Source organism: Streptomyces sp. NPDC001663 (assembly GCF_042893105.1).
Lineage (GTDB): Bacteria > Actinomycetota > Actinomycetes > Streptomycetales > Streptomycetaceae > Streptomyces.
Genome location: NZ_JBIAUR010000012.1, coordinates 1 through 57134, shown reverse-complemented (window position 1 = coordinate 57134; position 57134 = coordinate 1). Strand labels below are relative to the sequence as shown.

At 71.0% G+C, this 57134-nt stretch carries 48 protein-coding genes and 2 pseudogenes (1 of these 50 running past the window's edge); 29 read left to right on the top strand and 21 right to left on the bottom strand.

The window, feature by feature from the left end:
• Window positions 1–183 carry the 3' portion of a protein kinase gene (locus ACFY1L_RS34305; protein ID WP_388832902.1) on the top strand. Its footprint begins 1383 nt before the window's first position, so 183 of the gene's 1566 nt are visible here — the last part of the coding sequence; its start codon lies off the left edge, out of view; its stop codon occupies window positions 181–183.
• An 82-nt stretch (window positions 184–265) separates the two neighbouring features.
• Here the strand turns inward: ACFY1L_RS34305 and ACFY1L_RS34300 are convergent, their stop codons facing one another.
• Both ACFY1L_RS34300 and ACFY1L_RS34295 read right to left on the bottom strand, forming a co-directional pair.
• Window positions 266–1279, bottom strand: a complete 1014-nt coding sequence (locus ACFY1L_RS34300) for a phosphotransferase (RefSeq protein WP_388833619.1) — start codon at window positions 1277–1279, stop codon at window positions 266–268.
• 520 nt (window positions 1280–1799) lie between these two features.
• Window positions 1800–1985: pseudogene (locus tag ACFY1L_RS34295) on the bottom strand (hypothetical protein); the annotation flags it as partial.
• Between the two features lie 327 nt (window positions 1986–2312).
• Here ACFY1L_RS34295 and pdhA point away from each other — a divergent pair.
• Genes pdhA through ACFY1L_RS34280 form a run of 3 tightly spaced genes read left to right on the top strand, consistent with a single transcriptional unit; the run spans window position 2313 to window position 5890 of the window.
• Entirely contained in the window at window positions 2313–3491 is a 1179-nt protein-coding gene (gene pdhA, locus ACFY1L_RS34290; RefSeq protein ID WP_388832899.1) for a pyruvate dehydrogenase (acetyl-transferring) E1 component subunit alpha, read from the top strand.
• Window position 3492: 1 nt separating this feature from the next.
• The gene (locus ACFY1L_RS34285; protein ID WP_361268175.1) at window positions 3493–4470 is read left to right on the top strand and encodes an alpha-ketoacid dehydrogenase subunit beta; all 978 of its coding nucleotides are present in this window, start codon (window positions 3493–3495) and stop codon (window positions 4468–4470) included.
• Between the two features lie 10 nt (window positions 4471–4480).
• Entirely contained in the window at window positions 4481–5890 is a 1410-nt protein-coding gene (locus ACFY1L_RS34280; RefSeq protein WP_388832895.1) for a dihydrolipoamide acetyltransferase family protein, read from the top strand.
• A 72-nt stretch (window positions 5891–5962) separates the two neighbouring features.
• On the opposite strand, the gene ACFY1L_RS34275 is transcribed toward ACFY1L_RS34280, so the two are convergent.
• The 3 genes from ACFY1L_RS34275 to ACFY1L_RS34265 form a co-directional block, all read right to left on the bottom strand.
• Window positions 5963–6637, bottom strand: coding sequence for a class I SAM-dependent methyltransferase (locus tag ACFY1L_RS34275; RefSeq protein ID WP_351323900.1), 675 nt, complete (start codon window positions 6635–6637; stop codon window positions 5963–5965).
• A gap of 10 nt (window positions 6638–6647) precedes the next feature.
• Window positions 6648–7094: a hypothetical protein gene (locus ACFY1L_RS34270; RefSeq protein WP_388832891.1), complete on the bottom strand. Its 447-nt coding sequence runs from the start codon at window positions 7092–7094 to the stop codon at window positions 6648–6650.
• Between the two features lie 88 nt (window positions 7095–7182).
• Window positions 7183–8094 carry a D-alanyl-D-alanine carboxypeptidase family protein gene (locus tag ACFY1L_RS34265; RefSeq protein WP_388832888.1) on the bottom strand — a complete coding sequence of 304 codons (912 nt, stop codon included), beginning with the start codon at window positions 8092–8094 and terminating at the stop codon, window positions 7183–7185.
• A gap of 216 nt (window positions 8095–8310) precedes the next feature.
• Here ACFY1L_RS34265 and ACFY1L_RS34260 point away from each other — a divergent pair, with 216 nt between their 5' ends.
• From ACFY1L_RS34260 to ACFY1L_RS34250, 3 genes are all read left to right on the top strand, one after another.
• Entirely contained in the window at window positions 8311–8973 is a 663-nt protein-coding gene (locus ACFY1L_RS34260) for a GntR family transcriptional regulator (RefSeq protein WP_388832885.1), read from the top strand.
• On the top strand, window positions 8970–10265 hold the full coding sequence (locus ACFY1L_RS34255) for a nitrate/nitrite transporter (RefSeq protein WP_388832882.1): 1296 nt from the start codon (window positions 8970–8972) through the stop codon (window positions 10263–10265). The genes ACFY1L_RS34260 and ACFY1L_RS34255 overlap by 4 nt, the downstream gene beginning before the upstream one ends.
• A gap of 157 nt (window positions 10266–10422) precedes the next feature.
• A complete protein-coding gene (locus ACFY1L_RS34250; RefSeq protein WP_388832879.1) occupies window positions 10423–11205 on the top strand; it encodes a hypothetical protein in 783 nt (260 codons plus the stop codon).
• Between the two features lie 13 nt (window positions 11206–11218).
• Here the strand turns inward: ACFY1L_RS34250 and ACFY1L_RS34245 are convergent, their stop codons facing one another.
• Complete coding sequence (locus ACFY1L_RS34245; RefSeq protein WP_388832877.1) at window positions 11219–12043, bottom strand: maleylpyruvate isomerase family mycothiol-dependent enzyme; 825 nt, start codon at window positions 12041–12043, stop codon at window positions 11219–11221.
• Between the two features lie 181 nt (window positions 12044–12224).
• On the opposite strand from ACFY1L_RS34245, the gene ACFY1L_RS34240 reads away from it, so the two are divergent.
• Complete coding sequence (locus tag ACFY1L_RS34240) at window positions 12225–13019, top strand: carbon-nitrogen family hydrolase (protein WP_388832874.1); 795 nt, start codon at window positions 12225–12227, stop codon at window positions 13017–13019.
• Between the two features lie 24 nt (window positions 13020–13043).
• On the opposite strand, the gene ACFY1L_RS34235 is transcribed toward ACFY1L_RS34240, so the two are convergent.
• Together ACFY1L_RS34235 and ACFY1L_RS34230 are read right to left on the bottom strand one after the other, a co-directional pair.
• Window positions 13044–13538 carry an LURP-one-related/scramblase family protein gene (locus ACFY1L_RS34235; protein ID WP_388832870.1) on the bottom strand — a complete coding sequence of 165 codons (495 nt, stop codon included), beginning with the start codon at window positions 13536–13538 and terminating at the stop codon, window positions 13044–13046.
• Between the two features lie 115 nt (window positions 13539–13653).
• Window positions 13654–14634 carry a helix-turn-helix domain-containing protein gene (locus ACFY1L_RS34230; RefSeq protein ID WP_388832867.1) on the bottom strand — a complete coding sequence of 327 codons (981 nt, stop codon included), beginning with the start codon at window positions 14632–14634 and terminating at the stop codon, window positions 13654–13656.
• 52 nt (window positions 14635–14686) lie between these two features.
• Between ACFY1L_RS34230 and ACFY1L_RS34225 the strand changes: the two genes are divergently transcribed.
• From ACFY1L_RS34225 to ACFY1L_RS34215, 3 genes are all read left to right on the top strand, one after another.
• Window positions 14687–15079 carry a cupin domain-containing protein gene (locus tag ACFY1L_RS34225; RefSeq protein ID WP_388832864.1) on the top strand — a complete coding sequence of 131 codons (393 nt, stop codon included), beginning with the start codon at window positions 14687–14689 and terminating at the stop codon, window positions 15077–15079.
• A 147-nt stretch (window positions 15080–15226) separates the two neighbouring features.
• Window positions 15227–16087 (top strand): calcium-binding protein, encoded by an 861-nt coding sequence (locus tag ACFY1L_RS34220; RefSeq protein WP_388832861.1) that lies wholly within the window; start codon window positions 15227–15229, stop codon window positions 16085–16087.
• An 81-nt stretch (window positions 16088–16168) separates the two neighbouring features.
• Entirely contained in the window at window positions 16169–17992 is a 1824-nt protein-coding gene (locus tag ACFY1L_RS34215) for an NHL domain-containing thioredoxin family protein (RefSeq protein WP_388832858.1), read from the top strand.
• Here ACFY1L_RS34215 and ACFY1L_RS34210 read toward each other — a convergent pair.
• From ACFY1L_RS34210 to ACFY1L_RS34195, 4 genes are all read right to left on the bottom strand, one after another.
• Window positions 17980–18231 (bottom strand): DUF6458 family protein, encoded by a 252-nt coding sequence (locus ACFY1L_RS34210; protein WP_388832856.1) that lies wholly within the window; start codon window positions 18229–18231, stop codon window positions 17980–17982. The two genes, ACFY1L_RS34215 and ACFY1L_RS34210, sit on opposite strands and share 13 nt — an antisense overlap.
• Before the next feature lie 111 nt (window positions 18232–18342).
• Window positions 18343–19980, bottom strand: a complete 1638-nt coding sequence (locus ACFY1L_RS34205; RefSeq protein WP_388832853.1) for a hypothetical protein — start codon at window positions 19978–19980, stop codon at window positions 18343–18345.
• 118 nt (window positions 19981–20098) lie between these two features.
• The gene (locus tag ACFY1L_RS34200; RefSeq protein ID WP_388832851.1) at window positions 20099–21391 is read right to left on the bottom strand and encodes a M18 family aminopeptidase; all 1293 of its coding nucleotides are present in this window, start codon (window positions 21389–21391) and stop codon (window positions 20099–20101) included.
• 142 nt (window positions 21392–21533) lie between these two features.
• Window positions 21534–23360, bottom strand: a complete 1827-nt coding sequence (locus tag ACFY1L_RS34195) for an acyl-CoA dehydrogenase (protein ID WP_388832848.1) — start codon at window positions 23358–23360, stop codon at window positions 21534–21536.
• 144 nt (window positions 23361–23504) lie between these two features.
• On the opposite strand from ACFY1L_RS34195, the gene ACFY1L_RS34190 reads away from it, so the two are divergent.
• The 4 genes from ACFY1L_RS34190 to ACFY1L_RS34175 all read left to right on the top strand — a co-directional run bounded on the left by ACFY1L_RS34190 (window position 23505) and on the right by ACFY1L_RS34175 (window position 27027).
• Window positions 23505–23972: an SseB family protein gene (locus ACFY1L_RS34190; protein ID WP_388832845.1), complete on the top strand. Its 468-nt coding sequence runs from the start codon at window positions 23505–23507 to the stop codon at window positions 23970–23972.
• 105 nt (window positions 23973–24077) lie between these two features.
• Window positions 24078–25049, top strand: a complete 972-nt coding sequence (locus ACFY1L_RS34185) for a pirin family protein (RefSeq protein ID WP_388832843.1) — start codon at window positions 24078–24080, stop codon at window positions 25047–25049.
• 91 nt (window positions 25050–25140) lie between these two features.
• Entirely contained in the window at window positions 25141–25857 is a 717-nt protein-coding gene (locus ACFY1L_RS34180) for a hypothetical protein (RefSeq protein ID WP_388832840.1), read from the top strand.
• Between the two features lie 117 nt (window positions 25858–25974).
• Complete coding sequence (locus ACFY1L_RS34175) at window positions 25975–27027, top strand: AI-2E family transporter (protein WP_388832837.1); 1053 nt, start codon at window positions 25975–25977, stop codon at window positions 27025–27027.
• Here the strand turns inward: ACFY1L_RS34175 and ACFY1L_RS34170 are convergent.
• Window positions 26991–29127 (bottom strand): annotated as a pseudogene (locus tag ACFY1L_RS34170) (SpoIIE family protein phosphatase). The gene ACFY1L_RS34175 and the pseudogene ACFY1L_RS34170 sit on opposite strands and share 37 nt — an antisense overlap.
• A gap of 144 nt (window positions 29128–29271) precedes the next feature.
• Between ACFY1L_RS34170 and aspS the strand changes: the two are divergent.
• The 5 genes from aspS (at window position 29272) to ACFY1L_RS34145 (ending at window position 35209) form a co-directional block, all read left to right on the top strand.
• A complete protein-coding gene (gene aspS / locus ACFY1L_RS34165) occupies window positions 29272–31035 on the top strand; it encodes an aspartate--tRNA ligase (RefSeq protein WP_388832834.1) in 1764 nt (587 codons plus the stop codon).
• A 120-nt stretch (window positions 31036–31155) separates the two neighbouring features.
• Window positions 31156–32022, top strand: a complete 867-nt coding sequence (locus ACFY1L_RS34160) for an intradiol ring-cleavage dioxygenase (protein WP_388832831.1) — start codon at window positions 31156–31158, stop codon at window positions 32020–32022.
• 176 nt (window positions 32023–32198) lie between these two features.
• Window positions 32199–32684: a hypothetical protein gene (locus ACFY1L_RS34155; protein ID WP_388832828.1), complete on the top strand. Its 486-nt coding sequence runs from the start codon at window positions 32199–32201 to the stop codon at window positions 32682–32684.
• A gap of 65 nt (window positions 32685–32749) precedes the next feature.
• Window positions 32750–33700 (top strand): intradiol ring-cleavage dioxygenase, encoded by a 951-nt coding sequence (locus ACFY1L_RS34150; RefSeq protein WP_388832825.1) that lies wholly within the window; start codon window positions 32750–32752, stop codon window positions 33698–33700.
• Between the two features lie 159 nt (window positions 33701–33859).
• A complete protein-coding gene (locus ACFY1L_RS34145) occupies window positions 33860–35209 on the top strand; it encodes a polysaccharide lyase family 1 protein (RefSeq protein WP_388832822.1) in 1350 nt (449 codons plus the stop codon).
• 53 nt (window positions 35210–35262) lie between these two features.
• Here ACFY1L_RS34145 and metG read toward each other — a convergent pair whose 3' ends face one another.
• Together metG and ACFY1L_RS34135 are read right to left on the bottom strand one after the other, a co-directional pair.
• A complete protein-coding gene (gene metG, locus ACFY1L_RS34140) occupies window positions 35263–36978 on the bottom strand; it encodes a methionine--tRNA ligase (protein WP_388832820.1) in 1716 nt (571 codons plus the stop codon).
• 130 nt (window positions 36979–37108) lie between these two features.
• On the bottom strand, window positions 37109–38665 hold the full coding sequence (locus ACFY1L_RS34135) for a VWA domain-containing protein (protein WP_388832817.1): 1557 nt from the start codon (window positions 38663–38665) through the stop codon (window positions 37109–37111).
• A 232-nt stretch (window positions 38666–38897) separates the two neighbouring features.
• Here ACFY1L_RS34135 and ACFY1L_RS34130 point away from each other — a divergent pair, with 232 nt between their 5' ends.
• Window positions 38898–40970 carry a PhoX family protein gene (locus ACFY1L_RS34130; protein WP_388832814.1) on the top strand — a complete coding sequence of 691 codons (2073 nt, stop codon included), beginning with the start codon at window positions 38898–38900 and terminating at the stop codon, window positions 40968–40970.
• Between the two features lie 16 nt (window positions 40971–40986).
• Here ACFY1L_RS34130 and ACFY1L_RS34125 read toward each other — a convergent pair whose 3' ends face one another.
• The gene (locus tag ACFY1L_RS34125) at window positions 40987–41946 is read right to left on the bottom strand and encodes a LysR substrate-binding domain-containing protein (protein ID WP_388832811.1); all 960 of its coding nucleotides are present in this window, start codon (window positions 41944–41946) and stop codon (window positions 40987–40989) included.
• Window positions 41947–42158: 212 nt separating this feature from the next.
• Between ACFY1L_RS34125 and snpA the strand changes: the two genes are divergently transcribed.
• The gene (snpA, locus tag ACFY1L_RS34120; RefSeq protein WP_388832808.1) at window positions 42159–42842 is read left to right on the top strand and encodes a snapalysin; all 684 of its coding nucleotides are present in this window, start codon (window positions 42159–42161) and stop codon (window positions 42840–42842) included.
• Between the two features lie 71 nt (window positions 42843–42913).
• On the opposite strand, the gene ACFY1L_RS34115 is transcribed toward snpA, so the two are convergent.
• From ACFY1L_RS34115 to ACFY1L_RS34105, 3 genes are read right to left on the bottom strand one after another with little or no spacing between them, the layout of a single operon-like run.
• Window positions 42914–44857 (bottom strand): FUSC family protein, encoded by a 1944-nt coding sequence (locus ACFY1L_RS34115; RefSeq protein ID WP_388832806.1) that lies wholly within the window; start codon window positions 44855–44857, stop codon window positions 42914–42916.
• Window positions 44858–44895: 38 nt separating this feature from the next.
• Window positions 44896–45894, bottom strand: coding sequence for an endonuclease/exonuclease/phosphatase family protein (locus tag ACFY1L_RS34110; RefSeq protein WP_388832804.1), 999 nt, complete (start codon window positions 45892–45894; stop codon window positions 44896–44898).
• A 35-nt stretch (window positions 45895–45929) separates the two neighbouring features.
• Complete coding sequence (locus ACFY1L_RS34105) at window positions 45930–46676, bottom strand: alpha/beta fold hydrolase (RefSeq protein WP_388832801.1); 747 nt, start codon at window positions 46674–46676, stop codon at window positions 45930–45932.
• Window positions 46677–46770: 94 nt separating this feature from the next.
• Between ACFY1L_RS34105 and ACFY1L_RS34100 the strand changes: the two genes are divergently transcribed.
• Window positions 46771–48111 carry a PLP-dependent aminotransferase family protein gene (locus tag ACFY1L_RS34100; RefSeq protein ID WP_388832799.1) on the top strand — a complete coding sequence of 447 codons (1341 nt, stop codon included), beginning with the start codon at window positions 46771–46773 and terminating at the stop codon, window positions 48109–48111.
• On the opposite strand, the gene ACFY1L_RS34095 is transcribed toward ACFY1L_RS34100, so the two are convergent.
• Window positions 48008–48943 carry a hypothetical protein gene (locus tag ACFY1L_RS34095; RefSeq protein WP_388832796.1) on the bottom strand — a complete coding sequence of 312 codons (936 nt, stop codon included), beginning with the start codon at window positions 48941–48943 and terminating at the stop codon, window positions 48008–48010. The two genes, ACFY1L_RS34100 and ACFY1L_RS34095, sit on opposite strands and share 104 nt — an antisense overlap.
• Window positions 48944–49062: 119 nt before the next feature.
• On the opposite strand from ACFY1L_RS34095, the gene ACFY1L_RS34090 reads away from it, so the two are divergent.
• Window positions 49063–49518, top strand: coding sequence for an SH3 domain-containing protein (locus ACFY1L_RS34090; protein ID WP_388832793.1), 456 nt, complete (start codon window positions 49063–49065; stop codon window positions 49516–49518).
• Window positions 49519–49598: 80 nt separating this feature from the next.
• On the opposite strand, the gene ACFY1L_RS34085 is transcribed toward ACFY1L_RS34090, so the two are convergent.
• Complete coding sequence (locus tag ACFY1L_RS34085; protein ID WP_388832790.1) at window positions 49599–50069, bottom strand: hypothetical protein; 471 nt, start codon at window positions 50067–50069, stop codon at window positions 49599–49601.
• Window positions 50070–50197: 128 nt separating this feature from the next.
• On the opposite strand from ACFY1L_RS34085, the gene ACFY1L_RS34080 reads away from it, so the two are divergent.
• The 5 genes from ACFY1L_RS34080 (at window position 50198) to ACFY1L_RS34060 (ending at window position 57043) form a co-directional block, all read left to right on the top strand.
• Complete coding sequence (locus ACFY1L_RS34080; RefSeq protein WP_388832788.1) at window positions 50198–51379, top strand: PP2C family protein-serine/threonine phosphatase; 1182 nt, start codon at window positions 50198–50200, stop codon at window positions 51377–51379.
• A 69-nt stretch (window positions 51380–51448) separates the two neighbouring features.
• Window positions 51449–52621 (top strand): hypothetical protein, encoded by a 1173-nt coding sequence (locus ACFY1L_RS34075; protein WP_388832785.1) that lies wholly within the window; start codon window positions 51449–51451, stop codon window positions 52619–52621.
• Between the two features lie 57 nt (window positions 52622–52678).
• Window positions 52679–53044 carry a hypothetical protein gene (locus tag ACFY1L_RS34070; RefSeq protein ID WP_388832782.1) on the top strand — a complete coding sequence of 122 codons (366 nt, stop codon included), beginning with the start codon at window positions 52679–52681 and terminating at the stop codon, window positions 53042–53044.
• 4 nt (window positions 53045–53048) lie between these two features.
• The gene (locus tag ACFY1L_RS34065; RefSeq protein WP_388832780.1) at window positions 53049–55673 is read left to right on the top strand and encodes a substrate-binding domain-containing protein; all 2625 of its coding nucleotides are present in this window, start codon (window positions 53049–53051) and stop codon (window positions 55671–55673) included.
• Window positions 55673–57043 (top strand): extracellular solute-binding protein, encoded by a 1371-nt coding sequence (locus ACFY1L_RS34060; protein ID WP_388832778.1) that lies wholly within the window; start codon window positions 55673–55675, stop codon window positions 57041–57043. Before ACFY1L_RS34065 ends, ACFY1L_RS34060 begins: the two co-directional genes overlap by 1 nt.
• The last annotated feature ends 91 nt before the right edge of the window (window positions 57044–57134 follow it).

Genomic DNA, 57134 nt, shown 5'->3' with positions numbered 1-57134 from the left:
TCGGCCACGCCGTCGTACACGCCGTCTCCGACCGAGACCAGCGAGCCGACGAGCCAGCCGACGACGGCCAAGCCGACGACGGCCGCGCCGACGACCGCCGAGCCGACGGAGCCCACGGACCCGCCGACGGACCCGACGGGCGGAGGCGGAACGGACCCTGCGGACGGTGGCCTGACCGGCTGACCGGCCGGCGAAACAGCCTCCACGCGCGCGTGGCGCCCTTTTTGCGGCCCACGCGCGCGTTGCTGTCTGCGCGTCCACCGCGTCACTCCGCGAACGCCCCGCACACCGCGTCGTACTCCCGCGTCCACCACACCGCCAGCGCCGAGGCCGCCGGGAACTGCGGGTCCGCACGGGTGTCGCCGCGTTCGTAGTGCCAGCGCAGCATCCAGAAGTCGTTGAGGCGCTCCCACCACACACGGTGCACGGCCGCGGCGAGTTGGGCGGGCGAGGCACCGGCCGTGCGCCGGTACGCGCGCGCGTACGCCCGTACCTTCGGCAGGTCGAGCGCGCCGACGGGCCGTACGAAGAAGATCGCGGCGGCGCGGACGGCCTCCTCGGCGCGGGGACGCAGGCCGAGCCGGTCCCAGTCGACGATCGCGGCGGGCGCGTCCCCTTTGTAGAGCAGGTTGAACGGGTGGAAGTCCCCGTGCACCCAGCCCACCGAACTCCCTTGCGCGGGGCGCCTGTCGGCGTGCTGCTCCAGGAGTGCGCGCCGCTCCAGGAGACGGTGGCGGGCCAGTTCGTCGAAGGAGTCGGCGGGGCGGTGGCGGCGTACCCGGCCGAGCAGGTCGTCGATGAGGGTGAAGGTGTCGGCGGGATCGGCGCTGACGGTCGGCGCCGCGGGTGTCGCGCGCGCCCGCGCGTGCGGCGGCATCACACGCTCCAGACTCGCGTGTACGACGCCCAGGAGCGCCCCGAGCCGCTCGCACTGCCCGGTGGTGAGCTGCCCGCCGTGGCGGTGCCGGCCGTCGATCCACGGGTGCAGCGCGTAGGCGTGCCCGCCGACCACGGCGACCGTGCGCCCGTCCCGGCAGGCCAGCGGCGGCGCGACCGGGACGCCGAGGTCGGCCAGGCGCTGGGTGGCGCGGTGCTGGCGGGCGATCGCGGCCGGGTCGGCGGTCTCGGGGTCGAAGTGGTGCTTGAGGAAGTAGCGGCCTCGGGTGGTGCACAGGCGGTAGCCGCGGTTGAGCAGGCCCTGCTCGACGGGCTCGCAGGTGAGCGCACAACCGGCGGTGTACTGGCGCAGCAGGGCGCCCAGCAGGGGAGCGTGAGGCACGAGGGGTGGTACAGAGGAGCGCGGCACGCGCCAGATGCTAGGGCAGAAGCCAGGCCGGTGAGCTGGGCGTTGTCACAGGCAGTCGTCGGCAGTCGCTTTCGGTCACGGCATGTGCTCGAAGTGGCTTCCAGGCCGCCGTCGGCGGTGTGCACCATGCCGAAGCGCTCGATCTGGGCGGCGGTGGGCTCGTGGGCGGCGCACTCGCCGACGACCTGCACGGACCACAGGCCCTCGCCGGGCCGCGCCGAGCTCAGGTTGTCCGAGCCGTAGGCGAGCGGGCTGCCGATGCACGCCCGGTGGTATCCGCAGCTCCGCGGCATGCGCAGCAGGACCCGGCCGTCCTCGACGATGTGGCGGGCGAAGGCGAGGAGGGGCAGGGCGCGCATGCTGGTGGCGACCCGGCCGTAGTCGGTGCGGGCGAGCAGCTCGACGGCGAGGCGTTCGTCGGAGGGCATGCCAACAGTGCGTCTTCTCGGCGAGATGCATCCGTTCGCCGATCGCGCGGCAGGGACTTGCCGGCCGCGACGTCCGGCCGGGTGGCCGGAATACGTACCATCCCGTCGGCTGCCGTACCGGCCTCGCCGACCACCTCGATGTCGTCCTCGACCGACAGCCGCTTGTGCACGCCACGCCGGACGACCTCATGGTCCTCGAGCGGTAAAACTCGGATTTTTCCCTCTTTGCGCGCGTGGGCAGTTTCACACAGGGCGGACGGACCCGCCCGAGGTGGACTCTTCCCGTGACCTGGGTCACCGGGATAACGTGCCGTTGTTCCGGCCCCCTGCAAGGCTGTGACCAGGAGAAGTTCCCGACTTTCGCGATTTACTTGGAAATCCAAGCAAAATCGCAGGTCAGGAGGGGTTTCACAGAAATGTGGAGCACTGGGTAACGTGCCTATTGCAGGGCGCTCGCCGGGGCACCTGTCACGCCTGTTCCCGACCGAGCCGCACCCACCCTGTGCGTCCGTAGGGGTGCAGGTGAGCCGCACTGGCACCCGGCGAACCCGGGATGCCGGACCGACGGAGGAGCACACGTGACCGTGGAGAGCACTGCCGCGCGCAAACCGCGACGCAGCGCCGGAACCAAGAGCACGGCCGGCAAGCGCACGACCGCAAGAAACGAGCCGGGCACCGACCCCGAGCTCGTACAGCTGCTGACGCCCGAGGGCGAGCGCCTGAAGAACGCCGAGTACGACAAGTACGTCGCCGGCATCACCCCTGACGATCTCCGCGGCCTGTACCGCGACATGGTCCTCACCCGCCGCTTCGACGCCGAGGCCACCTCCCTGCAGCGCCAGGGCGAGCTGGGCCTGTGGGCCTCGCTGCTCGGCCAGGAGGCCGCCCAGATCGGCTCCGGCCGGGCCACCCGCGAGGACGACTACGTCTTTCCGACCTACCGCGAGCACGGCGTCGCCTGGTGCCGCGGGGTCGACCCGACCAATCTGCTGGGCATGTTCCGCGGCGTGAACAACGGCGGCTGGGACCCCAACAGCAACAACTTCCACCTCTACACGATCGTCATCGGCTCCCAGACGCTGCACGCCACCGGCTACGCGATGGGCATCGCCAAGGACGGCGCGGACAGCGCGGTGATCGCCTACTTCGGCGACGGCGCGAGCAGCCAGGGCGATGTCGCGGAGTCGTTCACCTTCTCCGCGGTCTACAACGCCCCGGTCGTCTTCTTCTGCCAGAACAACCAGTGGGCGATCTCCGAGCCGACCGAGAAGCAGACCCGCGTCCCGCTCTACCAGCGCGCGCAGGGCTACGGCTTCCCGGGCGTCCGCGTCGACGGCAACGACGTGCTGGCCTGCCTCGCGGTGACGAAGTGGGCGCTGGAGCGCGCCCGCAGCGGCGAGGGACCGACGCTCGTCGAGGCGTACACGTACCGCATGGGCGCCCACACCACCTCCGACGACCCCACCCGTTACCGGGGCGACGACGAGCGGCTGGCCTGGGAGGCGAAGGACCCGATCCTGCGCCTTCGCCGGTACCTGGAGGCCTCAAACCACGCGGACGAGGGATTTTTCGCGGAACTCGAGGCCGAGAGCGAGGCGTTGGGCAAACGAGTGCGCGAGGCGGTCCGCGCCATGCCGGACCCGGACCACTTCGCCATCTTCGAGAACGTGTACGCGGACGGGCATGCGCTCGTCGACGAGGAGCGAGCCCAGTTCGCCGCCTACCAGGCGTCGTTCGCGGATGAGGGGGGTCACTGAGATGGCCGAGAAGATGGCTCTCGCCAAGGCGATCAACGAGTCGCTGCGCCATGCCCTGGAGTCCGACCCCAAGGTCCTCGTCATGGGCGAGGACGTCGGCAAGCTCGGCGGCGTGTTCCGGGTGACGGACGGACTGCAGAAGGACTTCGGCGAGAGCCGGGTCATCGACACCCCGCTCGCCGAGTCCGGCATTGTCGGTACGGCCATCGGTCTGGCGCTGCGCGGCTACCGGCCGGTGGTGGAGATCCAGTTCGACGGTTTCGTCTTCCCGGCCTACGACCAGATCGTCACGCAGCTCGCGAAGATGCACGCGCGCTCGCTGGGCAAGGTCAAGCTCCCGGTCGTCGTCCGCATCCCCTACGGCGGCGGCATCGGCGCAGTGGAGCACCACTCCGAGTCCCCCGAGGCGCTCTTCGCGCACGTGTCGGGCCTGAAGGTGGTCAGCCCCTCCAACGCGTCGGACGCGTACTGGATGATGCAGCAGGCCATCCAGAGCGACGACCCGGTGATCTTCTTCGAGCCGAAGCGGCGCTACTGGGACAAGGCCGAGGTCAACACCGAGGCCATCCCCGGCCCGCTGCACAAGGCGCAGGTGGTCCGCGAGGGCACCGACCTGACGCTGGTCGCGTACGGCCCGATGGTGAAGCTCTGCCAGGAGGTCGCCGCCGCGGCCGCCGAGGAGGGCAAGTCCCTGGAGGTCCTGGACCTGCGTTCGGTGTCCCCGCTCGACTTCGACTCCATCCAGGCGTCCGTGGAGAAGACGCGCCGCCTGGTCGTGGTCCACGAGGCGCCGGTGTTCTTCGGTTCGGGCGGGGAGATCGCCGCCCGGATCACGGAGCGCTGCTTCTACCACCTGGAGGCCCCGGTCCTCAGGGTCGGCGGCTACCACGCCCCGTATCCGCCGGCCCGCCTGGAGGAGGAGTACCTGCCGGGCCTGGACCGGGTGCTCGATGCCGTCGACCGCGCCCTGGCGTACTGAGGAGAGGGTCGTGACGACGATGACGGAAGCGTCCGTACGCGAGTTCAAGATGCCGGACGTCGGTGAGGGGCTCACCGAGGCCGAGATCCTCAAGTGGTACGTCCAGCCCGGCGACACGGTCACCGACGGCCAGGTGGTGTGCGAGGTCGAGACGGCGAAGGCGGCCGTGGAGCTGCCCATCCCCTACGACGGGGTCGTCCGCGACCTGCACTTCCCCGAGGGCACCACGGTCGACGTGGGCACGCCGATCATTGCGGTGGACGTGTCGGGCGGAACCGCGGCTCCCGCCGAGGCACCGGCCGAGGTTCCCGCGGCCGCCGAGGCTCCCGAGGAGAAGAAGCCCGAGGGCTCGGGCCGCCAGCCGGTGCTGGTGGGTTACGGCGTGGCCGCGTCCTCCACCAAGCGGCGCCCGCGCAAGGGCCCGGAGGTCGTGGTCTCCCAGGCGTCCGCGGCGGTCCAGAAGGAGCTGAACGGCCATGGGACGGCCGCCGTGCCGGCCGCGGTCGACAAGCCCCGCCCGCTGGCCAAGCCGCCGGTGCGCAAGCTGGCCAAGGACCTGGGTGTGGATCTGGCGACGGTGGTTCCGTCCGGCCCGGACGGCATCATCACGCGCGAGGACGTCCACGCGGCGGTCGCGCCTCCCGCGCCTGTGACGCCCGAGCCGGCGCACGTGGCCCCGGCAGTGGTTCCGGCCGCCCCGCCGGCCGCGTACGACACGGCGCGCGAGACCCGCATCCCGGTCAAGGGTGTGCGCAAGGCGACGGCGGCCGCGATGATCGGTTCGGCGTTCACGGCGCCGCATGTCACGGAGTTCGTGACGGTGGACGTGACCCGCACGATGAAGCTGGTCGAGGAGCTCAAGCAGGACAAGGAGCTGCAGGGCCTGCGGGTGAACCCGCTGCTGCTGGTCGCCAAGGCGCTGCTGGTCGCGATCAAGCGCAACCCGGACGTCAACGCGTCCTGGGACGAGGCGGCCCAGGAGATCGTGCTCAAGCACTACGTGAACCTGGGCATCGCGGCGGCCACCCCGCGCGGGCTGATCGTGCCGAACATCAAGGACGCGCACACCAAGACGCTGCCGCAACTGGCTGAGTCCCTGGGTGAGTTGGTGTCCACGGCGCGGGAGGGCAAGACGTCTCCCGCCGCCATGCAAGGCGGCACGGTGACGATCACCAACGTCGGCGTCTTCGGGGTCGACACGGGCACGCCGATCCTCAATCCCGGCGAGTCGGCGATCCTTGCGATCGGTGCGATCAAGCTCCAGCCGTGGGTGCACAAGGGCAAGGTGAAGCCCCGCCAGGTGACGACTCTGGCGCTGTCCTTCGACCACCGGCTGGTGGACGGGGAGTTGGGCTCCAAGGTCCTGGCCGACGTGGCGGCGATCCTGGAGCAGCCGAAGCGGTTGATCACCTGGGCGTGAGCGTCCAGTGAACAGCTGATCAACCGGGCGTGATCCGAGAGGCGGCCCCCGTTGCGCGCGGGGGCCGCCGGGTCACTTCCCGCCGACCCCGGACGCGGGCCTCCGCGCCAGCAGCGTGGCGATCGGCCACTTCCTCCCCGCCTCGGGCTCCTGCACCACCCGCGCGGTGACCTCGAGCCCGGCCTCACCGAGCAACTCGGCCAGCCGGTCCGCCGGTTGCAGATACGACTCGTACGACACCGGATGCCCACCGTAGGCCTGCGCCGGCCGCAGCCGCTCGCCGTCTCCCACATGGCCGGCCAGCATCAGGCAGCCGCCGGGTGCAAGCGTCCGGCGGAACTCGGCGTAGATACGCGGCAGTAGCTCCGGTGGGGTGTGGTGGGTGGAGTAGTAGGCGAGGACGCCGCCGAGCGTGCCGTCCTCGATGTCCAGGGCCGTCATCGAGCCCACCCCGAAGGTCAGCCCGGGATGGGCCCGCCGGGCCTGCTCCACCATCCGCGGTGACAGATCGATGCCGAAGACGGACAGCCCGAACCCGGCCAAGTGGGCCGTCACGAAGCCCGGTCCGCAGCCCAGGTCCGCGACCGGGCCATCCCCGCCCTCCTGCACGGCCTCCGCGAACGCGGCCAGCAACGCGCGAGACAGCGGGTCCAGTTGCGTGGGCCGCTTGACCTGCTCGGCATAGTCGGCGGCGACGGTGTCGTACGACTCCCGGACGGCGGTGAGATAGGAGGCTTCCAGCGTCACCCGGGCGACTCTAGTGGTCCAACTCCAGCCGCAGACGCACGTATTCGGCCTCGCACGGGCCCGGGCGGCTGTAGCCGCCCGGTCGCCGGCCGTGGCAGGCATAGAAGGCCTGAGCCCGGCTGTTGCGCTCCCACACCTCGAGGACTCCCTCGGTCAGCCCCAACTGCCCGGCCGGACATGGATCGGTACAGCTGGCCGGCGGTCGTGGGATCGACGTCGTCCTCGTCCTCGTACGGCGGGCCCATCGGTGCTGTGTGCCGTGCGCGAGGGCGAGGTGGCGGGGGTGCTGTCGGGCGGGGGCATCCGCAGCCCGCTGCACGAGGGCTTCGTCCGCTTCCTCCGCGAGAGGTGTCCGGTCGTCGCGCTCGATCGCCCGCAGCCACGCCTGCTGCCGGTCCGCACGCGCCTCGCCGGAAGTCAGCTCCGCGTCCGCGGTGACGCGTGGGGTGCGAAGCACGGTTCCCGCCCGTATGCCTCCCGTCGGCATGATGAAGGGGCCCGCCGCTCGTAAGCGGCAGGCCCCTTCGACCACGTACGTCTACGCGTCAGCCGAGCTTGGCGAACCCGTAGTTCATCAGCTTCTTCGCGTCCGACTCCCGCTGGGCGATGGAAGTGGAGGCGAGGACGGTGCCGATGACCGTCTTGCCGTTGCGGGTGGCGGCGAAGACGAGGCAGTACTTGGCCTCGGGGCCGGAGCCGGTCTTCACGCCGATCGCGCCGCTGTAGCTGCTGAGCAGCCCGTTGGTGTTGGTCCACGGCGACATCGTGCGGGTGGAGCCCGTCTTGGTGATGGTCTTCGCGGTGTACTTCTTCGTCTTCACGACCGTGCGGAACGTGGAGTTCTTCATCGCGCTGCTGGCGATCTTCGTCAGGTCGCGCGGCGTCGAGTAGTTGGCGCCGTTGCCGATGCCGTCGAACGAGTCGAAGTGCGTGTTCGTCAGGCCCAGGTTCTTCGCGGTGGTGTTCATCTTGCCGATGAACGACTTCACGCGCGCGGCCCGCGTCGAACCCGAACCGAACTTGTCGGCCAGTGCGTACGCGGCGTCGCAGCCCGACGGCAGCATCAGCCCGTACAGCAGCTGGCGGACGGTGACCTTGTCGCCGACGATCAGGTGGGCCTGCGAGGCGTTGTTGGCGACGACGTAGTCGCTGTAGGCCTTCTGGATGGTGACCTTGGCGTCGAGGTTGAGGTTCGACTGGGACAGCACGACCTTCGCGGTCATGATCTTCGTGGTGGAGCCCGTGGAACGCTTGGTGTCCGCCGCCTTCGTGTACAGCGTCTTCGCGTTCGCGTTGTTCATCACGTAGCCGCCCTTGGCCACGATCGAGGGCGTGGTGACGGCCTGCGCGGGCGCGGCGGCCAGAGCGCCGGTCGCGAGCACGGCGCCTGCGGTGACGGTGACCGCGGCGGCTCTGCGGAGGCGGCTGCCCTTGATGCCGGTGATGGCAGTAATCAACTGAAATACCCCGATTGCGTTGAATGCCCCTGAGATGCGGCCGGGTTGGAGGCAAAGAGGGGAAAGAAAGTGGGGCCGCACGTGTGTGACACGTAAGTAGCACAGAAGGTTGTGTTGCCGCTGAGGCGGGGGTCCTCTGGACAGCGATCGGACAGCAACCCGTCCGTATCCCGGACCGGCTCCCTCATGCGTACGTGTTGTATCTATGCTGTTCGCATGACCACCCCGGGGACCCTGTCCGTCAAGCAACCACCCGCCGCCGACCGTGTCTACACCCACGTCAAGCAGGGTGTCCTGGAACGCCGTTACGAGGGCGGGACCCTCCTCACCGAGGGCGAACTCGCCGAGGCCGTAGGGGTGTCGCGCACGCCGGTGCGCGAGGCGCTGCTGCGGCTCGAGGTGGAGGGGCTGATCAAGCTCTACCCGAAGAAGGGCGCGCTCGTGCTGCCGGTCTCCGCCCAGGAGATCGCCGACGTCGTGGAGACCCGGCTGCTGGTCGAGGAGCACGCTGCGCGCAAGGCCGTACCCGCTCCGGCCGGGCTCATCGAGCGGCTCGAGGAGCTCCTGGCGAAGCAGAAGCAGCAGGCCGCGGCCGGGGACCTCGCCGGGGCCGCCGTCACCGACCGCTGCTTCCACGCCGAGATCGTCCGCAGCGGCGGCAACGAGATCCTCTCCCGCCTCTACGACCAACTCCGCGACCGGCAGCTGCGCATGGGCGTCGCCGTCCTGCACTCCCACCCCGACCGGATCGCCAAGACCCTCGTGGAGCACGAGGAGATCCTTCAGGCGTTGCGCTCGGGGGACGCAGAGGCCGCGGTCGGGGTCGTCAACCGGCACGTCGGCTGGTTCTCCCACCTCGCCCGGGGTGAGGTCCGATGAGCAGCACCACCCTGCCGGGTGACCCGCCCGGCGGCCGGCGCGCGATGGCCGTATGGGGAATCGGCGTCTCCGTCTACTTCGTCGCCGTCATCTTCCGTACGTCCCTGGGTGTCGCCGGCCTCGACGCCGCGGACCGCTTCCATGTGAACGCCTCGGCGCTGTCGACCTTCTCGATCCTGCAGCTGCTGGTGTACGCCGGGATGCAGATACCCGTGGGCCTGCTGGTGGACAGCCTCGGCACCAAGAAGGTCCTGACCATCGGGGTCGTGCTGTTCACGGCGGGCCAGCTCGGCTTCGCCTTCTCGCCCTCGTACGGCATGGCCCTCGCCTCCCGCGCTCTGCTGGGCTGCGGTGACGCGATGACCTTCATCAGCGTCCTGCGCCTGGGCACCCGCTGGTTCCCGGCGCGCCGCGGGCCGCTGGTCGCACAGCTCGCGGGCCTCGTCGGGATGGCGGGCAACCTGGTCTCCACGCTGGTCCTGGCCCGGCTGCTGCACGGCGTCGGGTGGACGGCGGCGTTCGCGGGCAGCGCGCTCGCCGGTGTCGTGGTCCTCGTACTGATGCTGCTGTTCCTCAAGGACCACCCCGAGGGCCACGAGCCGGAGCCCTTCCCGCACCAGGGCGCCGCCTATGTACGGCGGCAGATCGCGGCCTCATGGCGTGAGCCGGGGACCCGGCTCGGGCTGTGGGTGCACTTCACGACCCAGTTCCCGGCGATGGTGTTCCTGCTGCTGTGGGGCCTGCCGTTCCTGGTCCGGGCCCAGGGCCTGTCCAGGGCCACGGCGGGGGAGCTGTTGACGCTGGTGGTCCTCTCGAACATGGTCGTGGGACTCGTCTACGGCCAGATCGTCGCCCGGCACCACGCGGCCCGGCTGCCACTGGCGCTCGGCACGGTGGGCGCGACCGCGCTGATGTGGGCGGTGACACTGGCCTACCCCGGCGAGCACGCTCCGATGTGGCTGCTGGTCGTGCTGTGCACGGTGCTCGGGGCCTGCGGCCCGGCGTCGATGATCGGCTTCGACTTCGCGCGCCCGGCCAACCCGCCGGAGCGCCAGGGCACGGCGTCCGGCATCACCAACATGGGCGGCTTCGTCGCCTCGATGACCACGCTGTTCCTGATCGGTGTGCTGCTGGACGCGACCGGCGACAACTACCGCGTCGCCTTCTCCGCGGTTTTCGTGCTCCAGGCACTCGGCATCAGCCAGATCCTGCGGCTGCGCGGACGGGTCGCCCGGCGGGAGCGGGAGCGGCTGGTGGCGAGCCGGGTGGAGACGGTGCACGTGCCGGCGTGAGACGGGGGCGGTTCACTCCAACCGGCCTTCACAGCGCAGGTGTTGCTGTGTCATGGGCGTGTGACAGCGGTGTCGTGAAGCGAGGACGGGCGTGACCTGAGGGGTCGTCGGGACCTCATAGTGATCGAACGCAGTACCCGCCTCCGAAGGGACATCCGTGTTGAACCGCCACCTGCGCAAGGCCGTCGTCGTCACCGCTGCGGTCACCGCCGGCCTGCTGATGACGGCGTGTCAGAACGGCTCCTCGAACAGCAGCTCCTCGAGCAGCGGCTCCAAGAGCAGCACCGGCTCCCAGCACGGGTCGACCTCGAAGACGTCCAAGCACTCCGAGTCGTCCGGCTCGTCGGGCAAGCAGGGTTCCGGTACGGCCGCGCAGAACGCGGCGAGCTCCAAGCAGGGCGTCAACGGCACCTTCGCCGGCGGCACGGTCAGCTACCTCGCCCCCGGCAAGTACATCGTGTCCGTGCCCGGTAAGACCGACCAGGCGTTCTTCGTCGCGGACGACACCGCGGTCCACGGCGCCGGCACCATCTGCGGCAGCTCGCGCTGCACTCTCGACCAGCTGGAGACGGCGACCAGGAAGGCCGCCGTCACCGCCGACGTGACGATCAGCAAGGGCGTCGCCACCGTCGTCCGCGAGCGCCACGAGTCCGGGACCGGCACCGGCAGCTCCGGCGCGAAGGGCGTCAACGGGACCTGGCTCGGCAACGTCTCCTACCTCGCGCCGGGCAAGTTCACGGTCTCCGACATGAAGGGCGTCGAGCAGGCCTTCTACGTCGCCGACGACACCGTGGTGAAGGGCGCGGGCACCATCTGCGGCAGCCCGAACTCGGAGTCCACCTGCACGCTCGACCAGTTGGAGGCCGCGGCGAAGAAGGGCGTGTCGGCCAAGGTCGTGATCGCGAACGGGGTCGCGACCTCGGTGACCGAGGACCACTGAGCCGATCGACGCCCTACGACGTCACCGCGAAGTTCCGCAGGATCGCCGCCGTCAGCTCCGGATCCCCCTCCGCCTTCACCCGGTCCGCCGCCGCGTCCGGCGTCACCCGGCCGCAGGCCAGGCGTACGAACGTCTCCCAGTCGAGGGCGAAGGTGGCGGCGGGGCCGAGGGCGGGGGCCGTTTCGAGGGTGCCGCGGCCCTGGATGTCGACGCGGATGGTGCGCAGGAACTCGATCGGGCCGTGCACGTCGAAGACGATCGCCGAACTGCGCGGCGCGTCCGCCTTGCCGGCGACGACCTCCGGGAGCGCGCCGAGCAGCGCGTCACGGGCGATGTGTGCGCCGGGGGAGTCGAGGTTGCCGGGGCGCCCGAGGGCGGCGCGCAGATCCTGCTCGTGCACCCACACGTTGAACGCGTGGCCGCGCATGGCCTCTTCGAGGGTGAGCTCGGTGCTGAGCGGGCCGCGCACCTTGGTGCCCGGGTCCCGCGACTCGTTCCGCAGCTGGCGGTTGCGGCGGATGATCACGTACTCCAGCTCGGAGGTCATCTCCGGCGCCGTGTGGTGGCGGCGGACGTCGACCTGCATCTCCATGTAGCGCTGGTTGTCGTTGGTGACGTGGTACAGGTCGCGCGGCAGGGTGTGGATGGGGCGCGGGTCGCCGAGCATCTCGCAGTCGAGGCCGATGACATGGGAGACGACGTCCCGCACGGACCAGCCGGGGCACGGGGTGCGCCGGTTCCACTCTCCCTCCACCAGCGGCCCCACCAGCTCGGATATCGCTTCGATGGAGTGGGTCCAGGCGTCGGCGTAGGGCTGGAGGGTGGGATGCAGACTCACGGAACGGGACCCCTCGGCGGTCGGTACACGGGCGGTTGGTGGCAGCGTTGCCAGCGGGAGGTGGCTGCACTCGGCGGGTGTCTTGAGACGCTAAGTTACGCTGCTGTGAGGCACCCCGGCAGTGCTTTCGTGTGACGATCGTAGGCCGTATGGACGGCTCGAATGCCAGGACGGTGGTAGCGTGCGCGCCTCTCTCATCCAGATCGCCGTAGACGAGGGCGAATCGGTCGAATCGCGTCGGCAGCGGGTGGCTTCGCTGGTGCGGGAGCAGGACGGGGTCGATCTCGTCGTGCTGCCGGAGCTGTGGACCACCGGCGCCTTCGCGTACCAGGAGTTCGGGAGTGAGGCCGAGCCGCTCGAGGGGCCGACGTACGAGGTGATGGCGAAGGCCGCCAGCGACGCGGGCGTATGGCTGCACGCGGGCTCGATCCCCGAACGGGACCCTGACGGTCCCCTCTACAACACGTCTCTCGTCTTCTCTCCTTCCGGTGATCTGGCCGCGGCGTACCGCAAGATCCACCGCTTCGGGTTCGACAAGGGCGAGGCCGTGCTGATGGGTGCGGGGCGGGAACTGGTGACGGTCCGGCTGCCCGACACGACCCTTGGCATGGCCACCTGCTACGACCTCCGTTTCCCCGAACTCTTCCGCGGTCTCGTCGACGCCGGTGCCGAGACGCTGGTGATTCCGGCGGGCTGGCCGGAGCGCCGCCGGGCGCACTGGACGCTGCTGGCCCAGGCGCGGGCGGTCGAGAACCAGGCGTTCGTGCTTGCCTGTGGAACGGCCGGGACGCATGCGGGAGTTCCGCAGGCGGGTCACTCGATCGTGGTGGATCCGTGGGGCGAGGTGCTCGCGGAGGCGGGCGCGGACGAGGAGATCCTCACCGTGGAGTTCGACCCGGCGAGGGTCGCGACGACGCGTGAGCTGTTCCCGACGCTGAAGGACAGGATGCTGGGTCTGGAGCCCCCGCGCCGCTGAACCCGGCGGGGCGAATAGAGCGGGTCAGTCCTCCTCCCGCTCCTTCTCCGCCAGGTGGATCACGCACACCGCCACAGCGATCAGCAGTGCCGGATCCGCGTCCTCGCGGACGACGTCGACGCCGTAGGTCTCCCGGACGTGCAGCCAGCGGCGGGAGATCACGGCGAGGAGTTCGCCGTCGTACTCGACGGCGAACTCGCGGTCGAGGATCTTGCCGCTGACGTCGAGTTCGGTGCCGTCGACCAGGGACACCCGGTAGTGGTTGCGCAGCAGGGACAGGCGTTTGCGCTTGATGCGCGCGAGGGTGTCGCCGTCCCGTTCGATCACCATGGTCTCGCGCAGGGCGAACATCTTCTGGTGGATGTCGATCAGGACGCGCCCGTGGGTGTCCTTCAGCTCGAAGGTGTCCCGAAGGCGGATGGCCTTGCCGTCGACGAGGAACGCCTTGTTGCCGTGCTCGTCCTCGATCCAGTAGTCGTCACCGAAGCCGAGGAGCCGGTCGCGTACGAGGAATCTCATGCCGTTACGGCTTCCCCGCGGAGCGGGGCGGGACGCAGCGGGGTACGCCGACGGAGGGAAGAAGTGGTGAGGCCGACCAGGTACGCGCGCGTGCTCGGCGGTGTCACCGCCGTCCTCACGGCCCGAAACGCCGCCGGTACGCCGACGGGCTGAGCCCCGTCTCGCGCCGCACACGCGCGCGTAGGTTGGCCGCGGTCCCGAGGCCGCACCGCGCCGCCACCACGTCCAGCCGTTCCTCTCCCCGCTCGATCAGCCGGCAGGCGAGCGCCACCCGCTCCCCCGTCAGCCAGGCCAGCGGAGTCGTGCCGAGCTGCACCCGGAAGCGCCGGTGGAGCGTGGCGGGGGAGACGGCCGCACGGGCCGCCAGATCGGCCACCGTCAGCGGCTCCCCCAGCCGCTCCTGCGCCCAGGCCAGCAACGGCCCGAGCGACTCGTCCGGCACCTCGGGCAGCGGCCGCTCCACGAACTGCCGCTGCCCGCCGTCCCGGTGGGAGGCGAAGACCAGCCGCCGGGAGACGGCGTTGGCGAGCTCCGCCCCGTGGTCCCGGCGCCAGATGTGCAGCCCGAGGTCGAGCGCGGCCGCGCTGCCGGACGCCGTGAGCAGGTCGCCCTCGTCGACGAAGAGCACGTCCGGCTCCAGCAGGACCTTCGGGTGCAGCCGGCGGAAGAGGTCCGCCCAGCGCCAGTGCGTGGTGGCCCGCCGCCCGTCGAGCAACCCGGCTTCGGCGAGGGCGAAGCTGCCGGTGCAGAAGCTCAGTACGCGGGCGCCACGCGCGTGCGTGCGGCGAATCGCGTCCAGTACGGCGGCACCGCGCGGGACGACGTTGTCGGGCCGTCCCGGTACGACGAGGGTGTCCGCGTCGTCCACGGCGTCCAGCCCCGGCACCCCGGTCAGCGTGAAGAAGCCGTGGTTCATGCGCACTTCGGGCGTCGGCGCGCACAGCGTCACCTCGTACAGCGGGCCGGGCAGCCCGAGTTCGGGCCGCGGCAGCCCGAACAGCTCCGTCGCCACCCCGACCTCGAAGGGGTTCGTGCCGTCGTCGACGATCACCGCGACCCGGTGCGGGCGGCCGTGCTGAGAGGATCCTTGCGACATATGCGATTCCTAGCACTCGTACGGCGTGTCCGGCACCCCGCACGATGAAGCCATGCCGAACGAACCCATCGCCCTCGCCCAGGCCCTCGCCTCCTTCACCGACCGCTGGAGCCCCCGCATCGTCACGAGCGTCAACGACTACGACGTACGCGTGGCGAAGGTCGAGGGCGAGCACCTCTGGCACGTCCACGACCACACCGACGAGTTCTTCCTGGTCCTGGACGGCGAGCTGCACATCGCCCTGCGCGAACCGGACGGCGAGCGCACGGTCGTCCTCCCCAAGGGCTCGGTGTTCACCGTCCCGCGCGGCACCGAACACAAGCCCTACGCGCCCGTGCCCGCCGAGATCCTGCTCCTCGAGCCCACCGGCACCCTCACGGTCGGCGACCGGCACGACGAGGTGCCCGGCCACGTGGACGCGACGACCGGCCACGCCCTTGCCTGACCCGCAACCGGGATCCACCGGTCCAAGTGGTGTACCGCAGTTGAACTTCACGTACGCACAAGGAAGTTGACCAACCAAACGGGCGGGACCCGAGTCGGATCTTGCACAAGGCGCACAGCGCCGCACGTCCGTCTCGGAGGTTTCTCCATGCCCTCTCGTCCCGCCCGCCGCCCGGTGATACGCGCCGTCTCGGCGGCCACGCTGCTCCTCGGTACGGCCCTGGCCGTACCGCTCGCCCTGGCCACCACCGCCGGAGCCGCGACGGCGCCGGCCACCGCCGCCGTCAACCAGTACGACTGGCAGCTCACCTACAAGGCCGCCGCCGGCCAGACCAACAAGGCCACCGTCACCGCGTCGCTCACCGCCGACAAGACGGGCATCACCTACCTGATCGACGACGTCGTCCCGATCACCGCGGGCCACGACTGTGCCTACCCCGTCGGCTCGGACCACACGAAGGTCTCCTGCACGGTCACCTTGGTGGACAGCCAGGACCCGTACCCCGGCCTGATCACGGACCTCGGCGACGGCAACGACACGCTCGCGTACACCAACAGCACCGACCAGGTGTACACCTACGCCCAGATCTCGCTGGGCGCCGGCAACGACAAGTCGACCGACTCCGGCCGTCTCGACGGCGCCTACGTCTCGGGCGGCACGGGCAACGACACCATCACCGTGGGCGCGGAGGGCCTGGCCTGGGGCGAGGACGGCAACGACACGATCACCGCGAGCGGCGGCGACAACATCGTCCAGGGCGGCAAGGGCAACGACACGCTGCACGGCGGCTCCGGAGCCCAGTACCTGTCCGGCGACGACGGCAAGGACACGATCACCGGCGGAACCGGCAACGACAGCCTCTACGGCGGCAAGGGCGACGACGTCCTGTACGGCAACAGCGGCAACGACAGGCTGTACGGCAACAGCGGGAACGACAAGCTGTACGGCGGCGCGGGCAGCGACACCCTTTCCGGCGGCCCCGGCACGGACGTGGTCCGCCAGGGCTGACGGGACCCACGGGATCGGGGGCGGGCGGGCCCGAGGACGGGCGCCGGGGCCGTTGTCGGTGGCGGGTGGCACTCTTGATCCATGACCGCTTCCTCTCCCCGACGCGTCCGCGTCCGCGCCCCCGAACTGGTGGGCAAGGGCGGTTGGCTGAACACGGGCGACCAGCAGTACACCCTCGCCGACCTGCGAGGACGCATCGTCGTGCTCGACTTCTGGACGTTCTGCTGCATCAACTGCCTGCATGTCCTGGACGAACTGCGGGAGCTGGAGAGAAGGCACTCGGACACGGTCGTGGTCATCGGCGTGCACTCGCCCAAGTTCGTGCACGAGGCGGAGCACACGGCCGTGGTCGACGCCGTCGAGCGGTACGGCGTGGAGCACCCGGTCCTCGACGACCCCGAGCTCGCGACCTGGAAGCAGTACGCCGTGCGCGCGTGGCCGACCCTCGTGGTGATCGACCCCGAGGGGTACGTCGTCGCGCAGCACGCCGGCGAGGGCCATGTGCACGCCATCGAGCGGCTGGTGACGGAGCTGGAGGCGGAGCACGGGGCGAAGGGGACGCTGCGGCGCGGCGACGGCCCGTATGTGGCGCCGGAGCCGGAGCCGACCACCCTGCGCTTCCCGGGCAAGGCCCTCGTCCTGCCGTCCGGGAACTTCCTGGTCAGCGACACCACCCGGCACCAGCTGGTGGAGCTGGAACCGGACGGGGAGACGGTCGTGCGGCGGATCGGCTCCGGTGCGCGCGGGTTCGAGGACGGTGCGGCGGACACGGCCACGTTCAGCGAGCCGCAGGGCCTGGCCCTGCTCGACGAGGGCTCGGTGGTCGTGGCCGACACCGTGAACCACGCCCTGCGGCGGCTGGACCTCGCGACCGGCGAGGTCACCACCCTTGCGGGCACGGGCAGACAGTGGTGGCAGGGCTCGCCCACGGCCGGGCCCGCCCGCGAGATCGACCTCTCCTCACCTTGGGACGTCGCGGTCTTCGGCGACAAGGTCTGGATCGCCATGGCCGGCGTCCACCAGCTGTGGGCCTACGACCCGGGCGACAGCACCGTCGCCGTCACCGCCGGCACCACCAACGAGGGCCTGGTCGACGGCCCCGGCGCCGAGGCCTGGTTCGCGCAGCCCTCCGGGCTCGCCGCCACCGCCGACCGGCTCTGGCTCGCCGACTCCGAGACCTCGGCCCTGCGCTGGGTGGACCTCGACGGCGTCGTCCACACTGCCGTCGGGACGGGCCTGTTCGACTTCGGCCACCGTGACGGGGTCGCCGAACAGGCCCTGTTCCAGCACCCGTTGGGCGTCACCGCACTGCCGGACGGTTCGGTGGCCGTCAGCGACACCTACAACCACGCCCTGCGCCGGTACGACCCGGCGACGGGCGAAGTCACCACCCTGGCCACGGACTTGAGAGAGCCGAGCGACGCCGTCCTGGTCGGCGACGACATCGTGGTCGTCGAGTCGGCCAGGCACAGGCTGACCCGCTTGCGCCTGCCGGAAGCGGCCGTACGAGTCGAATCGGTCGCCCACCGCACGCAGCGCGCCGCCACCGAAGTCGCCCCCGGCAAGCTCCAGTTGGACGTGATCTTCCAGGCCCCGGCGGGCCAGAAGCTCGACACCCGCTACCCCTCGACCCGCCTGCTCGTTTCGTCCACCCCGCCCGAGCTGCTGCTCGCCGGAGAGGGAGCGGACACGGACCTGTCCCGCACTCTGGAGCTCAACCCGGAGATCGAGGAAGGCGTCCTGCACGTGTCGGCGATGGCCGCGTCCTGCGACGACGACCCGTCGAACGAATACCCCGCCTGCCACGTCCACCAGCAGGACTGGGGCGTGCCCGTCCGCCTCTCCGTCGAGGGGACGGACCGCCTCCCGTTGGTCCTGGCGGGGATGGACGCTCAGACGCCGTAACCGTCGCTGTAGCCGTCCCGCCGGTGGTGCGGCCGTTCCTCGTCGATGACCGGTGTCGTGGGCGGCACCACCACGCGCCGGCGGCGGGCGATGCTGCTGAAGGTGCTGACGCCGATCAGTCCGACGATCATGAGGATGATGCCTACCAGGTCGAGGTTGACCCCCTTCATGTGCCAGTCGGTCGCGAACGTGAGGATGGCTCCCGTGGCGATGAGGATGATGCATCCACCGAGGCCCATGAGTGTCGCCTCCCTGTGCGGTCCCGGATGTGCCGGTCTTCCGGCCGACTCCGGGTACCCGCACGCCCGTTGCCCATGCGGAGGCCGTCGCTCACGTCGCGTCGACCTGCCTCACGTCACGTCGACGTAGTCCTCGCGGCCGGAGCTCACCAGGTGGGTGCTGTCCGGGTAGAGCAGCACCGCGACCCACGTGCCGTCCTTCGAGGCCGTGCAGCCCTTGCTGAAGGTGCCGTCGGTGCGGGTGGTGGCGTTGCCCATGTCGTACCAGGTGCTGGAGCCCTTGGGCCGGAAGAGGATCTTCACCTTCTGGCCGCCGTAGGCCTTCCAGCCCGACGAAGTGGAGTGCTGCAGCTTGCCCTTGTAGGTGATCGTGCGGCCCTTGCGGACCGGCTCCGGCGAGGCGTTGCCGTCGACGATGCGGGTCGGTGTGCGCTGGGCGTGGGCGATGGAACTGTACGACTCCTGGAAGTCGCGGCTGCCCTTGAAGTGCGCCCGGTAGTAGCCCTTGTAGGGCGCGTCGAACGTGCCCTTGAAGGGCACTCCGGTTTCGGTTTCGCCGCCGCTCGGCGTGACCGTCTTCATGGTCTGCCAGCCGGTCTTCCCATCGGCCGAGTACTGGAGTTCGACCTTGTTGACCGCGTCCGAGGGCATCTGCTTGCCGGTGATCAGCAGGCCCTTGGCGGTGAGTTCGGAGTACTTGTTCAAGGTCGCCGTGAAGGAGGTGAGGGACGTCTTGTTCGCGACGTACACGTTGACCGTCTGATACCCGCTGTACTTCAGGTACGTCCCGGTGCGCACCTGCACATCGACCCGTCCGGTCCGCGGCACGGTCAGGTTTCCGGCGAAGCGGCCGTCGGCGCCCGTGACGGGTCGTGAAGCGACGCCGGGGCCTCCGTCGCCGCCGTCCCACACCTCGTCGACGACGGCTCCGGCCAGCGGCTTCCATGCGTCGCCGACGTACACCTCGGCCGTGCCGGAGACCGTGGCGGGCTGACCGGCCTTCACGTACACGTCGGTGGAGTCCAGGGTCACGCGCGTCTGCGACTGCACGGCCCGGACCTCGACGCTCTCGTTGGCCCTGGACTGGTACCAGGGCTCGGCCGGCCGCAGCCAGGCGTTGACGGTGCCGCTGGACGGGTCGGTCACGGTGTACGCGGTGGTGAAACGGCCGTCGGTGCCGGTCGTGGTCGTCTTGTCGTCCCCGTTGGAGATCTCCAGATCCACCTCCGTGCCCGCCGCCGGCGTCGTCTCGCCGGTGCGCGGGTCGGTGACCGTGAAGCCGCCGGAGACGGTGACGCCCTGGTGCTCGTAGTCCGGGCTCTGCGGGGTGGCCTGCAGATCCGTCAGGTTCGCCTCGAGCTCGTACTGGTAGGTGCTCTCGGCCGTGGTCGTGTCACCGTCGGCGTCGGTCAGGTCGACCACGACGCGGTAGGTGCCGAGGTCTGCCAGGCGCAGCGGGGCGGTGGTGCGCCACGTGTTGGCGAAGCCGGTGCTGGAGTCCGGTGTGAAGTCGCTGACCTCGGTGACCTCCTGGGCGTCGGCGGCGGAGCCCGGCGCGTAGAGGTGCGCGGTGATCGAGGTGATGGCGGTGTCGGACGAGGCGGACACCCACACCAGGCCCTCGCCCGGGTGGTCACCGCTGCCGACCCCGTACAGCACCGGCGCCACCGCCGCGTGCGCCGCCGGCACCGGGCCGAGCAGCAGGCCCGCCGCCACGGAAGCGCAGGCGAGCGCCAACCTTCTTCGCATGTGTAGTCCCCCCACGAGACTGAAGATCGTTCAAGAATGGGCGCATCGTACGCCGCCGGAGCTCACCTTGAACAGGTTCAAAAAGGTTGCCCATGGGGGGACAAAAACTTCCCGGAACTCACCCCTCCAGGAACGCCGTCAGCGCACTCGCCAGCAGATGCGGATCGTCCACGCCGCACAGCTCGCGGGCGCTGTGCATCGACAGGATCGCCACGCCGATGTCGACCGTCTTGATGCCGTGCCGGGCCGCCGTGATCGGGCCGATCGTCGTGCCGCACGGCATGGAGTTGTTGGAGACGAAGGACTGGAAGGGGACGTTCGCCTTCTCGCAGGCGGCGGCGAAGACCGCGCGGCCCGAACCGTCCGTGGCGTAGCGGTTGTTGACGTTGACCTTGAGGATCGGCCCGCCGTTGACCCGGGGGTGGTGCGTCGGGTCGTGGCGCTCCGCGTAGTTGGGATGGACCGCATGGCCCGTGTCCGAGGACAGACAGACCGTGCCCGCGAAGGCTCTCGCCCGGTCCTCGAACGAGCCCCCGCGCGCGAACACGGAACGCTCCAGCACACTGCCGAGCAGCGGCCCGTCCGCGCCGGTGTCCGACTGCGAGCCGTTCTCCTCGTGGTCGAACGCGGCCAGTACGGGGATGTAGGGCGGTCTGCCCCCGGCCGCAGCCGCGAGCGCGGCCACGCCCGCGTGCACGGACAGCAGGTTGTCCATTCGCGGCCCGGCGAGCAGCTCCTTGTCGCGGCCCAGGTACGCCGGCGGCTCCACCGAGTGCGTCATCAGGTCCCAGCCGGTGACCTCGCCCGACGGCAGCCCCGCGGTCTCCTCCAGGAAGGAGATCAGGTCGCCGTCGCGCACCTCGTTGCCCAGACCCCAGATGGGCGTCAGATGGCGCTGCTTGTCGAGCTTGAGGCCCTCCGCAGACACCGAACGGTCCAGGTGGATGGCGAGCTGCGGGACGCGCAGCAGCGGCCGGTCCACGTTCACCAGGCGCGTCGAGCCGTCCCTCAGGGTCAGCCGGCCCGCCAGGCCCAGGTCGCGGTCGAGCCAGGAGTTGAGCAGCGGCCCGCCGTAGATCTCCACCGCCACCTGGCGCCAGCCGTGCGCCCCGGTGTCGGGCAGCGGCTTGACCCGCAGGTTCGGGGAGTCGGTGTGCGCGCCGACGATGCGGAACGGCGTGTGGGGCGCCGCGCCCTCGGGGACGTACCAGGCCACGATCGCGCCACCGCGCAGTACGTACCTGCCGCCGCTCGTCCCGTCCCAGGCGTCCGTCTCCGCGACCTGCCTGAAGCCTGCCTTCTCCAGCCGCTCGGCGGCGCTCGCCACCGCGTGGTACGGCGACGGGCTTGCCGTCAGGAAGGACATGAGGTCGTCGGTGTGGCCGCGGTCGAAGCGGGGGGGTTCGCTCATGGGGTTCACCTTAACGACGTACGAGGGCCCGCTCCTCGTACTGGGAGCGGGCCCTCGTGAGGGCGATGTGGAGTTTTGGCTACCCAGAACCGAGGAGCCTGGAACCCGGAACCGAAGAGCCCGGAACCGGGAACCGGGAAGGCTAGAACGCGGCCTCGTCCAGCTCCATCAGGTCCAGGTCGACGCCCTCGGCGAGCTTGCGGGCGCCGGTGACTCCGGGCAGGACGCTCGCCGCGAAGAACTTCGCCGCAGCGATCTTGCCCTGGTAGAACGCCTTGTCCTTGGCGGAGGCCGTCTCCAGCTTCTCGGCGGCGACCGCGGCACCCTTGAGCAGCAGGTATCCGACGACCACGTCACCGGAGGCCAGCAGCAGACGGGTGGTGTTCAGGCCCACCTTGTAGATGTTCTTGACGTCCTGCTCGGTGGCCGCGAGGTCGGTCAGCATCAGGCCGACGATGGCCTCCAGCTCCACGGCGGCCTTCGCGAGGTGCTCGCGGGCGCCGGCCAGGTCTTCGCCGCCGGTGCCGAGCGCCAGGAACTTCTTGATGTCCTCGGCGAGGGAGTTCAGCGCCGAGCCCTGGTTGCGGACGATCTTCCGGAAGAAGAAGTCCTGGCCCTGGATCGCGGTGGTGCCCTCGTACAGGGTGTCGATCTTGGCGTCGCGGATGTACTGCTCGATCGGGTACTCCTGCAGGAAGCCGGAGCCGCCGAAGGTCTGCAGCGACTGGGCGAGCTGCTCGTAGCCCTTCTCGGAGCCGTAGCCCTTCACGATCGGCAGGAGCAGGTCGTTCAGCGCCTCCAGCGCGGCGACGTCCTCGCCCGCGGCCTCCTTGACCTGGATCTCGTCCTGGATGGAGGCCGTGTACAGCACCAGGGCGCGCATGCCCTCGGCGTACGCCTTCTGCGTCATCAGCGAGCGGCGTACGTCCGGGTGGTGCGTGATGGTGACCTTGGGTGCGGTCTTGTCCATGAAGTTCGCGAGGTCCGGACCCTGGACGCGCTCCTTGGCGTACTCGAGGGCGTTGAGGTAGCCCGTCGAGAGCGTGGAGATCGCCTTCGTGCCGACCATCATGCGGGCGAACTCGATGATGCGGAACATCTGGCGGATGCCGTCGTGCTTGTCGCCGATCAGCCAGCCCTTGGCGGGGTGCTGGTCGCCGAACGTCATCTCGCAGGTGTTGGAGGCCTTCAGGCCCATCTTGTGCTCGACGTTGGTGGCGTAGACGCCGTTGCGCTCGCCCAGCTCGCCGGTCTCGAAGTCGAAGAGGTACTTCGGGACGAGGAAGAGGGACAGGCCCTTGGTGCCGGGGCCGGCGCCCTCGGGGCGGGCGAGGACGTAGTGGAGGATGTTCTCCTCCATGTCGTGCTCACCGGACGTGATGAAGCGCTTCACGCCCTCGATGTGCCAGGAGCCGTCCTCCTGCTGGACCGCCTTGGTGCGGCCGGCGCCCACGTCCGAACCGGCGTCCGGCTCGGTGAGCACCATGGTGGAGCCCCAGGTCTTCTCCACCGCGATCTGGGCGATCTTCTTCTGTACGTCGTTGCCCTCGTCGTAGAGGATGCCGGCGAACGCCGGGCCGGAGGAGTACATCCACACGGCCGGGTTCGAGCCGAGCAGCAGCTCCGCGTACGCCCAGATCAGGGAGCGCGGGGAGGTGGTGCCGCCGATCTCCTCGGGCAGGCCGAGCCGCCAGTACTCCGAGTCCATGAAGGCCTTGTAGCTCTTCTTGAACGACGCCGGGACCGGGGCGGTGTTCGTCTCCGGGTCGAAGACCGGCGGGTTGCGGTCGGCGTCCGCGAAGGACTCCGCCAGCTCGTTCTCGGCGAGACGGGTCAGCTCCTCGAGGATGCTCTTCGCGGTGTCGGTGTCCATCTCCTCGAACGGGCCGGTGCCGTACAGCTTCTCGCGGCCCAGCACTTCGAAGAGGTTGAACTCGATGTCGCGGAGATTCGACTTGTAGTGCCCCATGGCGACTGCTCCGTTTAGAGAGATCGGCGAGGCACTGGATCCTCGCGCTAGTTCACGTACCAACAAGTAGCTACGATGATGCTACCCGCCGGTAATAAGAAGCAACCCCGATTGGGTCATCTGTGACTCAGTACTCTTGCGCTCATGTACGGCTACGACCAGAACGTGGGTGCGGGTGCTCAGCAGCAGTACGCCCAGCCGCAGCAGGGCCCCGGGGGCTACGGGCAGCAGCAACCGCTGTATCCCGAGCCCTCCCCGCCGTCGCTCGCGGACGCGGTACGGGCCTTCACCACCGGCCAGATGTCCGCGGAGGACTTCCAGCAGGTCTTCGCGACCTCGAAGGTCTACTGCCCGCGCGGCGACAACCCCGGTTTCCTCGCCCTGCACAACACCCAGCAGCCGGTGATCCCGATGTTCACCTCGCTCAAGGAGCTGCGCCGGTACGCGGGCAAGGAGTCCAAGTACTTCGTGATCACGGGGGCCGAGGTCATCGATCTCCTGCCGACCGGATACGGCTTCGTCGTCGACATGGAGGGCGAGCATCGGATGGTGTTCGACGCGAAGGCGGTCGAGCAGATGGTCGAGTTCGCGATGCGCAGGATGTACGGCTGACACCTACCTACGAGAGCCCGGAGGGAATGCCCTCCGGGCTTTCTCCGTTACGGGTAGCAGAAAGTTCAATGCTCAACTAAACTGGCCGCACAAGGAGGTACCGACATGCCTGCAGTGACCGTCGAGAACCCGCTGACCCTGCCCCGCGTGGCCGCGCCGGCCGACGCCGTGGCACGTCCCGTGCTCGCCGTCACGACCGCGCCGAGCGGTTTCGAGGGTGAGGGCTTCCCGGTGCGCCGGGCGTTCGCGGGGATCAACTACAAGCACCTCGACCCGTTCATCATGATGGACCAGATGGGTGAGGTGGAGTATGCGCCGGGCGAGCCCAAGGGCACCCCCTGGCACCCGCACCGCGGCTTCGAGACCGTCACGTACATCATCGACGGGATCTTCGACCACCAGGACTCGCAGGGCGGTGGCGGCACCATCACCAACGGCGACACCCAGTGGATGACCGCGGGCTCGGGCCTGCTGCACATCGAGGCCCCGCCGGAGTCCCTCGTCATGTCCGGCGGCCTGTTCCACGGCCTGCAGCTGTGGGTGAACCTCCCGGCCAGGGACAAGATGATGGCCCCGCGCTACCAGGACATCCGCGGCGGCAACGTCCAGCTGCTCACCACCCCCGACGGCGGCGCCCTGCTCCGCGTCATCGCCGGTGAGCTCGACGGCCACCAGGGCCCCGGCATCACGCACACGCCGATCACGATGATCCACGCGACGCTGGCACCCGGCGCGGAGATCACGCTGCCGTGGCGCGAGGACTTCAACGGTCTCGCGTACGTCCTCGCCGGCCGGGGCGCGGTCGGCGCCGAGCGCCGCCCGATCCAGCTGGGCCAGACCGCCGTGTTCGGCGCGGGCTCCGCGCTGACCGTCCGCGCGGACGAGAAGCAGGACTCCCACACGCCGGACCTGGAGGTCGTGCTCCTCGGCGGACAGCCGATCCGTGAGCCCATGGCCCACTACGGCCCGTTCGTCATGAACACCCGCGAGGAGCTCCAGCAGGCCTTCGAGGACTTCCAGAAGGGCCGCCTGGGGACCATCCCGGCGGTGCACGGGATGACCGAGGGCGGCCTCTGAGCTCGGAAGGTAAACAGGGGATAAGAGGGGCAGAATAGAAAAAGAGTCCTGAATCGGGACCCTCGCGGGAGCTCGTCGCGAGGAGGCCGAGATGACGAAGCGACTGTACTGGCCCGGTGCCGCCGGTGTGGGGTCCGGGGTGATCATGCTCACCGCCGTGATCATCCTGGACAACAACACCCCGGACGACACCGGAAAGAGGGGCCTGACCCGCACCCTCAGCTTCTACCTCAAGGACAGCAACCTCGACCTGCTCGAGGCCACGACTCTGCTGCTGCTTGCCTCGTGCGTGCTGTTCCTGTTCTTCCTGGGTGCCCTCACCCGCGTCGCCGGGAAGCGGTCGCAGTTGGTCCTCGCGGGGGGCATCGCCTTCGCCGTGCTCGTGATGGCCGCGGGACTGATCTCCGGCATCTTCGCGATCTCGGCCAAATACGACGACACGTTCCTGGTGATCCCGGGGACGGCCCTGCTGGCCATGCTGCTGATCGACCTGGCCTACGGCGCGCTCATCGGCGCCATGGGTGCGGCCGCGGTGCTGCTGTTCGCGATGTGGCGGGTGTCCCGGACGACCGACGCCCTGCCGCAGTGGCTGGGCTGGCCGGCGCTCATCATCGCGCTGGGGTCCCTGGCGGGCCCGTTCACCGCCTGGATCACCCCACTTCTCATGGCGGTGTGGACGCTGGCGGCGGGGCTGCTGCTGGCGCTGCGCCCACCGGCCGCAGCGGCGGAGAGGCCGATTACGGCGCCCGCCGAGCCGTCCATGGCTCCGACCGAGCCCCCGAGGGTGCCCTCGGGGCCGCGCGCGTGAGCCGAGAGCCTGTGTACAGACCCCCGCCCGGGGGTCCGAACACAGGCTCTGACGTTCCCTCACCCGGGCGGCCCGTCCGCGCAGGACAGGCGTGGCCGCCCGTGATCGCCTTGAGCCGTGCAGCTGCTCCCCGACCCCGTACGACGGCTCGCCGCCTGGTGTGCCGTCGTGCTGCTCGTCGCCGGGGTCGTGTACGTCGGGATCAGGCTGTGCGCGGCGTTCCGGACGGCCGTGACGCCGGTGCTGCTCGCCCTGCTCGGGACCGCGCTGCTGGGGCCCCTGTACCGGCGGCTGGTGAAGGCGAAGGTCAATCGGTCCGTGGCCGCCGGGCTCACCTGTGTCGCGGTGGTGGCAGTGGTCGGCGGGGCCGTGTACATCGTCGTCGCCGCGCTCATCGACACCGGGGACCAGATCGTCGCCTCGCTGAAGGACGCGGCCCAGGGGGTCGCCGACCATTTCGGGGCCGCCGGGACCTCGCTGGACGATCTCGCCTCCAACGCGAAGGACCTGCTGACCAGGTTCGGGGGGACGGCCGCGTCCAACGTCATCAGCGGGGTCAGCATCGTCGGCGAGAGCATCGCCATGGCCGTGCTGGCACTGCTTCTCGTCTTCTTCTTTCTACGGGACTCGCACAAGGCCGCCGGTCTGATCCGGGGCATCGCTCCGGGGCAGAGCGGCGACACCGTCGAGGCCATGGCCCGGCGGGCCTTCGAAGCCGTCGAGGGGTTCATGCGGGGGACCACCGTCATCGCCCTCATCGATGCCCTCTGCATCACCGTCGGGCTGCTCGTCCTCGATGTGCCGGGGGCGCCGGGGCTGGGCGCGCTCGTCTTCGTCGGCGCCTACATCCCCTACCTCGGCGCCTTCATCTCCGGAGCCCTCGCCGTGCTCGTCGCGCTCGCCGACCGGGGGTTCGTGATCGCGCTGTGGGTCCTGGGCGTCGTCCTCGCCGTGCAGGTGCTGGAGGGGCATGTGCTGCAGCCGGCGATCCAGAGCCGCACCGTGCAGATGCACCCGGCGGTCGTGATGGTCGCGATCACCGCCGGGGCGTCCGTGGCCGGTGTCCTCGGCATGCTGCTGGCGGTGCCCCTGACCGCGGCCGCCTCCGGCGTCGTACACGAACTGCGGGCGCGCTACCCGGAGCCGGCGGCCGACTCCTCGGACTCGTAGAGCTCGAACCAGATGGTCTTGCCCTCGCCCTGCGGGGCCACGCCCCAGGAGTCGGCGAGCAGCTCGATGAGGACCAGGCCGCGGCCGGAGGAGGCGAGTTCGCCGGGGCGGCGCTTGTGCGGGAGGTCGTCGCTGGTGTCGGTGACCTCGACGCGCATCCGGCGCTCCCCGGTCTCGCCCCGCACCTCGGCCGCCAGCAGCGCATCGGCGTCCGTGTGCACCAGGACGTTGGTGAGCATCTCCGACAGCAGCAGCACCGCCGAGTCGACCTGGTCCTGTGAATCCCAGTCGTGCAGCAGCTCGCGCAGCTGCTGACGGGCCACCGCCACCCGCTCCGGCTCGGCCTGCGCGACGGACAGCATGGTGCGGCGCACCGGCGGCGGCACGAACAGCGTCTCGCCGCAGCCCTCCCCCGGCCGGCACAGCAGCAGTACGGCTATGTCGTCCTCGCGCCGGTCGGCGAGCGGGCCGGTGGTGTGGTGGGAGGAGGGGCCGTGCACCCCCTGGACCAGGGCGTCGGCGAGCTCCTCCAGGTCGCCCTTGTGCTCCTCGAGGATCGTACGGAGCCGCTGCCAGCCGCTCTCCAGGTCGTGCCCGCCGGTCTCGATCAGACCGTCGGTGCAGATCAGCATGGTCTCGCCGGGCTCGAGGGTGATCCGGGTGGTCGGGTAGTCGGCGTCCGGGTCGATGCCGAGCGGCAGTCCGCCCGCCGTCGGCCGCGCCAGCACCGTGCCGTCGGCCATCCGGATCGCCGGGTCCGGGTGGCCGGCGCGGGCGATGTCGAGGGTGCCGGTGGCCGGGTCGGCCTCGACATACAGACAGGTCGCGAAGCGCAGGTCCGAGATGGCGTCCTCGTCGAGGGCGCCGTCCGTCATGCCGTGCAGGAAGCGTGAGGCGCGGGAGAGCACCGCGTCGGGGCGGTGGCCCTCGGAGGCGTAGGCGCGCAGGGCGATGCGCAGCTGACCCATCAGACCGGCCGCCCGCACGTCATGGCCCTGGACGTCGCCGATGACCAGGGCGATACGGCCGTTGGGCAGCGGGATCATGTCGTACCAGTCGCCGCCGACCTGGAGGCCGCCACCGGTGGGGACATAGCGCGCGGCGACGCTCATGCCCGGTATCTGCGGGCCGAGCGTCGGGAGCATCGAGCGCTGCAGGCCGTCGGTCAGGGCGCGCTCGGTCTCGGCGGCGCCGGCCCGGGACAGGGCCTGGGCGAGCATGCGGGCCACCGTCGTCAGCACGGACCGCTCGTCGGGATTGAAGGTGACCGGGTAGGCGAAGGCGGCCATCCAGGCGCCCATCGTGCGTCCGGCCACCGTCAGCGGCAGGAACGCCCAGGAATGGCGGTTGAAGGACGCGGCCAGCGGCCAGGCCGCCGGATAGCGCGACTTGTACTGCTCGGGCGTGGAGATGTAGACGGCACGGCCGGTGCGGACCACCTCGGCGGCCGGGTAGTCCGTGTCCAGTGACATGTGCGAGAAGGGGCCGTCGTCGCCGGGCTGGTGCCCGTGGTGGCCGATGATCGTCAGCCGGTCGCCCTCCACACCGAACACCGCGAGCCCGTCCGGAGTGAACCCCGGCATCGACAGGGCGCCCGTGACCCGCAGCACCTCCTCCGTCGACCGCGCCTCGGCCAGCGCCCGGCCCGCGTCCAGCAGGAACGCCTCCCGCGAGCGCCGCCAGTCACCCGGTGACGGCGACGCGCCCGGCAGGCGTGCCCGGGGTCGGCTCGGTGACCTCCTGGAGGGTGCCGATCAGCTGGAAGGACTTGTTGCCGGGATCGAACGACGGCTTGGAACGGGACCGGACGACACGGATCACCCTTCCCTGCTCGTCCATGACCCGGATCCGCACCTCGGCCAGCGTGCCCTCGGCGACCGCGAGGCCGACGACGGCGATGATCTCGTTCCAGTCGACCGGATGGAGACGGGCCCGTGCCTTGGCCTCCGTGAGGGTCGTCTGTACGGGCGGCAGGCCGAGGAGCCGAGCCGCCTCGGCATCGACCGTGACCAGTTCGGTGGCGGTGTCCCAGTGCCACAGGCCGGTCGCGAGGGCGGCGAGAACCTCCCCCACGGCGGGCAGAGGCTCACCAGTGCGCATTGCCCCACTTTATGGAGAGGTGATCGAGGAGTGCCACCGATTGCCACGTCTTAATGGTGGGGAGCCGATCTTGGGGTGCCCGGTACCCTGGGGTTGTTTCACGTGAAACGTGCCCCCCGATCCGCGAAGACTGGATGAACGACGATGCATCGGTACAGGTCCCACACCTGCGGCGAGCTCCGCTCCTCTGACGTCGGCACCGACGTCCGGCTGAGTGGCTGGCTGCACAATCGGCGCGACCTGGGCGGCATCCTCTTCATCGATCTGCGCGACCACTACGGCATCACGCAGCTCGTCGCCCGCCCCGGCACGCCCGCCTACGAGGCCCTCGACAAGGTCACCAAGGAGTCGACCGTCCGCGTCGACGGCAAGGTCGTCTCCCGAGGCACCGAGAACATCAACCCGGAGCTGCCGACCGGTGAGATCGAGGTCGAGGTCGGCGAGGTCGAGCTGCTCGGCGCCGCCGCCCCGCTCCCCTTCACCATCAACACCGAGGACGGGGTCAACGAGGAGCGGCGCCTGGAGTACCGCTTCCTGGACCTGCGCCGCGAGCGCATGCACCGCAACATCATGCTGCGTACGGCGGTCATCTCCGCGATCCGTCACAAGATGACGGCGCTGGGCTTCAACGAGATGGCGACGCCGATCCTGTCCGCCACCTCCCCCGAGGGCGCGCGTGACTTCGTCGTGCCGTCCCGTCTGAACCCGGGCAAGTTCTACGCCCTCCCGCAGGCTCCGCAGCAGTTCAAGCAGCTGCTGATGATCTCCGGCTTCGACCGCTACTTCCAGATCGCGCCCTGCTTCCGCGACGAGGACGCGCGCGCGGACCGCTCGCCGGGCGAGTTCTACCAGCTCGACGTCGAGATGAGCTTCGTCGAGCAGGAGGACGTGTTCCGCCCGATCGAGCAGCTCATGACGGAGCTCTTCGAGGAGTTCGGCGGCGGCCGCCACGTCACCTCCCCCTTCCCGCGGATCCCGTTCCGCGAGGCGATGCTGAAGTACGGCTCCGACAAGCCGGACCTGCGCGCCCAGCTGGAGCTCGTCGACATCACCGACGTCTTCGAGGGCTCGGAGTTCAAGGCCTTCGCCGGCAAGCACGTGCGTGCGCTGCCTGTGCCGGACGTCTCCGGCCAGCCCCGCAAGTTCTTCGACCAGCTCGGTGACTTCGCGGTCTCGCAGGGCGCCAAGGGCCTGGCCTGGGTGCGTGTGGCCGAGGACGGCTCGCTGACCGGCCCGATCGCGAAGTTCCTCACCGAGGAGAACGTCGCCGAGCTGACCAAGCGTCTGTCGCTGGCCGCCGGGCACGCCGTGTTCTTCGGCGCGGGCGAGTTCGACGAGGTCTCGAAGATCATGGGCGCGGTCCGGGTCGAGGCCGCCAAGCGCGCCGGGCACTTCGAGGAGGGCGTCTTCCGGTTCTGCTGGATCGTCGACTTCCCGATGTACGAGAAGGACGAGGACACCGGCGCGATCGACTTCTCGCACAACCCGTTCTCCATGCCGCAGGGTGGCCTCGAGGCCCTGGAGACCCAGGACCCGCTGGACATCCTGGGCTGGCAGTACGACATCGTCTGCAACGGCGTCGAGCTGTCCTCCGGCGCGATCCGGAACCACGAGCCGGAGATCATGCTGAAGGCCTTCGAGATCGCGGGCTACGACCGCGAGACCGTCGAGGAGAAGTTCGCCGGCATGCTGCGCGCCTTCCGCTTCGGCGCCCCGCCGCACGGCGGCATCGCCCCCGGTGTCGACCGCATCGTCATGCTCCTCGCGGACGAGCCGAACATCCGCGAGACCATCGCCTTCCCGCTCAACGGCAACGCCCAGGACCTGATGATGGGCGCGCCGACGGAGCTGGAGGAGGCGCGGCTGAAGGAGCTGCACCTGACGGTGCGCAAGCCGCAGCCGAAGTAGGCACACGCAGGCAGAAGGGCTCGAAACCGGCGTCGGTTTCGAGCCCTTTCGCCTGCACACCTGGATTCACAGCTCTTTCCGATGTTCCTGCCAGGTGCCTCACGCCTAGCGTCCAACGCCATGACAGACACTCAGGCACCTGAAGAAAGACGGGAGTTGGCCCGCCGTACCGTTCTGGCGGCCGGCGGTGTGGCCGTGACCGCGGTGGGGGTCGGCGGCGCCTTCGCGGCGAGCGCGGCCGCGGACGACGGCGCCGCGAGCGGGGCCGCGGAGGACGCCTGCTACACGCTGACCTCGGAGCTGGTCGAGGGGCCGTACTACATCGACGCCGACAAGATCCGCCAGGACGTCACCGAGGACCAGGACGGCATCCCGCTCCATCTCCGCCTGAAGGTGATCGACGCGGAGACGTGCAGGCCACTGAGGAACGCGGCGGTGGACATCTGGCACTGCAACGCCTCGGGCATCTACTCGGGGTACGAGGCGATGGGCAGCGGCGGCGGAGGCCCAGCCCCCACTGGCCCGCCGCCGTCGGGCACCCCGACCGGGCCTCCCCCGGGCGGTGGCGGCGGGCACCAGGAGCCGACCGACGACGAGCGCTACCTGCGCGGCACCTGGCGCACGGACCGGCACGGCCAGGTCACCTTCCGGACCGTCTTCCCCGGCTGGTACCAGGGCCGCTGCGTCCACATCCACGTGAAGGTCCATGTGGACGGCACCTGGACGGACGCCGGTTACGAGGGCGGCCACGCCTGCCACACGGGCCAGTTGTTCTTCGACGAGAAGTCGGTGCTGAAGTCGGCCGAGGTGGAGCCGTACGCGAGCAACACCACGACCCGCACCACCCTCGACGAGGACACCATCTACCCGGACAACGGCCATGAGGGCGGCCTGCTGTACCTCAAGTACGACCGCAGGCACATCGCCCGGGGCATCCACGGCCATCTGACGCTGGGCGTCGCACCGGACGAGACGCACGACGGCTGACATCACCGCCTCCACTGCTGGTTCACATACGCGGCGGACGCCTCCTCGGACACCGACTTGGAAACCTCACCGGAGGCACACAGCAATCCCGAGGGAGGAGCACAGAAGCCTGTCGTGTCATAGGTGATGACATCGCAGGTGCGGCCCCAGGGGGCCTGTCGGCCAAGGAGGAAGCCATGGGGTACGCGATCGCGTTCTCGGCGCTGTTGATCGCCGGAGCGGTGGGCGCGGTCGTCGCACTGCGGCGGTCGCCGGCCGAGCGGGGCGCCACCGAGCTGGACGCGGAGGCCGAGGCCAACCGCTGGCTGATCCGGCTCGGCGGCAGTCTGATGCCGCCGGGTGCGAGTGCCTGGGCGAGCAACGGCAGGGCGGCGGGGCACGCGCTGACGGAGGCCGCCGAGTGCCACCACACCGCCCGGGTCCTGCTCGCGGACGCCCGTACGGCGGCGGAGTACGAGCGCGTGACGCGGATGGCGCAGGAGGGGCTGCGGCACGTCGGGGCGGCGCGGGAGGCGCTGGGACTGGCGACGGAGTCGGCGCCCCTCGCCACCGCCGCCGAGCCGCTGCCGCAAGCCGAAGCGGCTGCGCGGGTAAGGCAAGCCTTTCAAGAGCCTTTGCTGAAGAAAGGCGCAGAACCGGTGGCCATTTCGGCCAGGCTTTAAGGATTCATGGGTTCCACAGTGCTTTCCCACGCTCCTGACAGGCGGCCCTCCTAGCTTCGCCGACCATGACGGGAAAGCAGACGGCCCAAGAGCCGAAACACAAGAAGGACCTGACGCGCCGCAAGGTCGTCGCCGTGGGCGCGGGCGCCGTGGCAGCGGTGGGCGTGGGCGGCGGCCTCGCCCTGACCGCCTCCGCCGACGAGTCGGCCACGGGCGCCTCGGCGAGCGCGTCGAGCATCGCGGAGACCTGCTACACGCTCACGTCGGAGACCACCGAGGGCCCGTACTACATCGACGCCGACAAGATCCGCCAGGACATCACCGAGGACCAGGAGGGCATCCCCCTCGCCCTCACCCTCAAGGTGATCGACGCCGAGACCTGCAAGCCGGTCAAGAACGCGGCCGTCGACATCTGGCACTGCACCGCGCTCGGCGTCTACTCCGGTTACGAGGCCATGGGCAGCGGCGGCGGGGGCGGCGCCCCGTCCGGCACCCCGACCGACACGCCCTCCGGCACCCCGACGGGCGAGCCCCCGTCCGGCGCCCCCTCCGGCGGCACCGGCGGCGGCCACTCCGAGCCGACCGACGACGAGCGCTACCTGCGCGGCACCTGGAAGACCGACAAGCGGGGTTACGTCACCTTCAAGACCGTCTTCCCGGGCTGGTACCAGGGCCGCTGCGTGCACATCCACGTCAAGGTGCACGTGGACGGCGAGTGGACGGACGCCGGTTACGAGGGCGGCCACACCTGCCACACGGGTCAGCTGTTCTTCGACGAGAAGTCGGTGCTGCTGTCGGCGGAGGTGGAGCCGTACTCCACGAACACCACGACCCGCACCACCCTCGACGAGGACACGATCTACCCGGACAACGGTCACGAGGGCGGCCTGCTCTATCTGAAGTTCAACAAGAAGAACATCGCCAAGGGGGTGCGTGCCCACCTGACCATGGGCGTCGCGCCGGACGAGACGCACGACAGCACGGACACCCAGCCGAGCGCGTCGGCATCGTCGTAGTCCTCGGTCAGTAGCAGTCCTCGGGCGGTGCGGGGCGGCCGGAGAAATCTCCGGCCGCCCCGCGGCAACTCCTTTGATTCCAGCGGCCACTTAGGGACGCAAGCTCCTTCACCGGGGCTTCACGCACAGCACGTCCCCGCAACCGCGTAAGGAATCCCCGTGGCCTCTGCCTCCCACCGCCGGTCCCTCCGAGGGCGCCGTACCCTGGTCGTCTCCGCCGCCGTCGTCGCCGCCGGTGTCGGTGCCGGTGTGCTCGTGATGAACGCGAACGCCGGCACGACGAGCGTCGACCTGTACCACCGGACGCTCGCCGCCAAGGACGGCTGGGCGTCGTCCGGTTCCGGTACGACCGGAGGCGCGAAGGCCGACTCCGCGCACACCTTCACCGTCTCCACCCGCGCGCAGCTGGTGAAGGCGCTGGGGTCCGCGAGCGACACCACGCCGCGGATCATCAAGATCAAGGGCACCATCGACGCCAACACCGACGACAACGGCAAGAAGCTGAGCTGCGCCGACTACGCGTCGGGGACGGGCTACTCGCTCTCGGCGTACCTCAAGGCCTACGACCCCTCCACCTACGGCCGCTCGAAGCTGCCGTCGGGCACGCAGGAGAAGGCCCGTGCCGCCGCCCAGAAGAAGCAGGCGGCGAACATCGTCTTCAAGGTGCCGGCCAACACCAGCATCGTCGGTGTACCGGGGACGAAGGCCGGGATCACCGGCGGCATGCTCCAGATACAGAACGTCGGCAACGTCATCGTCCGCAACCTCGCCTTCTCCGCCACCCAGGACTGCTTCCCGCAGTGGGACCCGACGGACGGCGACGAGGGGAACTGGAACTCGCAGTACGACTCGGTCACCCTGCGCGGCGCGACCCACGTCTGGGCGGACCACAACAGCTTCACCGACGCGGCGCACTTCGACAGCGCCAACCCGAAGTACTACGGCCGCGAGTACCAGATCCACGACGGTGCGCTGGACATCACCAAGGGGTCCGACCTGGTGACCGTCGAGCGGAACCAGTTCACCAACCACGACAAGACGATGCTGATCGGCAGCAGCGACACCGACAGCACCGGGAAGCTGCGGGTCTCCATCCACCACAACGTGTGGAAGGGCATCGTCCAGCGCGCCCCGCTGGCCCGCATCGGCCAGATCCACATCTACAACAACGTCTACGACACGACGACGCTGAACGGCTACGCGCTGCAGTACAGCATCAACTCCCGCGCCAAGGCGCAGGTCGTGGCGGAGGACAACTACTGGAAGACCTCCGCCTCCCAGAAGATCTCCAAGCTGCTGAGCGGCGACGGCACGGGATCGGTGGCCGGCAGCGGCAACCTGGTCAACGGGACGGCGACCGACCTGGTGGCCGCGTACAACGCCGCGAACTCGAAGAAGCTGAAGACGACGGTGAACTGGACACCGGCTCTCACGGCGGGCCTGGAGACGTCGGCGAAGAACCTGCCGACCGAGCTGGCGACCACCACCGGCGCCGGGGTTCTTTCCTAGTCACGGCGAAGGGCCCGGGAAGCGTTCGGCTTCCCGGGCCCTTTCCTGTGTCCTCAGACCGCTTCGCCGCCGAAGCGCTCCTTGTAGTTCTCCAGGTCCTCGTCCGTCAGCTTGGCGAAGAGGACCGGGGGGACCGTGAAGGGGGTGCCGGCGGGGACGGAGGTCAGGGACTTCGCCTCGTCGGGCGTGACCCAGGTCGCCGTGTCCTCGGCCAGCGTGAACGCCTCGCGCATCGTCTTCGCCGTGGTCGGGATGAACGGCTCCGAGACCACCGCGTAGAGGTGGATCAGGTTCATCGCCGTGCGCAGGGTGAGGGCCGCGCCGTCCTTGTCCGTCTTGATCTCCAGCCAAGGGGCCTTCTCCTCGAGGTAGGAGTTGCCCGCGGACCACAGGGCGCGCAGGGCTGCCGCCGCCTTGCGGAACTGGAGGGACTCCAGGTGCCCCTCGTACTCGGCGAGCAGCTCGGCGATCTGCTCGCCCAGCTTCGCCTCCGCCTCACCGGGCTCGCCGCCCGCCGGGACGTCGTCGCCGAAGCGCTTACGGGAGAAGGACAGGACGCGGTTGACGAAGTTGCCGAGGGTGTCGGCCAGGTCCTTGTTGACCGTGGCCGTGAAGTGCTCCCAGGTGAAGGACGAGTCGTCCGACTCGGGCGCGTTCGCGATGAGGAAGTAGCGCCAGTAGTCGGCGGGGAGGATCTCCAGGGCCTGGTCGGTGAAGACGCCCCGCTTCTGGCTCGTGGAGAACTTTCCGCCGTAGTACGTCAGCCAGTTGAAGGCCTTGACGAAGTCGACCTTCTTCCACGGCTCGCGGACGCCGAGCTCGGTGGCCGGGAACATCACGGTGTGGAAGGGGACGTTGTCCTTCGCCATGAACTCCGTGTAGCGGACGGTGGTGTCCACGTCGTACCACCAGGACTTCCAGTCCCGGTTCTCCGGGTCCAGGTCCGACCATTCCTTCGTCGCACCGATGTACTCGATCGGCGCGTCGAACCAGACGTAGAAGACCTTGCCCTCCGCGGCCAGCTCCGGCCAGGTGTCGGCCGGGACCGGGACGCCCCAGTCCAGGTCGCGGGTGATCGCGCGGTCGTGCAGGCCCTCGGTCAGCCACTTGTGGGCGATGGAGGAGGCCAGCTGCGGCCAGTCCTTGTCGTGGCGGGCGACCCACTCGCGGACCTCGTTCTCCAGCTTCGACTGGAGGAGGAAGAGGTGCTTGGTCTCACGGACCTCCAGGTCCGTGGAGCCCGAGATGGCCGAGCGCGGGTTGATCAGGTCGGTCGGGTCCAGTACGCGCGTGCAGTTCTCGCACTGGTCGCCGCGGGCCTTGTCGTAGCCGCAGTGCGGGCAGGTGCCCTCGACGTAGCGGTCCGGGAGGAAGCGGCCGTCGGCGGGGCTGTAGACCTGGCGGATCGCGCGCTCTTCGATGAAGCCGTTCTCGTTGAGGCGGCGGGCGAAGTGCTGCGTGATCTCGACGTTCTGCGGGCTGGAGCTGCGGCCGAAGTAGTCGAAGGCCAGCGCGAAGCCGTCGTAGACCGCCTTCTGGGCGTCGTGCGCCTGCGCGCAGAACTCGTCTACGGGCAGGCCCTGCTCCTTCGCCGCCAGTTCGGCCGGGGTGCCGTGCTCGTCCGTCGCGCAGATGTACAGGACGTCGTGGCCGCGCTGGCGGAGGTACCGGGAGTACACGTCCGCCGGGAGCATGGACCCCACCATGTTGCCCAGGTGCTTGATTCCGTTGATGTACGGAAGGGCGCTGGTGATGAGGTGTCGAGCCATCGGGGGCTGCTCCCAGGTCGGATTTCGGGGTTCTTGGTTCTTTGCGAACCTTGAAATCGTAGCCGACATGGGTGGGCCGCCCGCTTCCCGTTTTGAGGGGTGGGAAGGGGCGGCCCGGGTTCGGGGGCGGTCAGGGGCGCCAGTCGATCAGTACGCCGTCGTAGAGCTCCGCGTCCGTGAGTTCCAGGGGGGTCGGGCCCGCGTGGAAGAAGGCCGTGTTGTCGGTCTTCAGTTTGCGGAGGTAGTCGAAGGCCTTGTTGTCGTGGTCACCGAACGCGACGAAGGAGAAGAACACCGAGGGGTGGGACTTCGCGGCGTCGGTGAGGGACTGGGTGGCCGGGGTCTTGGCGTCGGGGGCGCCGTCGGTCTGGAAGACGACGAGGGCGGGGGTGCCGGGGGTGACGTTCTTGTCGTAGTGGGCGAGGACGGCTTCCACGGCGGCGTGATAGCTGGTACGGCCCATGCGGCCGAGGCCGGCGTGTGCGTCGTCGACGGCGGTTTCGGCGGAGGCCGGGGTGAGGTCGGTGGTGCCGTCGACCTCGGTGGAGAAGAAGACGACGTGCACGGACGTGTCCGGGGCGGCGGGGTCCAGGCGCTCGGCGAGGGCGAGGGTCTGGTCGGCGAGGGCCTGGGCGGAGCCGTCCTTGTAGTACGGGCGCATGCTCGCGGAGCGGTCGAGGACGAGGTAGACCTTGGCGCGGGCGGTCGTGAGGCCGGCCTTTGCCAGGGCGGCGGCCGGGGCGTCGGCCTGTGTCACGGCCTCGGCTTCGCCTTCGGCCTCGGTGCTCCCACCCGCACCACCCGTGTCACTTTCGTCGTCGACTGCAGGTGGCCCCTGTGGGGCTTCCTCGCCGTCGGCGGCCGCGGGTTCGCTCGTCGCGGCAGCCTCCGGCTCGGTCTCGGCCGCCACGACGGGCTCCGGTTCCTCGACCTTCGCCTCCGGCTCAGGCTCGACCACCTCTGCCACGGCAGGCTCCGGCTCGGCGACCACTTCCGGCTCGGATTCCGTCTCCACAACGGGCTCCGGCTCGGCTTCCGCCACCGGCTCCGGCTCGGGGGCGACAACCTCGGGCTCCGTCTCGACCTTCGCCTCCGGCTCGGTCTCGGCCGCCACGACCGGCTCCGGTTCTGCCGCGGGCGTCGGCTCCTCCGCAGCCTCCGGCTCGACCTCCGCCACCGGCTCGGGCTCCTCGGCCACCACCGCCGGCTCCGCAGCCTCCGGCTCCGGTGCGACCTCGTCGACCGGCTCGGGCTCCGGTGCGACCTCGGCCGCGGGCTCCTCGGCGACCGGCTCCGGCTCGACCTCCGCCACCGGCTCCGGCTCTGCCGCCGGCGTCGGCTCCTCCGCAGCCTCCGGCTCCGGTGCAACCTCGGCGACCGGCTCGGGCTCTGGCGCGACCTCCGCCGTCGGCTCCGCAGTCGTCGGCTCGTCCACCGGCTCCGACGGCTTGGGGACCGTCACGTTGTCGAACGCCGCCGACACCAGGTCATGCTCGTCGTTGTCCTCCGTCGAGGACTGCCGCGGCTCCGGGACCTGCACCGACGGGGTCGGCTGCGGTTCCGGAGACGGGGAGGGGACCGTCGGTTCCGGTGACTGCGAAGGGGTGAGGTCCGCACCCTCTGCTTCGGTGGCACGCCCCTTGCGTGACCTGCCGAATGCGTTCCGCAGGAGAGTGAGAATGCCCATGTGCGCAACCCTTCGCGTGAGTTGATCCCGTCAATCCCTGGCCAGGACGGACACGTAAGGTTAGCGGCCCCAGATGGCGATCTTGGGGAGGGGCAGGGAGCGGAACCGGGCTTCGTGTCAACACCCCCACGGATTCCTCGGGTTCACCCTTCGTTCACCCGGCGGCAGCGTCCTCGCACAGGCGTGCCCCTAACGTCACGTCCACACCAAGGGCACGTAAGGGGAGAGTAAAGTGCGCAAGCTGCTGCCGATCATCGGGACGCCGTCCACCTCGCATCCCGGCGGGCGATCCGCCCTCACCTGTCGCTACCGCTGTGGTGACGCCTGTTTTCACGAGGTGCCCAACACCAGCGACAACGAGTACGTGGGCGATGTCATCGCCGGTGCCCTCGGGCGCCGTTCGATGATGCGGGCCGCCGCCGTCGTCACCGTGGCCGCCGCGGCAGGCTCGGCCGGCGTGGCAGGGGCCCGCCCCGCGGCCGCCGCGACCGCGCAGTCGTACGGGAAACCGAAACCGAGCGGCAAGGGTGCCCGTGGCCTGCGGTACGGCTCCGTCGCGCCCAACACCACCGACGCGGTCGTCACTCCCGACGGCTACGCGCAGAACGTCGTCATCCGCTGGGGCGAGCCCATCCTGCGCGGTGCCCCGGCCTTCGACCCGGAGAACCAGACCGCAGCCGCCCAGGCCGGGCAGTTCGGGTACAACAACGACTTCCTCGCCCTTCTCCCGCTGCCCGGCGAGCGGGACCGGCAGCTTCTCGTCGCCAATCACGAGTACACCGACGAAGTGCTCATGTTCCGCGGGTACGACCCTGCCAACCCGACCCGGCAGCAGGTCGAGGTCGCCTGGGCCGCGCACGGTCTTGCCGCCGTCGTCGTGGAGGGGAACCGGAAGACCGGAAAGCTGGTCGCCGTGCCCCGGCATCCGCTCAACCGGCGCGTCACCGCCACCACCGAGTTCCGGCTGACCGGGCCCGCCGCCGGGTCCGACCTCCTGAAGACCTCCACCGACCCGACCGGCACCAAGGTCCTGGGCACCCTCAACAACTGTTCCGGCGGCACCACCCCGTGGGGCACCACCCTCCACGGCGAGGAGAACTTCAACCAGTACTTCGCCAACAGCAGCCGGGCGACCGACAAGCGGTACGGGATTGGGACCACGGCCACCGAGCGCAAGTGGGAGCGGTTCGACAAGCGCTTCGACGTCGCTCAGGAGCCCAATGAGGTGCATCGGTTCGGGTATGTCGTGGAGTTCGATCCGTACGACCCCACCTCGACTCCTCGTAAGCACACCGCCCTCGGGCGGTTCAAGCACGAGGCCGCGACCGTGCGGCTGACCGCCGACGGGCGGCCCGTCGTGTACTCCGGTGACGACGAGCGGTTCGACTACTTCTACAAGTTCGTCAGCAGCAAGCGGATGAAGAAGGGCTCGAGCAGGGCCGTTCGCGAGCACAACCTCTCCCTCCTCGACGAGGGGACCCTGTACGTCGCCAGGCTCACCGGTGACTCTCCCGCCATCGAGATCGACGGCACCGGCAAGCTGCCCGCCGACGGCGAGTTCGACGGCAGCGGTGAGTGGATTCCGCTCGCCACCGCCACCGCCGACGGTGCCGTCTCACACGTCGAGGGGATGTCGGCCGAGGAGGTGTTCGTCTTCACGCGCCTCGCCGGCGACAAGGCCGGCGCCACCAAGATGGACCGGCCCGAGGACATCCAGCCCTCCCCGCTCACCGGCAAGGTGTACGTCGCCCTCACCAACAACACCAACCGCGGTGTCGGTACGAACGCCAAGGCCGACGAGGCCAACCCGCGCAATGCCAACAAGCACGGGCACGTCCTGGAGCTGACCGAGCGCCGAAACCGGCCCGAGAGCAAGACCTTCGCCTGGTCGCTCTTCCTCGTCGCCGGTGACCCCGACGATCCCGCCACCTACTTCGCCGGGTTCCCCAAGGACGACGTCAGCCCGATCTCCTGCCCGGACAACGTCGCCTTCGACCCGTACGGCAACCTGTGGATCTCCACCGACGGCAACCAACTCGGCTCCCACGACGGGCTGTTCGGGGTGGCCACGCGAGGGGACCGGCGAGGTGAGCTCAAGCAGTTCCTGACCGTGCCCACCGGTGCCGAGACCTGCGGGCCCGTGATCCAGGAGCGGCGCGTGCTCGTCGCCGTACAGCATCCGGGCGAGATCGACGGGGCCTCCGTCGAGAAGCCCGCCAGCACCTGGCCCGACGGGCCCGGAAAGATCACTCGCCCGGCCGTCGTCGCCGTATGGAAGAAGGACGGCGGCGACATCGGGGTCTGAGGCGTCCGAAAATCGCCTACGGAAGGGCTGGAACCGGGGCCCGAGTGCCCGGTGCGCCCCGCGCGCCCTCGCGTTCCAGCCACTCCCGGTACGCCGGTGACTGCCGCGCCGATTCCCAGTACGCCTCCTCCAGCGCGGGCAGCGCGCCGTCGAGGTCCGTCTCCGTGCGGGCCGCGAGGAGCAGGCGTACGCCGAGGGGGTCGCCGTGCAGGCGGCGTACCGCCATGTCGGGGCGGGAGAGGGCGGTCGGCTGGCAGACGGTGACGACCTCGCCCGTCGCGACGAGGGCCGCGGCCGTGTGGTAATCGCCGTGCAGGACATGGGGGTTGATGCCCGCCGCGCGGAACATGCGCTGGACGGCGTCCCATTCGCCGTCCACCGTGGGGTCGATCATCCAGCGGTCGTCGGCCAGCTCGGAGACCTGCACCACGGGGTGCGCCGTCGCGGGGTGGTCGGCCGCCACGTACACGAACTGCGGCTCGCGCTCGACCAGGGTGCGCAGCCGCAGGCCCTCGGGGATGCGCAGAGGGCAGCCCTCGACCTCGTGCACGAAGGCGACGTCGAGCTGGCCGTCGGCGACCATGCGCAGCAGCGCGTTCGGGGAGACGTTCATGTGCAGGGTGGGGTCCTGGCCGCGGGCGCGCAGCTTGCGCAGCCAGCCCGCCAGGGCCTTGCTCGCGGTGGAGCCGACGCGCAGCTCCTGGCCGCCGGTGGCCGCGGCTCTCGCCTCGCTGACCAGGGAGCGCATCTCGGCCACCAGGGGGCGGGCGCGGCTCAGCACCAGGCTGCCCAGCGGGGTGGGGCGGCAGCCGGTGCGGGCGCGGACGAACAGCGCGCCGCCCAGCTCCTGTTCGATACGGCGCAGCTGTGTGCTCAACGACGGCTGGGCGACGCCCAGTTGGCGCGCCGCGCGGTGCAGACTGCCGGTGTCGGCTATGGCGCACAGCGCGCGGAGGTGTCTCACCTCGAGGTCCATGCCCTCGGAGCGTAAAGCGGAATCAAAGGTTTCACCAGACGCACAAACCCCGCCCAGCACACGCGAATTGGGCCGTCCCGCACATGCTCACCGGGCGGTGCGGCAGATCGGCGATAGGGCCGTGCTATCGCCGGTTGCCATCATCACAGCCGTCCCACAGGCGCCGACACTCACCGATGACGACTGACTCACCCCCCACCTAGGAGTCATCGATGCGCAAGCGCACATCCATGTCCACATCCACCCTCACGGCGGCAGCGGTCGGCCTGAGCCTCGCGGCCTTCGGTCTCGGCACGGCGGTGCCCGCCGCCGCGGCGCCGGCTCCCTCCTCGTACTCCGGCTACACCGGGTCTCCCGCGGAGGCCAAGGCAAACCAGGCGTTCTTCCAGGCGGTCCTGAAGTCCGTCGCCGAGAAGCGCGCCGCCCACCCCGGCAGCACGGCCGCCGTCACGGTCACCTACGACGCCTCCGGTGCGCCCACGTTCAGCGCGCAGATAGCCCGCAGCGCCGAGATATGGAACAGCTCGGTGTCGAACGTGAAGCTCCAGTCGGGGTCGTCGGGCGCCGACTTCTCCTACCGCGAGGGCAACGACTCCCGCGGCTCGTACGCCTCGACCGACGGTCACGGCGGCGGGTACGTCTTCCTCGACTACGCGCAGAACAAGGAGTACGACTCCACGCGCGTGACCGCCCACGAGACCGGGCACGTCCTAGGGCTGCCCGACCACTACGAGGGCCCGTGCAGCGAGCTGATGTCGGGCGGCGGGCCCGGTACGTCCTGCACCAACTCCCAGCCCGACGCCAACGAGCGGGCCCGCGTGGACCAGTTGTGGGCGAACGGGTTCGCCGCGGCCCTCGACAAGGCCCTGAGCGACAAGGCGCTCCACAAGAGCTGACCCACCCCCCACCGGTGCGGGCCGCCTTCCTGCACAAGGCGGCCCGCACCCACCTGTGTCCGGGGCAGGACCTACGGGACCTGGTGCGGTGACGCGATCGCCCGCGCCGCCGCCACCTCCTGCCGCAGCGGCTCGAGCACACTCCCCGCCGGTCCGGTGAGGTCCGTGCGGACCGGGTACAGGACCTCCGTGTCCCGCAGGCCCTGCGCCAACTCGCTCAGCTGCAGGGCGGCTTGGCGGATCTCGGCGGCGGACGGCGCGGCCGCCCCGTGCCGTACCCGCACCCGGGCCGCCGTCGTCGCGTCGACGATGCGTTCCACGGCGACGACCAGCGGCAGCCAGGCGGCGGCCCGGCGTCCGGTCGGTGGCGGCTCGGTCAGGGCGCGCTGGAACTCCGTACGGATGACGGACAGATCGCGGTAGAGCCGGCGCCGCATCCGGGCGCGGGCGGCCGGTTCGGTGCCGTCGCCGAAGGCGGACTCGACGTAGCGCGCGGTGTCGGCGACCGCGTCCGCGAGCCGGTCGCCGACGCGGGTGTGCCAGCTCTCCGGCCACAGCAGGTAGCCGGCGACCAGGGCGATCGCGCAGCCCAGCAGGGAGTCGACCAGGCGGGGCAGGAGCAGGGCGGTGCCCTGGTGGTTCAGGACGTCGGACAGGAGCAGGATCACCGGGGTGATGGCGGCCGTCTGATAGCCGTAGCCGCGCGGGGTGAGGGCCGGGATCAGCGGGGCCAGGACCAGCATCGCCACCACGTCCCACCAGCCACGTGGCACTTCGGCGAGCACCGCCGCCGCGACCACCAGCCCGGCCACCGTGCCCAGCGCCCGCAGCAGCGCCCGGGAGAAGACGGAACCGAAGTCGGGCTTCATCACGAAGGTGACGGTCAGCGCGACCCAGTACGAGCGCGGCACCGGGACGATCGACACCAGCACCTGGGCCAGCCCGATGCACAGGGCCAGGCGCAGGCCGTAGCGCCAGGAGCCCGCGGAGAGGACGACGTCGCGGGCGGCCCGGGCCGTGCGGATCGACAGGGCCGCCGGACGGCCGAGGCGGTCGTCGATGCCGCGCGGGTCGACGTCCGGGGCGGTGACGACGTCGGCGGCGTGGCGCAGGGCGTGGTCGACGGCGCGGGCGGTCTCCGATATCGGCACCGGCAGGTCGAGCCCGATGGGTCCCGTGTAGCCGGTCTCCACCGCCTGGGCGAGGTGGCGCACGGCCTCGGGGATCTCCGGCGGCATGGGCCGGCCGCTGAAGTGGGCGGCGGGCGCGGCCTCCACGACCGGGGTGATGGCGTTCAACTGGGCGAGCAGCCGGGTGAGTTCGGGGCTTTGGCCGTGGTGGCGGGCGCGCCGGGCGAGGACGAGGTCGTACGACTGGTTCAGGGACTGGGTGACGGCATGGCGCCCGGCGTCGTACTCGTCCCGCGCGCACGCGGCGAGCAGCTCGGCCACCTTCCGGTACGTGTCCGCGACCGCCGTCCGCTCCGGCACCCCGGCCCTGAGCGGCCAGGCGAGCAGCGCGAGGAGGAGCACGAGCAGTCCGCCGCCGGACATCAGCGCGGGCGCCAGCCACCACTCGCCGGGCATCGGCAGGCCCGCGCCCACCACGGAGTTGAGGAGCAGCAGCAGTCCGGAGACGGAGGCCACGGCGCCGATCGTCGAGATCATCCCGGAGACGAGCGCGACGCCGGTGACCGTGGCGACGGCGAGCCACCCGTGGCCGTAGACGAGCGAACCCAGGGTCACCCCGATGGCGCCGAAGAGCTGGGGGATCGCGATGTTGAGGATGCGCATGCGGTACGCGTCGGCGGTGTCGCCGATGACACCGGAGAGGGCGCCCATGGAGGCCAGCGCACCGTACGCGGGCTGGTCGACGGCGAGGCCGATCGCCAGGGGGAGGGTCATGGCGATCGCGGCGCGGGCGACGGCGGACCGGTTGACCGGGGCCTGCTGGGGCCGGAGGTTCCTGACCAGCCAGTCGGGAGGGGCGAGGCCGGCGGGGAACTCTCGGGACATGCGCCCATTATGGGCACCCGTGTTCACCCGGGTTCCTGTCATCCGCGCTGGTGAAGCGTGATGTCCACGAGGAGCGCGCGGTGGTCGCTGTCGGTCACGTCCAGGAAGCGGGCGTTGCTCGCGGAGAAGTCCCGGGAGACGAGCACATGGTCGATCTGGGCGCCGATCGTCGGCGCGGTGCGGGCCGGCCAGCTCGGGGTGCGGTCGTGGCCCGCGAGACGGGCGGCGTCGCTCATGCCGGTGTCGAGGATGCGGCGGAAGGCGGCGTGGTCCTGGGAGGCGTTGAAGTCACCGGCCAGGATCATCGGCGTGCGCGCGGCGGCGGCAGCGTCCCGCAGCCGGCCGAGCTCCCGGCGCCACACGCCCACCTGACCCGGCAGCGGAGGCATGGGGTGCGCGAGCTGGAGCCGTACGGCATGACCCTGCACCTCGGCGACGGCGCCGGGCATGCCCATGGTGCCGGACACCCCGTCCGTGCCCTTGAGCGGGAAGCGACTGAGGATGATCGACCCCTCGGAACCACCGGCCTCCACGGCCTGCCGGTACGGGTACTCGGCGGAGAACTCCTGCTTCAGCCGCGCCTGGCAGCTGTACTCGCACTCCTCCACGAACACGATGTCGGGCTTGTCGGCGCGGATGACGGGGACCAGGGCGGGGGTGCCGCGCCCGAACTCGACGTTCGAGGTCAGCACCTTGAACTCGGCGAGCGGGGTGCCGCCGGGCTCGTCGGTCTTCCCGTACGGCTCGATGAACCACGCCAGCAGGCCGAGCACGACGAGCGACCACACCATCCCGACCCGCCACCGGCCGAGCAGCGCGAGCAGCAGGGCCAGCCCGGCGGGCGCGAGCAGCCAGGGCAGGAACGCGAGGACCTGGGGGATCGGGGTGACGCCATCGCTGTCGGCGACCCGGCACCCGACGACCGCACTCACTCCGGCCAGCAGCAGCCCCGCACACCAGGAGGCGAAGCGCCGTCCGGTCCGTCGTACGGGCTCGTCCTCGCCGGCAACCGTCCACTCGGCGGCAGCAGTGTCCAAGTCCCGGCCTTCCACTCGCGGGTGGGATGCCCGAATCATCCCCCGGAGCGGTCGATTCCCGCCAGGAACTTCCCCAGAGCCTCGTTGAACTCCTCCGGCCTCTCCAGGTTCGGCATGTGGGCGGCGCCCCGGACGACGTGCAGGGTCGAGTCCGGGAGGGCCGTGTGCATCGCCTCGGCGTCGGAGACCGGGGTGTACTCGTCGTCGGCGCCCACGACCACCAGGGCCGGGACCGTCACCCGGGTCAGCAGTTCGCGGTAGTCGGGGCGGGCGGCCCGGGCGCGGAGGGCGGCCGCGGCGGACTCGGGGCGGGTGGCCGTCATCATGCGGTGGACGTGGGCCTTGACCCGAGGGGCCGCGGTCGGGGCGACCATCTTCTCCAGCACCTCGTCGGCGTATCCGTGCATGCCCTCCTCGAGCAGGCGGTCCGCCATGGCGTGGCGGGTGCGGACGCCCTCGGGGGTCTCGGCCGCCGGGAAGGTGTCGGCGAGGACCAGTCCGCGGACGCGGTCCGGGAACTGCCGGTAGCAGTCCATCGCGATCTGGCCGCCCATGGAGAGCCCGGCGAGGACGAAGGTCTCCACGCCCAGGTCGTCCAGCAGCGTCACGACGTCCTGCGCGAACTGCTCGAAGACCGTGACGGGCGGGGCCTCGGGGGAGGCGCCGTAGCCGCGCAGGTCGGGGGCGATGACACGGCGGGCGGGGGAGAAGGCCTCGATCTGCGGGTTCCACATGGTGTGGTCGAAGGGGTGGCCGTGGACGAGGACGAGGGGGGCTGCCATGGATTCGACCCTAGGTCGGCCCAACTCGTCGGTGCAATAAGATCTTTGCCCTCGGTGCAATGGCAGGAGCAGGGACAACAGGGGGGACCGGTCCATGGACGCGTATCGGCGTATCGCCGACCGCATAGCCGCCGACATCACCAGCGGGCGGCTCCGGCCCGGCGAACGGCTGCCGCCGCAACGGAAGTTCGCGCGGCGGCACGGGATCGCCGCCTCGACGGCGGAACGGGCGTACGGGGAACTCGTGCGGCGGGGGCTGGTGGTGGGGGAGGTCGGCCGCGGGACCTTCGTGCGGGCCGCGGCCGCGGCTCCCGCCGGGCGCTCGCTCATCGAGGCGGCCACCGCCGCGCCGGTGAACATGGAGCTCAACTACCCTTCCGCGCCCGGTCAGTCGGAGCTGCTCGCCCCCACTCTCGCCCCGCTGCTGCGGCCCGACGTCCTCGCCGAGGCCCTGCGCCCCGCTCCGGCGGGCGGCACCGCCGCGGCCCGCGAGGCGATGGCCGGCCTCCTCGCCACCCCGGGCCGGCGGCCCTCCCCCGACCAGCTCCTCTTCACCGGCAACGCCCGCCAGGCCATCGCCGCCGCCCTCGCCTCCCTCGTCCGTCCGGGCGGCCGGGTCGGGGTGGAGGCGCTGACGTATCCGCTGGTCAAGGAGATCGCCGCCCGGCTCGGGATCACGCTCGTGCCGTTGGACACCGATGCGGAGGGGGTCCGACCGGAGGCCGTCGCCGGCGCCCGGCTGTCCGCGCTCTACCTTCAGCCGACCCTGCACAACCCGACCTCCGCGACCATGAGCGGCGCACGGCGCGCACAACTGGCCGAAGCCGTGAGCGACTTGGAGCTGCCGGTCGTGGAGGACCGCATCTGGTCCTTCCTGGCGGACGACTCCGAGCCCCCGCTCGCCGCCTACGCGCCCCACCTCACCCACGTCGTCGACGGCCTCTCCAAGCGGGTCGCGCCCGGGCTCACCGTCGGCCTCCTCGTCGTACCGCCGCACCGGGTCGAGGCCGTGGCGGGTGCGGTGCGTTCCGGAGGGTGGAGTGCGGGGCGGTTTGCGCTGGAGGCCGGGGTGCGGTGGATCGGCGACGGGACCGTGGCACGGCTGGTGGCGGCCAAGCGGGAGGACGCGGCGCGGAGGCAGGAGTTGGTCGCGGAGTACCTCGGGGGCCGCGGATTCGACGTGAGGTCGGATCCGCGGGCCTACTTCGCCTGGTGGAGGCTGCCGGCGCCGTGGCGGGCGGACACCTTCACGGCCGCCGCCGCGGCGCACGGGATCGCCGTCACGCCCGGTCCCGCCTTCGCCGTCGACCCGAGCCGCACCCCGGACGCCGTCAGGCTCGGACTCGCGTCGGCTCCTGTGCCGGATCTGGAGCGGGCGTTGCGGACGCTCGCCGGCGTCGCCGCGGCGGGAGCAGGTGGCCGTAGCGGCCGGTGAGCCAGGAGCCCAGGGCGACCGCCAGGCCGAGGGCGACCAGCAGCCAGGAGACCTGGCGCAGGGTCGCGGTGAGCGCGTCGTAGACCGCGCCCGCGGCCGGCTGATGGACCTCCTCGGGCAGGTCGGCCAGGGTCAGGCGGCGGCCGATCGCGACCGCGAGGCCGAGGAACGCACCGCCGAGCGCCGTGCCGAGCGCGGTCGCGGTGAGCGCGCGGCGGCGGCAGGCGGCGACCGAGATCCCGGAGACGGCGAAGACCACGGAGGCGACGGGGAGCCAGAAACCGGCGAATTCCAGCACGCGGAACCCTTTCCGGAGCCGGTCCAGATCCTGGGCCGGGAGGACGGACACCTCGGTGTGCTCGACCGGGATGCGGCTCGCGAACGGCACGTGGTCGTAGGCGAGCCGCCGCTTGACCTGGGCGGTTACCGGCGCGAGATCGACCGTCACCTCGTGCTCCCGCTCGTCGCGCAGGGCGTGCAGGACGGCGTCGTGCAGCGCCCGGTTCCCGGCGTCCCAGCCCAGGCGGAAGGCCACGGTCCCGGTGAAGGAGTGCACCGCGTCGTGCACGAAGGGGCCCACCGCGGGGCCCATCGGGCGGACGCCGGCCCGGTGGCCGACCTCGTCCATGATCCCGGCGCCGACGGTGTCCGCGATCGCGTTCCGCACGGCCGGATCCGCGGCCAGCGGCGCCATCGTCGTGACGTAGCGGCCCGTGTCGGCGAGCCCGTACGCCGCCCAGGCGGCCAGCGCGCCGATGGGCGCCAGGATGCAGGCCAGGGCGATCAGTGCCGTCGACAGGGTTGTCCGCAGGTGCGAGGGACGAGGGGCCACCCTTTCAGGCAAGGGCCGAAGGGCGGGGTGCGCGAGCGGTGCGCCTGCATACGGGTGCTCTCCGGTGGAGGCTTCACCCGAACGGGTGTTTCCTGGTGCTGGGGAGAAGGAGGCCGATCATGCGCACCACTCCGGCCCTGCGGACCCTGGCCGCGCTCCTGCTCACCGGCGGCGCGATCGCCGCCACGGCGGGCACGGGAGCGGCGGCGACGCCGACGTTCGCCGACGGTCACGGCGGCGATCACGGCAGTCCGGTCCAGGGCACAGTCGTCTCCCGCACCGCGCTCAACGTCCGGGCGGGACCGACCCTGAACTCGCCCGTCGTCGATCAACTCGCGCCGGGCAGTCAGGTCCGCGTCGAGTGCATGGTCCAGGGGCAGAGCGTGGGCGGCAACCCGAACTGGTACTGGCTCGTCGACGCCCAGGGCTGGGCGAGCGCCGCGTTCGTGGACACCGCCGGCCGGTCCGTGCCGAACTGCGCGGACCCCTGTCCGCAGTGGAAGGACGGTCACTGGACCAACGCGAACTGGAACGACCCGGACTGGAACAGCGGCACCTGGGCCGCCTCGGGTTGAGCGGAAGGGAACACAGGGAGCGAGCGGCCCCGGCGGTTCTGCCGGGGCCGCACGCTGTGTGCTCTCCTTGGGCGCCCGCGTCAGCGGACGCGGTTGCCCGCCGCGTCCTCGCGCGTGTAGTAGCGGTAGAAGAACACGAGGAAGATCCCGGCCGCGACCACCGCCCCCAGGGCCACGGACCGGTAGACGGACTCCCCGGTCTGGCTGTAGAGGAAGCCGACCGCCGCGCCCGCGAAGCCGGACTTCACCAGCGAGTGCAGCTCGCGCTTGAGCAGCGGCGCGAACGTCGCGACGGCGATGCACAGCACGATGAACGCGGCCGCGGTCACGAAGCCGAACAGGATGTTCCAGCCGGTGATCTCGCCGCCGCCGCGCCGGTTGGCGGCCGCCCAGAAGCCGTAGACGAGACCGAGTACGACGGGGATCCCGTAGCGCGCGACCGTGTGGACGCGGTCGTCGAAGAGGTCGGGTGTGCGGGTGGGACGGGCCGCCCGGTTCGCCCTGACCTTTCCCATCATCCCGCCGCCGTGCGCGGGTGTCGCTTGTGCCATGAGAGCGCTCCTCTCTCTCCTCGCCCCCCGCCTACCAGAGCACACCTGGGACAGGGCCATGGCAAGTCGGCGGAAGGCACGATTCACGCCCGGATGCGGGGCGCGCGGCCGAGTGCTTCGCTGGGGCCATGCTGCTGGACCGGTTGCCTCGTGCCGGGGCCGTCGACGCGGTGCAGCGGCAGCACCCGCTGCGGTTCCGCGGGCGCAGCCTGGCCTGGGTGCCGCCCCTCGTACTGCTCGCCGGCATCGTGCTGGTCGACGTCAACACCACCGGCGAATTCCGGGTCATCTCCTGGATCGTGCTGGTGCCGGGCATCGCCGCCGCCATCTGCAGCGTGTGGGGCACGGCCGTCTTCGCCCTGCTCGCGCTCGTCGCGTACGTCCTCGCCGACAATGCCTGGCCGCACCAGTACCAGTCCGGCCTGCCCGACTTCATCCTCGTCGCCGTCGGCGGCATCCTCGCCACCATGGCCTGCGCGGTCCGGGTGCGCGGCGAGCGCCGCATGCTGCACATGCGGGACGTCGCCGACACCACCCGCCGCACCGTGCTGCGCCCCCTCCCGCCCGACTGGGGCGGTCTCGACCATGCCGCGGTGTATCTCGCCTCCGACGTCGAGGCCCGAGTCGGCGGCGACTTCTACGACATCCAGCCCGGCCTGCACGGCACCCGCGTCCTGGTCGGCGACGTCCAGGGCAAGGGCCTCGGCGCGGTCGAGGCGGCGGCCGCGCTGCTCGGCACCTTCCGCGAGGCCGGCTACCACGAGGCCGACCTGGCCACCGTCGCCGAGCGCCTGGAGGTCCGCATGATCCGCCACCGCGGCCACACCGTCGCCCTCGGCCGCGACGACGGCGACCGCTTCGCCACCGCCGCGCTGCTCGGCTTCCCCGAGGACGACCCCGGTGCCGTGGACGTCGTCCTCTTCGGCCACGACCCGCCACTCGTCGTCGGTCCCGAAGGCGTACGGCCCCTGCCGCCCGGGGACGGCCTCCCGCTCGGCCTCGGCGAACTCGTCGCCGACGGGCCGCCGCCGGTACACCGCGTGCCCCTCGCGCCCGGCGAGACCCTGCTGCTCACCACCGACGGCGTCACCGAGGCCCGGGACGCGGACGGGGAGTTCTACCCCCTCGCCGAGGAGGTCGCCCGCGCCGTCGCCGCCGACCCGCGCACCGTCGAACCCCGGCGCCTGGTCGCCTTCGTACGGGAGAGCACGCTGCGGCACTGCGGCGGGCGGCTGGCCGACGACACGACCGTCTTCGCCGTGCGCAGGCCCCCGCCGGCCGTCGAAGCGAACGTACGTTTGCAGTCCTGAGACCCACCTTTGCAGCCGCAGCGGTTACGGTGCTGCCGTAAGTGATCGACGGGGGATGGGGAGGGAACGATGCCCGGAACCGTGCTGCTGCTCGCCGCCGCCCCGGCGGGCAAGGGGTGCCTGGTGGACGCGGCGTCCGTGCTCCCGGTCCTCGCGGCCGTGCCGCCCGCCGTGCTGTCCGGCACCGAGACGGCCAACGTCGTCGAGCTCGCCGACCCGCTGGAGCCGCAGGCCGTCCTGACGCGGCTGCGTGCGGCCGCGGCGGCACCGGGGCCGCTCACCGTCTTCGTCACCGGGCAGCTGCAGCTCGACCGGCGGCAGCGGCTGCCGCATCTGGCGCTGGCCCGGACGACGCCCTCGACCGTCCGCTACACCGGGTTCCCCTGGCACTGGGTGCGCGAGGAGCTGCGGCTTCGGACGCCCGGGACGACGACCCTCGTACTCGATCTGCACGCGGATCCCGGGACGTGGGAGTGGCTGCGGGCGAATCCGCTCGACTCCGGGCGCAATGTCGCCGTTTACGGTCGCATCGCGCCGCCTCCGTCTTCGCGGCGGGCGGTGGCCGTGCCTGCGTACATGAAGGCGGTGGCGACGATTCTGCGCAGCGGCCACCGGCCTGAGCCGTCGGTGCTTCATCAGCAGGCGCTGGGTCGGGTGGGTGTCGAGGGGTACGCGGACCTTGTGCTGGCGGCGCCCGGCGTTGGGGTGGGCGTCGGACCTGGGGGCTTCGCCCCCAGACCCCCGTATCGGCCTGAAGGGCCTCGTCCTCGAACTTCCCCAGAGGGGATACTCCCGGACGGGCTGGAAGCCCCCGCGGTCGTCGATCCCCACACCGCCATCTCCGTCGCCGTCCAGTCCGGCCGGCACCCCGATGCCGACGCGCTCGCCGCGCAGTACGAGCAGGGGGCCGCGGTCGCGCACGGGGCCGGGTCCGAGGAGGCCTTGCACTGGGCGGAGGTGCGGGCCGATCTGGCGATGTTCGCGGGGGATCCGGTGCGCAGTTGCCGGACCTGGCTGGGGGTGGCCGCCGCTCGGCTGTCGGCCGGGCAGGCCGTGGACGCGCCGGCCGTCGAGGCCGCCGTGGACCGGGCGCACCACCAGTGGGGTCAGATCCGGGACGCCGAGGCGGCGCGTGAACTCGGGGCGGCGCTCGCCGAGTTGCGCTCGCGGGTGCCCGGGCGCCGGGAAGGTGCGCTGGACCATGTCCGGCGCCAGCTGCGGCAGTTGCAGACACAAGGCTGACACGGACCGACAACGGCCCCTCCCCTACCGCCAACACCGGTGCAATGATGGTGAGTTATGGCTGAGGGGGATGGAGTGGCCGACCGGGAAATACGTGTACGTCTGGACCGGAGCGCGAGCGACAGCGATGTCGCCGCGCTCAGACAGTGGCTGGCCAGGGAGGAACCGCTCGACGAGTGGGTGCGTGCGGGTGAGCTGAGCATCGACACCCGCCCTCGTACCGACGAGGAGCCCGGCACCCCGATGGGCTTCGGCGACGAGATCGTCGTGGCGCTGATCGGCGCGGGCGCGTCCGCCGCCTTCAAGGAGCTGCTGCAGGCGGTCAGGCTCGCGGTGGAGGCCTGGAGGGCCAATCGCCGCGACGTCGAGGACGGCGAGTCTCCCGACGCCGACGTCGACGGTGTGGGCCCCGACGACAGGTAGCCCCGTGAGCCCCTTCGACCCGCGTGGCAAGGCGAACCGGGCGCTGCTGGTCGGCGTGAGCGAGTACGACGTCAGACGGCCGACGCCGCACGGCGTGCCCGGTGACCTGCCGGCCGTCCGGCACAACCTGGACCGGCTCAAGGAAGTGCTGCCGCGCGGACGGGTGTTCGGCGCGAGCGAGATCACCGTCCTGCGCTCGCCGTACCAGCACGACTTCCAGCGGGCGCTGCGCGCGGCCGCCGAGGAGGCCGAGGGCCTGCTGCTGGTGTACTTCGCGGGACACGGGGCGATTCCCAGTGCGGCCGACGAACTCTTCCTGCAGATGCGGGGCGCCGAGATCTACCGGGGCCAGGATTCGGTGTTCCCCGGCGCCGAGATGTTCACCACCGTGCTGACGATGCTCGCCGCCAGCGACGCCGAGCGGATCGTGGTCGTCCTCGACTGCTGCTTCGCGGGCAACGCGGCCTACATCTGGGAGCTCTTCCAGGACCGGCGGCGGGTGCTGCTGCTGATGAGCGTGCAGGCCAACCACCGCATCGACGCGGGCGACGACGACACACCCACGCCGTTCACCGCCCGGCTCGTGGAACTCCTCGACCAGGAAGGCGGGTTGGAGTTCAGCACCCTCGCGGAAGGCCTGCGCACCCGGATGCGGGAGACGGGCCTGCTGACCGAGCGCAAGCAGCCGTGGGAGCCGCTCAGCAGGACCGAGCCCGGCGAGGACGTGCTGCTGTCGGCCCACCCGGTGCCGCCGCCACCGCCACCCCCGCCTCCCCGGGAGGCGACTCTGCCCCTCGGCGCCAATTCCCGGCCCCCGGGCGGCAATTCGGAGCCGTCCACCGGTACCCCGCCGCCGTCCGACGAGGCGTCGAGCACGCCCCCCGGCGGTGCGCGGACACCACCCGGTGGCGGCAAGCACCCCCGGCCCTCCCCCGTCCGCCGTATCTGGCTCGTCCTCGTCCTGGTCGTCGCCACGCTCGGCCTGGGCTCCTACGGCCTGACCACCCTCCTCGCCTCGGACAGCTCCTGCGCCCCGCCCCTGGAACTGCGCGTCCTGACCGACCCCGACCTGGAGCCGACCGTCACCGCGGCCGCCGACGCCTATCTGACCTCCGACGAGAACACCGACGGCGACGGCTGCCGGCGCAGCGGCATCACCGTCTACAGCGCGGGCGCCGCCGACGTGGTCACCGCACTGCGGCGGCAGAGCGAGGCCTGGCAGGAGCCGCACGACGAGGACACCAACCCGCAGCGCGACATCGGGCCGCAGCCGGACATCTGGATCCCGGCCTCCGGCGCCGACGTCGGCCGGGTCACGGCGGGCCAGGACACGGACAACGTCGCCCGTCTGCAGGCGGACGAGGACCCCCTCGCGTACTCGCCGATCGTGCTCGCCGTGCCGGACGACCTGGCCCCCGAGTCGCTGAACGCGCGGGTCGTGCCCAGGCTGACGACGCTCCTCACCGCCCTTCGCGGCCGGGACGAGAAGGCCCAGGTGCGGCGTCCCGACCCGGAGTTCGCGGATGCCGCGCTGCTCGCCACGATGGGCCTGTACGGCACCGGCGGCACCGACCCGGCCCGCGCCGAGCGTCAGGTCGCCCAGGCCGGGCCGCCCTCCCGCACCGCCGCCGACCTGCTGTGCGCGCTGCCCGACGACACCGCCGCGGACGCCCGCACCGCGGCTCTCGTCCCGGAGTTCCTGCTCAGGACCGGCGTCGGCTGCGACCGTACGACGCGCAGTCCGCGCACGGCCGAGTACCCGGGCGACGTGCCCGGCATCGAGCCCACCTTCGTCCGGGTCCGCTGGGAGGACGCCGACCGTGACGAGTCGGCGCGCGACAAGGCGGCGGACCGATTCCGCTCCTGGCTGGCGGGCGACGGCGGACGTGCCGTGTTCGCGCGGGACGGCTTCCGTGAGCCCACCGGCAGCAACCGGCCGCTGCTGGACACCGAGCACGTCGCCCCCGGGGTGCTGCGCGCCCCCTCGCCGCTCAGGGAGGCCACCGGACGGCACGCGATGGACATGGCGCTCGAGCGGTACCGGGGTGCGAACGGTCCCGGCCGTGTGCTCTTCCTGCTGGACAACTCCGGTTCCATGGGCAGCCTTTGGGACGGGCCGAGCGGCGGTCCCGGTCTGTTGAAACAGTCGCTCGGCGGGCTCGGCGACGGGGACGAGTACGGCGTGTGGACGGTGTCCGGCACCACCGGGGACCGCCGCCACGAGACCCTGCTGCCGTTCGGCCGCCGGCAGCGCAGGGACGCCGAACGCGCCGTCGACGGGGCGAAGGTCAAGGACGCCCAGGCCGACCCGCACGCCGCGCTGCTCGCCGCGCTCGACGACATGCGGCGGCGCGGCACCGACGACGACCGCCCCCAGCTGATCGTGTACGTCACCGACGACGAGGACGACGACCGGCTGACCGGCGGCGACCTCGACGACGTACTGGACAGGGCCCGTTCGGCGAAGGTGCCGGTGACCATGGTGTCCCTGGTGAGCGGCGGCTGCGACCGGGGCGAGCCGGACGCCCGGATCTCCGGGACGAGCGGCGGCCGCTGCCTGGACGCCGACGACGACCTCGGCGCGGGCCTGACCGACGAGGTCGCGCGCACCGGGACCGGGGAGGACTGATGGCCATTCCCGTACGACGCCTCGCGGCACTGCTGTCCCTGCTCCTGCTGGCCGCCTGCACCTCGGGCGGTGGGACCTCGCCGAAGTCCTCCGGCGACGAGGTGCCCGGCGAGATCGTGATCGCCAGCGGCCGGGACGTCACCGGCAAGAACGGCGTCCGCGAGCAGCTCATCGACGCCTGGAACCGGCAGCAGGACAAGGCCCGCACCGGCTACCGCGCCCGTCTGGTCGAGCTCTCCGGCAGCGCCGACGAACAGCGCAGCCAGCTGCTCGGCGCCCTGCAGTCCGGCAGCGCGACGTACGACGTGGTCAACCTCGACGTGACCTGGGTGCCGGAGTTCGCCGCCGCGCACCTGGTGCGCCCGCTGGCCGACTCGACGATCGACGGAGACGTCGTCAAGTCCGTGGCCAGCACGGCCCGTTGGGACGGCAAGGTGTACGCGGTGCCGTTCAACAGCGACGTCGGGCTGCTCTACTACCGGCGCGACTGGCTGCGGCAGGCGGGCGTGCAGCAGACCGACCTGAGCCCGGGCATCGACTGGTCCCGGCTCGACGCCCTGATCAGCGACGTCGACGACCACCGGCCGGGGGGCTACGAGAAGGGCTGGACCACTCAACTGGCGGGCTACGAGGGCCGTACCGTCAACGCCGTCGAGGCGTTCGCCTCCGCAGTGGACGACTTCCGGCTGACCGACGACAGCGGCCACTACGACGGCACCGTTGACGAACTGACGCAGGGCATCGCGGAGTTGCGCCGCCGCACCGACGCGCCGTACCTCCTGCCGAACGCCGTCCACTCCGACGAGGCCGCCTCGCTCGGCGACTTCGCGGACGGCCGCACCGCGTTCCTGCGCTTCTGGCCGTACGCCTACCGCACCCTCTTCCAGACCTTCACCGACAAGCAGCTCGGCGTCGCCCCGCTGCCCGGGCGCGCGGTGCTCGGCGGGCAGAACCTGGCGGTGACCGAGTCGTCCGAGCGGGCGCACAAGGCGGCCGAGCTGATCGCCTTCCTCACCGGCAAGGAGAGCGAACGCTGCCTGCTGGACGCCGGGTTCGCGGCGACGCGCACCTCGGCGTACGAGGACGACGGCCTGCGCTGCACCAGTGGCACCACCTCGCCGTCGGCGTCCCCCACCGGCGAGCGCGCCGACCGCATGCCCCGTGACGCCGCCGGCCGCCCCGCGTACGCCCGCAAGATCCTGCTCCCGGCCCTGGAGAACGCCGTCCAGCGCCCGCGCACACCCCTGTACGGCGCCTTCACCCAGACCTTCACCGCCCAGCTCGGCGCCCTGTTCGGCGACAGCCCGCCGGACGACGAGGAGCTGGCGAGGAGCCTGGACGCGGCGCTGCGGAAGGCGCTGCCGGACTAGTGTCCTGCGCCAGTAGTTGATCGTTAGTAGTCGTGTGACTTCTGCTGCTGGTGCGTCAGTTCCTCGTCGGGGCCCGAAACTGGAGCCGTTG

Coding starts and splice junctions, on each gene's coding strand:
- ACFY1L_RS34075 (WP_388832785.1), top strand. CDS start 51,449: ATGCCCGGAACCGTGCTGCTGCTCGCCGCCGCCCCGGCGGGCAAGGGG.
- ACFY1L_RS34125 (WP_388832811.1), bottom strand. CDS start 41,946: ATGGACCTCGAGGTGAGACACCTCCGCGCGCTGTGCGCCATAGCCGAC.
- ACFY1L_RS34135 (WP_388832817.1), bottom strand. CDS start 38,665: ATGGGCATTCTCACTCTCCTGCGGAACGCATTCGGCAGGTCACGCAAG.
- ACFY1L_RS34090 (WP_388832793.1), top strand. CDS start 49,063: ATGCGCACCACTCCGGCCCTGCGGACCCTGGCCGCGCTCCTGCTCACC.
- ACFY1L_RS34150 (WP_388832825.1), top strand. CDS start 32,750: ATGACGGGAAAGCAGACGGCCCAAGAGCCGAAACACAAGAAGGACCTG.
- ACFY1L_RS34060 (WP_388832778.1), top strand. CDS start 55,673: ATGGCCATTCCCGTACGACGCCTCGCGGCACTGCTGTCCCTGCTCCTG.
- ACFY1L_RS34260 (WP_388832885.1), top strand. CDS start 8,311: ATGACCACCCCGGGGACCCTGTCCGTCAAGCAACCACCCGCCGCCGAC.
- ACFY1L_RS34200 (WP_388832851.1), bottom strand. CDS start 21,391: ATGAGCGAACCCCCCCGCTTCGACCGCGGCCACACCGACGACCTCATG.
- metG (WP_388832820.1), bottom strand. CDS start 36,978: ATGGCTCGACACCTCATCACCAGCGCCCTTCCGTACATCAACGGAATC.
- snpA (WP_388832808.1), top strand. CDS start 42,159: ATGCGCAAGCGCACATCCATGTCCACATCCACCCTCACGGCGGCAGCG.
- ACFY1L_RS34185 (WP_388832843.1), top strand. CDS start 24,078: ATGCCTGCAGTGACCGTCGAGAACCCGCTGACCCTGCCCCGCGTGGCC.
- ACFY1L_RS34235 (WP_388832870.1), bottom strand. CDS start 13,538: ATGAGATTCCTCGTACGCGACCGGCTCCTCGGCTTCGGTGACGACTAC.
- ACFY1L_RS34225 (WP_388832864.1), top strand. CDS start 14,687: ATGCCGAACGAACCCATCGCCCTCGCCCAGGCCCTCGCCTCCTTCACC.
- ACFY1L_RS34220 (WP_388832861.1), top strand. CDS start 15,227: ATGCCCTCTCGTCCCGCCCGCCGCCCGGTGATACGCGCCGTCTCGGCG.
- ACFY1L_RS34085 (WP_388832790.1), bottom strand. CDS start 50,069: ATGGCACAAGCGACACCCGCGCACGGCGGCGGGATGATGGGAAAGGTC.
- ACFY1L_RS34195 (WP_388832848.1), bottom strand. CDS start 23,360: ATGGGGCACTACAAGTCGAATCTCCGCGACATCGAGTTCAACCTCTTC.
- ACFY1L_RS34190 (WP_388832845.1), top strand. CDS start 23,505: ATGTACGGCTACGACCAGAACGTGGGTGCGGGTGCTCAGCAGCAGTAC.
- ACFY1L_RS34070 (WP_388832782.1), top strand. CDS start 52,679: ATGGCTGAGGGGGATGGAGTGGCCGACCGGGAAATACGTGTACGTCTG.
- ACFY1L_RS34080 (WP_388832788.1), top strand. CDS start 50,198: ATGCTGCTGGACCGGTTGCCTCGTGCCGGGGCCGTCGACGCGGTGCAG.
- ACFY1L_RS34160 (WP_388832831.1), top strand. CDS start 31,156: ATGACAGACACTCAGGCACCTGAAGAAAGACGGGAGTTGGCCCGCCGT.
- ACFY1L_RS34285 (WP_361268175.1), top strand. CDS start 3,493: ATGGCCGAGAAGATGGCTCTCGCCAAGGCGATCAACGAGTCGCTGCGC.
- ACFY1L_RS34115 (WP_388832806.1), bottom strand. CDS start 44,857: ATGTCCCGAGAGTTCCCCGCCGGCCTCGCCCCTCCCGACTGGCTGGTC.
- ACFY1L_RS34230 (WP_388832867.1), bottom strand. CDS start 14,634: ATGTCGCAAGGATCCTCTCAGCACGGCCGCCCGCACCGGGTCGCGGTG.
- ACFY1L_RS34180 (WP_388832840.1), top strand. CDS start 25,141: ATGACGAAGCGACTGTACTGGCCCGGTGCCGCCGGTGTGGGGTCCGGG.
- ACFY1L_RS34255 (WP_388832882.1), top strand. CDS start 8,970: ATGAGCAGCACCACCCTGCCGGGTGACCCGCCCGGCGGCCGGCGCGCG.
- ACFY1L_RS34205 (WP_388832853.1), bottom strand. CDS start 19,980: ATGCGAAGAAGGTTGGCGCTCGCCTGCGCTTCCGTGGCGGCGGGCCTG.
- ACFY1L_RS34215 (WP_388832858.1), top strand. CDS start 16,169: ATGACCGCTTCCTCTCCCCGACGCGTCCGCGTCCGCGCCCCCGAACTG.
- ACFY1L_RS34100 (WP_388832799.1), top strand. CDS start 46,771: ATGGACGCGTATCGGCGTATCGCCGACCGCATAGCCGCCGACATCACC.
- ACFY1L_RS34210 (WP_388832856.1), bottom strand. CDS start 18,231: ATGGGCCTCGGTGGATGCATCATCCTCATCGCCACGGGAGCCATCCTC.
- aspS (WP_388832834.1), top strand. CDS start 29,272: ATGCATCGGTACAGGTCCCACACCTGCGGCGAGCTCCGCTCCTCTGAC.
- ACFY1L_RS34155 (WP_388832828.1), top strand. CDS start 32,199: ATGGGGTACGCGATCGCGTTCTCGGCGCTGTTGATCGCCGGAGCGGTG.
- ACFY1L_RS34105 (WP_388832801.1), bottom strand. CDS start 46,676: ATGGCAGCCCCCCTCGTCCTCGTCCACGGCCACCCCTTCGACCACACC.